This window comes from Sphingomonas sp. AP28 (assembly GCF_056680455.1).
In genome coordinates this window covers 1,651,322-1,702,500 of sequence record NZ_CM155283.1, presented here as the reverse complement: position 1 = coordinate 1,702,500, position 51,179 = coordinate 1,651,322, and the positions used below count along the sequence as shown (strand labels likewise).

39 protein-coding genes, 1 tRNA gene and 2 rRNA genes (2 of these 42 running past the window's edge) are annotated in these 51,179 nt (G+C 65.6%); 21 read left to right on the top strand and 21 right to left on the bottom strand.

The features are described 5' to 3' along the window. The 3 genes from AC1MH0_RS07675 to AC1MH0_RS07665 all read left to right on the top strand — a co-directional run. Nucleotides 1–1,860, top strand: a 23S ribosomal RNA gene (locus tag AC1MH0_RS07675) (it extends 936 nt beyond the left edge of the window). A gap of 224 nt (nucleotides 1,861–2,084) precedes the next feature. Further along, nucleotides 2,085–2,199: ribosomal RNA gene (gene rrf / locus AC1MH0_RS07670) — 5S ribosomal RNA — on the top strand. Nucleotides 2,200–2,322: 123 nt separating this feature from the next. Next, nucleotides 2,323–2,399: transfer RNA gene (locus AC1MH0_RS07665), tRNA-Met, on the top strand. Between the two features lie 395 nt (nucleotides 2,400–2,794). On the opposite strand, the gene AC1MH0_RS07660 is transcribed toward AC1MH0_RS07665, so the two are convergent. After that, entirely contained in the window at nucleotides 2,795–3,265 is a 471-nt protein-coding gene (locus AC1MH0_RS07660) for a group I truncated hemoglobin (RefSeq protein ID WP_480965394.1), read from the bottom strand. 10 nt (nucleotides 3,266–3,275) lie between these two features. After that, on the bottom strand, nucleotides 3,276–4,136 hold the full coding sequence (locus tag AC1MH0_RS07655; protein WP_480965393.1) for a DUF3034 family protein: 861 nt from the start codon (nucleotides 4,134–4,136) through the stop codon (nucleotides 3,276–3,278). Between the two features lie 161 nt (nucleotides 4,137–4,297). Here AC1MH0_RS07655 and AC1MH0_RS07650 point away from each other — a divergent pair, with 161 nt between their 5' ends. The 5 genes from AC1MH0_RS07650 to AC1MH0_RS07630 all read left to right on the top strand — a co-directional run bounded on the left by AC1MH0_RS07650 (nucleotide 4,298) and on the right by AC1MH0_RS07630 (nucleotide 12,536). Beyond that, complete coding sequence (locus AC1MH0_RS07650; RefSeq protein WP_480965392.1) at nucleotides 4,298–4,897, top strand: cupredoxin domain-containing protein; 600 nt, start codon at nucleotides 4,298–4,300, stop codon at nucleotides 4,895–4,897. Then, nucleotides 4,897–7,236: a putative bifunctional diguanylate cyclase/phosphodiesterase gene (locus AC1MH0_RS07645; RefSeq protein ID WP_480965391.1), complete on the top strand. Its 2,340-nt coding sequence runs from the start codon at nucleotides 4,897–4,899 to the stop codon at nucleotides 7,234–7,236. The genes AC1MH0_RS07650 and AC1MH0_RS07645 overlap by 1 nt, the downstream gene beginning before the upstream one ends. Nucleotides 7,237–7,814: 578 nt before the next feature. Beyond that, complete coding sequence (locus AC1MH0_RS07640) at nucleotides 7,815–9,572, top strand: type I secretion system permease/ATPase (protein WP_480965390.1); 1,758 nt, start codon at nucleotides 7,815–7,817, stop codon at nucleotides 9,570–9,572. After that, nucleotides 9,569–10,942, top strand: coding sequence for an HlyD family type I secretion periplasmic adaptor subunit (locus AC1MH0_RS07635; RefSeq protein ID WP_480965389.1), 1,374 nt, complete (start codon nucleotides 9,569–9,571; stop codon nucleotides 10,940–10,942). Before AC1MH0_RS07640 ends, AC1MH0_RS07635 begins: the two co-directional genes overlap by 4 nt. Next, a complete protein-coding gene (locus AC1MH0_RS07630; protein WP_480965388.1) occupies nucleotides 10,932–12,536 on the top strand; it encodes a TolC family protein in 1,605 nt (534 codons plus the stop codon). Before AC1MH0_RS07635 ends, AC1MH0_RS07630 begins: the two co-directional genes overlap by 11 nt. 144 nt (nucleotides 12,537–12,680) lie before the next feature. Here AC1MH0_RS07630 and AC1MH0_RS07625 read toward each other — a convergent pair whose 3' ends face one another. From AC1MH0_RS07625 to AC1MH0_RS07585, 9 genes are read right to left on the bottom strand one after another with little or no spacing between them, the layout of a single operon-like run. Continuing rightward, complete coding sequence (locus tag AC1MH0_RS07625; RefSeq protein ID WP_480965387.1) at nucleotides 12,681–13,208, bottom strand: P-loop NTPase family protein; 528 nt, start codon at nucleotides 13,206–13,208, stop codon at nucleotides 12,681–12,683. 8 nt (nucleotides 13,209–13,216) lie between these two features. Next, nucleotides 13,217–14,749 carry a GT4 family glycosyltransferase PelF gene (pelF, locus tag AC1MH0_RS07620; protein WP_480965386.1) on the bottom strand — a complete coding sequence of 511 codons (1,533 nt, stop codon included), beginning with the start codon at nucleotides 14,747–14,749 and terminating at the stop codon, nucleotides 13,217–13,219. Next, a complete protein-coding gene (locus AC1MH0_RS07615; protein ID WP_480965385.1) occupies nucleotides 14,725–15,639 on the bottom strand; it encodes a hypothetical protein in 915 nt (304 codons plus the stop codon). Before AC1MH0_RS07615 ends, pelF begins: the two co-directional genes overlap by 25 nt. Then, on the bottom strand, nucleotides 15,636–16,604 hold the full coding sequence (locus tag AC1MH0_RS07610) for a hypothetical protein (RefSeq protein WP_480965384.1): 969 nt from the start codon (nucleotides 16,602–16,604) through the stop codon (nucleotides 15,636–15,638). Before AC1MH0_RS07610 ends, AC1MH0_RS07615 begins: the two co-directional genes overlap by 4 nt. Beyond that, entirely contained in the window at nucleotides 16,601–18,076 is a 1,476-nt protein-coding gene (locus tag AC1MH0_RS07605) for a hypothetical protein (protein WP_480965383.1), read from the bottom strand. The genes AC1MH0_RS07610 and AC1MH0_RS07605 overlap by 4 nt, the downstream gene beginning before the upstream one ends. Continuing rightward, nucleotides 18,073–19,794 carry a tetratricopeptide repeat protein gene (locus tag AC1MH0_RS07600; RefSeq protein WP_480965382.1) on the bottom strand — a complete coding sequence of 574 codons (1,722 nt, stop codon included), beginning with the start codon at nucleotides 19,792–19,794 and terminating at the stop codon, nucleotides 18,073–18,075. Before AC1MH0_RS07600 ends, AC1MH0_RS07605 begins: the two co-directional genes overlap by 4 nt. Beyond that, nucleotides 19,794–20,666, bottom strand: coding sequence for a glycoside hydrolase family 191 protein (locus tag AC1MH0_RS07595; protein WP_480965381.1), 873 nt, complete (start codon nucleotides 20,664–20,666; stop codon nucleotides 19,794–19,796). The genes AC1MH0_RS07600 and AC1MH0_RS07595 overlap by 1 nt, the downstream gene beginning before the upstream one ends. Before the next feature lie 14 nt (nucleotides 20,667–20,680). After that, nucleotides 20,681–22,078, bottom strand: coding sequence for an exopolysaccharide Pel transporter PelG (gene pelG / locus AC1MH0_RS07590; protein ID WP_480965380.1), 1,398 nt, complete (start codon nucleotides 22,076–22,078; stop codon nucleotides 20,681–20,683). Nucleotides 22,079–22,102: 24 nt separating this feature from the next. Next, nucleotides 22,103–25,501, bottom strand: coding sequence for a M10 family metallopeptidase C-terminal domain-containing protein (locus AC1MH0_RS07585; RefSeq protein WP_480965379.1), 3,399 nt, complete (start codon nucleotides 25,499–25,501; stop codon nucleotides 22,103–22,105). Between the two features lie 427 nt (nucleotides 25,502–25,928). Here AC1MH0_RS07585 and AC1MH0_RS07580 point away from each other — a divergent pair, with 427 nt between their 5' ends. Genes AC1MH0_RS07580 through AC1MH0_RS07570 form a run of 3 tightly spaced genes read left to right on the top strand, consistent with a single transcriptional unit; the run spans nucleotide 25,929 to nucleotide 28,935 of the window. Beyond that, a complete protein-coding gene (locus tag AC1MH0_RS07580; RefSeq protein ID WP_480965700.1) occupies nucleotides 25,929–27,221 on the top strand; it encodes an Hsp70 family protein in 1,293 nt (430 codons plus the stop codon). After that, entirely contained in the window at nucleotides 27,218–27,880 is a 663-nt protein-coding gene (locus tag AC1MH0_RS07575) for a spermidine synthase (protein ID WP_480965378.1), read from the top strand. Before AC1MH0_RS07580 ends, AC1MH0_RS07575 begins: the two co-directional genes overlap by 4 nt. Beyond that, complete coding sequence (locus AC1MH0_RS07570) at nucleotides 27,877–28,935, top strand: AbrB family transcriptional regulator (RefSeq protein ID WP_480965377.1); 1,059 nt, start codon at nucleotides 27,877–27,879, stop codon at nucleotides 28,933–28,935. The genes AC1MH0_RS07575 and AC1MH0_RS07570 overlap by 4 nt, the downstream gene beginning before the upstream one ends. 135 nt (nucleotides 28,936–29,070) lie before the next feature. Here AC1MH0_RS07570 and AC1MH0_RS07565 read toward each other — a convergent pair whose 3' ends face one another. Together AC1MH0_RS07565 and AC1MH0_RS07560 are read right to left on the bottom strand one after the other, a co-directional pair. Next, nucleotides 29,071–30,396, bottom strand: a complete 1,326-nt coding sequence (locus AC1MH0_RS07565) for a sigma-54-dependent transcriptional regulator (RefSeq protein WP_480965376.1) — start codon at nucleotides 30,394–30,396, stop codon at nucleotides 29,071–29,073. Continuing rightward, a complete protein-coding gene (locus AC1MH0_RS07560; protein WP_480965699.1) occupies nucleotides 30,393–32,135 on the bottom strand; it encodes a sensor histidine kinase in 1,743 nt (580 codons plus the stop codon). Before AC1MH0_RS07560 ends, AC1MH0_RS07565 begins: the two co-directional genes overlap by 4 nt. Before the next feature lie 249 nt (nucleotides 32,136–32,384). On the opposite strand from AC1MH0_RS07560, the gene AC1MH0_RS07555 reads away from it, so the two are divergent. The 4 genes from AC1MH0_RS07555 to AC1MH0_RS07540 all read left to right on the top strand — a co-directional run bounded on the left by AC1MH0_RS07555 (nucleotide 32,385) and on the right by AC1MH0_RS07540 (nucleotide 37,824). Further along, on the top strand, nucleotides 32,385–33,728 hold the full coding sequence (locus AC1MH0_RS07555) for a dicarboxylate/amino acid:cation symporter (RefSeq protein ID WP_480965375.1): 1,344 nt from the start codon (nucleotides 32,385–32,387) through the stop codon (nucleotides 33,726–33,728). Between the two features lie 52 nt (nucleotides 33,729–33,780). Then, nucleotides 33,781–35,319, top strand: a complete 1,539-nt coding sequence (locus tag AC1MH0_RS07550; protein ID WP_480965374.1) for an alginate export family protein — start codon at nucleotides 33,781–33,783, stop codon at nucleotides 35,317–35,319. A gap of 221 nt (nucleotides 35,320–35,540) precedes the next feature. Next, a complete protein-coding gene (locus AC1MH0_RS07545) occupies nucleotides 35,541–36,737 on the top strand; it encodes an acyl-CoA dehydrogenase family protein (RefSeq protein WP_480965698.1) in 1,197 nt (398 codons plus the stop codon). Nucleotides 36,738–36,741: 4 nt separating this feature from the next. Then, nucleotides 36,742–37,824 (top strand): acyl-CoA dehydrogenase family protein, encoded by a 1,083-nt coding sequence (locus AC1MH0_RS07540; RefSeq protein ID WP_480965373.1) that lies wholly within the window; start codon nucleotides 36,742–36,744, stop codon nucleotides 37,822–37,824. A gap of 291 nt (nucleotides 37,825–38,115) precedes the next feature. Here the strand turns inward: AC1MH0_RS07540 and AC1MH0_RS07535 are convergent, their stop codons facing one another. After that, nucleotides 38,116–38,484 (bottom strand): hypothetical protein, encoded by a 369-nt coding sequence (locus tag AC1MH0_RS07535; protein WP_480965372.1) that lies wholly within the window; start codon nucleotides 38,482–38,484, stop codon nucleotides 38,116–38,118. A gap of 52 nt (nucleotides 38,485–38,536) precedes the next feature. Next, complete coding sequence (locus AC1MH0_RS07530; protein ID WP_480965371.1) at nucleotides 38,537–39,454, bottom strand: LysR family transcriptional regulator; 918 nt, start codon at nucleotides 39,452–39,454, stop codon at nucleotides 38,537–38,539. A gap of 107 nt (nucleotides 39,455–39,561) precedes the next feature. On the opposite strand from AC1MH0_RS07530, the gene AC1MH0_RS07525 reads away from it, so the two are divergent. From AC1MH0_RS07525 to mmsB, 6 genes are all read left to right on the top strand, one after another. Continuing rightward, nucleotides 39,562–41,088 carry a CoA-acylating methylmalonate-semialdehyde dehydrogenase gene (locus AC1MH0_RS07525; protein ID WP_480965370.1) on the top strand — a complete coding sequence of 509 codons (1,527 nt, stop codon included), beginning with the start codon at nucleotides 39,562–39,564 and terminating at the stop codon, nucleotides 41,086–41,088. A gap of 5 nt (nucleotides 41,089–41,093) precedes the next feature. Beyond that, nucleotides 41,094–41,504 (top strand): VOC family protein, encoded by a 411-nt coding sequence (locus tag AC1MH0_RS07520; protein ID WP_480965369.1) that lies wholly within the window; start codon nucleotides 41,094–41,096, stop codon nucleotides 41,502–41,504. Further along, entirely contained in the window at nucleotides 41,501–42,646 is a 1,146-nt protein-coding gene (locus tag AC1MH0_RS07515; protein WP_480965368.1) for an acyl-CoA dehydrogenase family protein, read from the top strand. The genes AC1MH0_RS07520 and AC1MH0_RS07515 overlap by 4 nt, the downstream gene beginning before the upstream one ends. A gap of 115 nt (nucleotides 42,647–42,761) precedes the next feature. Next, nucleotides 42,762–43,805, top strand: coding sequence for an enoyl-CoA hydratase/isomerase family protein (locus tag AC1MH0_RS07510; RefSeq protein WP_480965367.1), 1,044 nt, complete (start codon nucleotides 42,762–42,764; stop codon nucleotides 43,803–43,805). Nucleotides 43,806–43,921: 116 nt separating this feature from the next. Beyond that, entirely contained in the window at nucleotides 43,922–44,695 is a 774-nt protein-coding gene (locus AC1MH0_RS07505) for an enoyl-CoA hydratase (RefSeq protein ID WP_480965366.1), read from the top strand. A 133-nt stretch (nucleotides 44,696–44,828) separates the two neighbouring features. Then, nucleotides 44,829–45,704 carry a 3-hydroxyisobutyrate dehydrogenase gene (gene mmsB / locus AC1MH0_RS07500; RefSeq protein WP_480965365.1) on the top strand — a complete coding sequence of 292 codons (876 nt, stop codon included), beginning with the start codon at nucleotides 44,829–44,831 and terminating at the stop codon, nucleotides 45,702–45,704. Nucleotides 45,705–45,707: 3 nt separating this feature from the next. Here mmsB and AC1MH0_RS07495 read toward each other — a convergent pair whose 3' ends face one another. The 6 genes from AC1MH0_RS07495 to bioD form a co-directional block, all read right to left on the bottom strand. Beyond that, nucleotides 45,708–46,106: an MAPEG family protein gene (locus tag AC1MH0_RS07495; RefSeq protein ID WP_480965364.1), complete on the bottom strand. Its 399-nt coding sequence runs from the start codon at nucleotides 46,104–46,106 to the stop codon at nucleotides 45,708–45,710. Nucleotides 46,107–46,142: 36 nt separating this feature from the next. Continuing rightward, nucleotides 46,143–46,361 carry a hypothetical protein gene (locus AC1MH0_RS07490; RefSeq protein WP_480965363.1) on the bottom strand — a complete coding sequence of 73 codons (219 nt, stop codon included), beginning with the start codon at nucleotides 46,359–46,361 and terminating at the stop codon, nucleotides 46,143–46,145. Between the two features lie 85 nt (nucleotides 46,362–46,446). Next, nucleotides 46,447–47,820 carry an MATE family efflux transporter gene (locus AC1MH0_RS07485; protein WP_480965362.1) on the bottom strand — a complete coding sequence of 458 codons (1,374 nt, stop codon included), beginning with the start codon at nucleotides 47,818–47,820 and terminating at the stop codon, nucleotides 46,447–46,449. 343 nt (nucleotides 47,821–48,163) lie between these two features. After that, nucleotides 48,164–49,252: an extracellular catalytic domain type 1 short-chain-length polyhydroxyalkanoate depolymerase gene (locus tag AC1MH0_RS07480; protein WP_480965361.1), complete on the bottom strand. Its 1,089-nt coding sequence runs from the start codon at nucleotides 49,250–49,252 to the stop codon at nucleotides 48,164–48,166. A gap of 128 nt (nucleotides 49,253–49,380) precedes the next feature. After that, nucleotides 49,381–50,634 (bottom strand): adenosylmethionine--8-amino-7-oxononanoate transaminase, encoded by a 1,254-nt coding sequence (locus AC1MH0_RS07475; RefSeq protein ID WP_480965360.1) that lies wholly within the window; start codon nucleotides 50,632–50,634, stop codon nucleotides 49,381–49,383. Continuing rightward, a protein-coding gene (gene bioD, locus AC1MH0_RS07470) for a dethiobiotin synthase (RefSeq protein ID WP_480965359.1) crosses the window boundary here: on the bottom strand, nucleotides 50,631–51,179 show its 3' portion. It continues 69 nt past the right edge of the window; only the last 549 of its 618 coding nucleotides appear in the window; its start codon lies beyond the right edge, outside the window; its stop codon occupies nucleotides 50,631–50,633. Before bioD ends, AC1MH0_RS07475 begins: the two co-directional genes overlap by 4 nt.

Sequence of the window (51,179 nt, the reverse complement as noted above, 5' to 3'; positions counted from 1 at the left end):
AACCAAACTCCGAATACCTAAGAGTGATATGCGGGAGACAGACGGCGGGTGCTAAGGTCCGTCGTCAAAAGGGAAACAGCCCTGACCTACAGCTAAGGCCCCCAAATCGTATCTAAGTGGGAAAGCATGTGGGACTTCCAAAACAACCAGGAGGTTGGCTTAGAAGCAGCCATCCTTTAAAGAAAGCGTAACAGCTCACTGGTCTAAGCAAGAGGTCCTGCGGCGAAGATGTAACGGGGCTCAAGATACGTGCCGAAGCTTAGGGTGTGCCACTGATGTGGTACGCGGTAGCGGAGCGTTCCGTAAGCCTGTGAAGCGATCTGGTAATGGGTCGTGGAGGTATCGGAAGTGCGAATGCAGACATGAGTAGCGATAAAGAGGGTGAGATGCCCTCTCGCCGAAAGACCAAGGGTTCCTGCGCAAGGCTAATCCGCGCAGGGTGAGCCGGCCCCTAAGACGAGCCCGAAGGGGGTAGTCGATGGGAACCACGTTAATATTCGTGGGCCTGGTGGTGTGTGACGGATCATGTGTGTTGTCATCCCTTATCGGATTGGGATGGCTTCGAAATGGTTCCAGGAAATAGCCCCACCGTATAGACCGTACCCGAAACCGACACAGGTGGTCAGGTAGAGTATACCAAGGCGCTTGAGAGAAGTGTCCTGAAGGAACTCGGCAAATTGCCTCCGTACCTTCGGAAGAAGGAGGCCCTCACTATGCGCAAGCACTTTGAGGGGGCACAGGCCAGGGGGTAGCGACTGTTTAGCAAAAACACAGGGCTCTGCTAAGTCGGCTTCAAGACGACGTATAGGGCCTGACGCCTGCCCGGTGCCTGAAGGTTAAGTGGAGGGGTGCAAGCTCTGAAATGAAGCCCAGGTAAACGGCGGCCGTAACTATAACGGTCCTAAGGTAGCGAAATTCCTTGTCGGGTAAGTTCCGACCTGCACGAATGGCGTAACGACTTCCCCACTGTCTCCAGGACATGCTCAGCGAAATTGAATTCTCCGTGAAGATGCGGAGTACCCGCGGTTAGACGGAAAGACCCCGTGCACCTTTACTGCAGCTTCAGAGTGGCATTAGGAAGAAACTGTGTAGCATAGGTGGGAGGCTTTGAAGCATCGGCGCCAGCTGATGTGGAGCCATAGGTGAAATACCACCCTGTTTGTTTCTGATGTCTAACCTCGTTCCGTAAGCCGGAACAGGGACCCTCTGTGGCGGGTAGTTTGACTGGGGCGGTCGCCTCCTAAAGAGTAACGGAGGCGCGCAATGGTGGGCTCAGGACGGTCGGAAACCGTCTGTTAGAGTGCAATGGCATAAGCCCGCCTGACTGCGAGACTGACAAGTCGAGCAGAGACGAAAGTCGGTCATAGTGATCCGGTGGTCCCTCGTGGAAGGGCCATCGCTCAACGGATAAAAGGTACGCCGGGGATAACAGGCTGATAACCCCCAAGAGCTCATATCGACGGGGTTGTTTGGCACCTCGATGTCGGCTCATCACATCCTGGGGCTGGAGCAGGTCCCAAGGGTTTGGCTGTTCGCCAATTAAAGTGGTACGTGAGCTGGGTTCAGAACGTCGCGAGACAGTTTGGTCCCTATCTGCCGTGGGCGTCGAAATTTGAGAGGAGTTGACCCTAGTACGAGAGGACCGGGTTGAACATACCTCTGGTGTACCAGTCGTTCCGCCAGGAGCGCAGCTGGGTAGCTATGTATGGACGGGATAACCGCTGAAAGCATCTAAGCGGGAAGCCTCCCTCGAGATAAGATTTCATAGAGCCGTCGGAGACCACGACGTTGATAGATCGGATGTAGAAGTGCGGTAACGCATGGAGCTAACCGATACTAATTGCTCTATTCGCGCTTGAGAGTCTCACACCATCAATGACAACACTGGGCAACCAGCTAGCCATTCGATAGTGCGGATGATTAAGACGACGCCAGATTGCCAATCCCCTCGCCGTCGAGGGATTGGTCACAAATATACCACTAACCTTGCACGGTATCGATTTTAAAACCCTCAGGCTTCGCCGCAAGGCGAAACCCGAGGGACCCAGATATGAACGCAAACGCATGTCGCACCGGCTCCATTGCCTGGTGGCTATAGCGTCGGTGTCCCACCCGATCCCATTCCGAACTCGGCCGTGAAACCCGACTGCGCCAATGGTACTATCGCTCAAGCGATGGAAGAGTAGGTCGTCGCCAGGCATTGAAGCTCGTGCAACATGCATTCACACCATATCACAAACCCATTCACAAACGTCTCATACACTCAGTTCCGCACATGCGGACACTCGGGCCCCATCAAAGCACAGCTTGATGGGATCTTGGCGCGGGGTGGAGCAGCCCGGTAGCTCGTCAGGCTCATAACCTGAAGGTCACAGGTTCAAATCCTGTCCCCGCAACCAACTCTGTCACAAAAGCTCCTGTCCCAATGGACCGGGGCTTTTGTGTGTTTGGCGTGCAGGCACCCTTCGCAAACGCCAGCATCCGGTAGAGATCGCCGTGCAACCGAATGGGCCGGCTTTTTCCGCCACGCGCGCTACCTGCCTGCACCACGATCCTCTCGATGAAAGGACGGATCGTCTGCCGAACAACTGCTGCGTCACATGAGGCCAGATGAAAATCCAGTTTCGTTGGCAGCCTCATAACCTACGATGCCGCGTCGTCGGTGAACGGCGGACATCGTCGTCTTCCTTACTCGGGTGACGATGTCGGCTATGCCGGCGCGGCGCTGGGCAACGTCGTGCTCGGATTACGCACGTTCGGCGAACTCGTCCCGAGCATTGGCTTTCGAGTTCCTTCAACGGGTCACCACGTTCGACCGCATTGGGGCAAGCTTGGCAAGAAAGGCGTTCTGGGTCGGAAAAGTTACGCCTTCGCGACGCATCGCCACTTGGAGGTTTTCGACCAGCGCGTTCATGTCCGTGGCCTGGATGCCGAGGTTCTTGTGCGCGGTCGCCATGTCGCGACCGGTGTAATGGCAGTCGCCGTTCAGCAGGACGCAAAACTGTTCCTTGAGCGTGCGGCGTAGGCGGATCATGTCTTGACCCTTGAAGATATCGCCGATGCGCGGATCGGCCTGGCTCGTCGCTACCAGGTCGTCGACTATCCGGTCGATGCCGGGCCTGCCGTGAAAGGCCTTGAGCATGGCAACGCCCTTGAACGGACGGCCGCCGGCATTGGCGTCGCTCATCGCATAGGGCGCGACTTGGTCCTCGCCGAGATGCGCGGGTGTGACCTGGAGCAGGACGAGGAGGGTCAGCATCAGCATCGGAACGGTCCTAAAAGGCGGTCTGGAGCGATAGGAAGCCGCCACGTTGAGGCTCGGCCGTCGCGATCGATCCGAGATCGACATAGGCTGCGGTCGCGGTCAGGTTCCTGTTGATGGCATAGGCTACATAGGCAGTCTTCCAGTCGTTCTCCGTGGCGAACCCGAGATTGTCGGGTTTCGACCGGTATTCGGCTCCGACCACCAGCTGGCGAGAGAGTTGATAGCCGAGCGTGCTCTCGACCTGGACGGTGCGATTGCCGCCTTTGTCGCCGCCGAAGCCGAGCAGGCCGTTCTGGTTGGCCTTGGTGTAGCGGATCGTGGTGCCGACGAGGATGCTCTGCCGCAGCAGGAGCTTGGTCGCGGCTACGTAGACGTCGGTGCCGCTTGCGTGCCGTCCGCCGACCGCGGCGACGATCGGCGCATCCAGGTTATGCTTGTACTGCATCCCGATCGCGATCTGCGGCAGGTATGCACTGCCATAGACGGCATCGCCGACCAGGCGAAGTTTCGCGCCGAACACATCCTGGTTCAGCGTGTAGCCGCGACCGATGCCGAGCTTTGCACCGACCGCTCGCGTATCGAGATTCTGGCGGGCGTAGCTCAGTTCCAGCCGGTCGTGGATGCCGATCGCGAGGCCGTGGCTTTCCCACCGATAGTCGGGCAGCAGGATGACCGAGACGTGCGCGGATCCACCGATCCCGTCGGCGGTTTCGTTTCCCGCGACCAGTGCCCAGGTCGAGATGCCGCCGCCCGAACTTCCCTCGATCGTGGTGACACCGTTGGTCAACGGCAGCTTGCCGCCGGCACGACCCTCGCGGGCCGCAGCGGGGCTCGCGATCGTCAACAGCCCGGCAAGCAGGATGGCGGCCATGGTCGGAGCGGGAGAACGAATCATACGTATGTCATGGAGGTCATTGGTTAATTCTTGGTCTCGCTCGCGGCGGTATTCGGCGCATGGCCGCCCTGAAAAGGAGGGGAAGATTGCCGGTGACGTTTACGGGATGGCAATCATCGGACCCTTAGGGCTCGCTTATGCTCGCTCCCGTACTCCGCTCATGTTCGTTCATCGCCGCGCTGGCGGTGCCTATGGTCGCCCATGCCGCGACGGTGGCGATAGATGTCCGCGGGTTCGACGGCAAACCGCTGGCGGGCGCGGTCGTGACGATCGATACGCCCAAGGCACCGGGCGTGACGGTGCGTGGCCCGTACATGATCGAACAGCGTGACATCGCGTTTCAGCCGCATGTCCTGATCGTACCCGTCGGCGCGACGGTAGGCTTCCCGAACCGCGACCGGGTGCGTCACCATGTTTATTCGTTTTCGAAGACCAAGAAGTTCGACCTGAAGCTGTACGGGCAGGAGGATTCGCGGACCGTGCTGTTCGATCGCCCTGGCGTGGTCCCGCTCGGTTGTAATATCCATGACTCGATGAACGGATTCGTCTTCGTGACCGCCACCCCGTTCGCCGCGCTCACCGATCAGGCCGGCCATGTCAGCATGACCGGCGTCCCCCCGGGCGCCAGCGTGGTACGCGTGTGGCATCCATCGATCCGTGCGCCCGGCAGCACCGCGTCGCAGCCAGTAGATGTCGTCGCAACAGGGTTTGCGACCACGTTCGCGCTGCATCGGTAATGCATATCCGCAAGCCGCAGTTTCGTCATCTCCGGACCAAGCTGTCGGTCCTGTATGCCAGCCTGTTCGCCGTGACGTTGGTGCTGCTCGCGGTCGTCGCGCAGGCGATGATCTGGACGCACGCGCGCGACTCTGTCCGCGATGAGCTCATTACCAGCGGCAGCGTTTATGACCGGATCTGGCTGCTTCGCTCGCGATCGCTGATCGCATCCGCCGATCTGCTGTCGCGCGATTTCGGGTTTCGTGCAGCCGTCGCCAGTGGGGACAAGCCGACGATCACCTCCGCCCTCACCAATATCAGCAATCGGGCCGAGGTCACTGCGGCGTTCGTCGTCGATCAGGAGGGAGGGGTTGCCGGTCCCTCGGGGCCCCTGGCGGCGACCGTCGCGCGATTTCCGTTCGCGATCGCCAATGGCCGGCGCGATGCGGTGGTGGTCGTGGCGGGGCAGGTGTACCGCCTGATCCTCTCACCCGTGATGGCGCCGACCCAGATCGGCTGGGTGGTCTTCGCGGTGCGCCTCGACAGCACGGAGATGAACGCGCTCGAACGACTGTCCGCGATCCCGCTGATCGCAACCATGATGCGCAGCGACAGCCAGGGGCGTTGGCACGCTGTGGACATGTCGATCAACTCGGATGCAGCGATCGACGGCTTGGTCGGCGCGTCCCAGTCCACGCGGACGCTTGCCACGCTCGATCTCGCGACGGGACACGCCTTCGCGATCGCCAAACCGCTTGCGGGACTGACGCGTCGCCCGCAGGCCGCGATCCTGATCCGCTATCCGCTCAACGCCGCGCTGACCCCGTATCTGCCGTTGCAGGCAGGCATTGCGCTGGCCGGGCTCGCCGGGTTGCTGCTGGTCGTGTTCGGCAGTCGACGGCTGGCGATGGGGATCGCCGGCCCTATCGCCGCGCTCGACGCTGCGGCGCGCGCGCTGGAGGAGGGCAGTCGCGCCGATATCGTGGTGACCGGGCGCGACGAGATCGGGCGGCTCGCGGCCAGCTTCAACCGAATGTCGGCCGGTATCCTGGAACGCGAGAGCCGGATCACGCATCTCGCGTTCCACGACGTCCTGACCGGCCTGCCGAACCGGACCTATTTCCGCCAGTCGCTCGACCAGGCGATCCTTCAGGTCGCGCGGACCGGCGGGGGGATCGCGGTGCTGTGTCTCGATCTCGATCGCTTCAAGGGCGTGAACGATACGCTCGGCCATCCGGTCGGCGATGCCCTGCTGAAGGCGATCGGCGCGATGTTGGCCGAGGTCGCGCCCGACGGGCTGGTTTCGCGCCTCGGCGGTGACGAATATGCGGTCATCCTGTCGGGTCAGTTCGATGCCGATCGCCCGCGTGCCCTCGCGCAGGGCATCCTGGACATGATGCGCCTGCCGATCGAGGCTGATGGCCACCAGATCGCGACCGCGGTCAGCATCGGCATCGCGATCGGCCCGGCGGACGGCGAGGACGCCGACGAACTGCTCAAGAATGCCGACCTCGCGCTGTATCTTGCCAAGGAAGACGGTCGCGGGGTGTTCCGGTTCTTCGAGCCTGCGCTCGACGCAGCGGCGCGCTGGCGTCGGCAGGTCGAACTCGACCTTCGCGAGGCAATCCAGGAAGGCCAGTTCGTCCTCCACTACCAGCCGGTGTTCGACCTAAAGGCGGACCGGATCGGCGGGTTCGAAGCACTGGTGCGTTGGTATCACCCGGAACGCGGCATCGTTCCTCCGGTCGAGTTCATCCCGATCGCCGAGGATACCGGGCTGATCATCGCGATCGGCGAATGGGTGATGCAGGAGGCCTGCAGGCAGGCGATGCACTGGCCCGAGCACATCCGCGTCGCGGTCAACGTGTCGCCGCTACAGTTCCGCAACACCGGTTTCCAGGCGATCATCCTCCAGGCGCTGGTACATAGTGGCCTCGCCCCCAATCGGCTCGAGATCGAGATCACGGAGTCGGTATTCCTCGACGGCGAGGGCCCAGTGATCGCGTTGCTGCATACGCTGCGCGCAATGGGGATCCGCGTCGCGCTCGACGATTTCGGCACCGGATATTCGTCGCTCAGCTATTTGCGCAGCTTTCCGTTCGACAAGATCAAAATCGACCGCTCCTTCATCACCAGCATTGCCAGCGATCCGGGCGCGGCAGCGATCGTGCGGGCGATCGTCGACCTGGCGACCGCCCTCGACATGGAAACGACCGCCGAGGGGGTCGAGGATACCGGCCAGCTCGAATTACTGCGCGGGGAGGGCTGCGGTAACATCCAGGGCTACCTTTTTAGTCGGCCGGTTGAGAGTTCCCGTATCGCGGGGTTGCTCGAGAATAGAACGAGCCGGGCAGCTTAGTATTACGGCTTAAACGATAATGACCGTTCAAGGAACGATAGAAATAAGAAGTTTCTACATCAATGATTATGATCTGCTACCTAAGTGTCCACATATGATTATATCCTGCACAATATTACACGGTTTCTAAACTGATAACCAGATCTATGGCGATGATGGGTAATGTAACCACCATCACAGTCTCTAAGCTCGCATTTGATACCGAAACGAAAGAAACTGCGATGACGTCGGTGGAATGTGGGTGGACCGATAACCGTATCGCCCAAACTTATTTCGGTATCTGCGCGCGCTTCGTATGCAGAAAGCCGCCTTGGTTCGCAGTTAGATTACAAAAGGCTTGATAATATCGCCTATCTTCGTTATCGCGGATGATTACCCATCGGAAATGAGGTACGACGACAGCACGGTTTGGAGACCGTGCATCTCTTCGACGCGGCAGCGAATGCTGAATGTTTCGGGGACAGTCTTTCCATCTGCGTGATCTGTTGCCGTTGGACAACCGGCATGGTGTGGCGTGCGTGCGGGTCGCAAGTGCCGGAGAAACCGTTCGTTTAACCTTTCGCGGCTAAGCGGAAATCATGTCGACGTCTTCCTTTGCGCCAACGACGGCAAACGCCGATCACCGCCAAAATACCCTGTCCGCCGCGGTCAGGGGGTGTCGACACCATCTGGTATTCGCGGCGATCTTCTCGGGACTCGTCAACGTCCTGTACCTCGTGCCATCGATCTTCATGTTGCAGGTTTACGACCGCGTGGTGCCAACAAGGGGCGGAGCGACTTTGTTGCTGCTGACGCTGATCCTCGTACTCGCGCTCGTGGTATTCGCGATCCTCGACGCGGTCCGGATGCGGTTGCTATTGCGCGCGAGTATGCGGTTGGAACGGCAGGCGGCGCCCGGCATCTTGCTGCGGATCCTCGGTACCGTCGGCGCGACGATCGGCCAGCGCGGTCAAGCTATGCGAGATTTCGATACGATACGCGGCACGCTGACCGGGCCGACGATCATTGCGCTGTTCGATGCGCCCTGGGCACCGATCTATATCGGCATCGCGTTCCTGCTCCACCCGTGGATTGGCGTGCTGGCACTCGTAAGCGCCTTGCTGCTCGGCGGCATCGCGATCGTTAGTGACCGAGTAACTGCTGGCGCCGCGCGAGATACGCATTCTCGCGCTGTACTGGCGACGCGCGAACAGGACGTATCGATCCACGGATCTGAGGTCGCGCGGGTGATGGGGATGCGCAACGCGCTGATCACCCGGCATCTGCTCGAGCGCGCCGAACTTGTCCGTCGCCAGTCAGCGCTGGCCGGCACCGCCGGGCATTTTCTCGCGATTACCAAATTCCTGCGCCTGCTGCTGCAGTCGCTCGCGCTCGCGCTGGGGGCGCTGCTGGCGATCCGGCAGGACATCTCGGGCGGTGCGATCTTCGCAGCGTCGCTGTTGCTCGGGCGTGCGCTGCAGCCGGTCGAGCAGATTCTCGGCGCGATGAAGCCGCTCACTGCCGCGCGCAATGCCTACCGCGATCTCGACGCGTTCTGCGCGATGCCGGGGCCGTCGATCGAGGCGACGACGCTGCCGACGCCGGTCGGCCGGATCGACGTACGCGGCGTCACCGTGCGCGCCGAGGGCAGCGACCGGGCTTTGCTGTCGGACATCAGTTTCTCGGTCGAACAGGGCGAGATCGTCGCACTGGTCGGTCCAAGCGGCGCCGGCAAGTCGACCCTGCTCCGTGTGCTGTCGGGCGCACTGTCGCCCGATACCGGCGAGGTCCGGATCGACGGAGCAAGCCTGGCGGATTGGAACCGCGAGCAGCTTGGCCGTCACATCGGCTACATGCCGCAGTCGCCATCGCTGTTCCCGACCTCGGTCCACACCAATATATCGCGATTCCAGTCGGTCCTCGCGGGCGAGAGCGAACGCCTCGACGCGGCGGTGGTCGAGGCGGCGCAGGCGGCGGGCGCTCATGAGGTGATCCTCGGCCTGCCCCAAGGCTATGCGACGATGCTCAGCATGGCGGACGGATCAGGGCTGTCGGCGGGGCAGAACCAGTCGGTTGCGCTCGCGCGCGCGCTGTTCGGCACGCCGACGATACTGTTCCTCGACGAGCCCAATGCGCATCTAGACAGTGACGGCGAAGCGCGGCTGGTTACGACGCTCGCGGCCCTGCGCGCGCGCGGCGCTACGGTGATCGTGTCGACGCATCGCACCGGGCTGCTCCAGGCGGTCGACAAGATCATGGTGTTGCGGGGCGGCACCATCCAGCTGTTCGACGACCGCGCCAAGGTGGTGCGTCCCGCCAATACCGGCCCCGTCGCAGCGACCGGAGGCGCACGATGATCCCCGCCGAACTGGCCAGCCCGGTCCCGGCCGCGGGCGGTGCGAGCCTCGCCGATCGCCTTCGCCTCGACGATTCGCCGCGCCATGCCATCCTGGTCGGCGGCGTGATCGCGATCCTGTTCTTCATCGTCGGGCTCGGCTGGGCGGCGTTCGCGCGGCTCGACGCGGCGGCGGCGGGGGACGGGCAGGTGGTCGTCGCCGGCAATCGCCAGACCGTCCAACATCGCGAGGGCGGGATCGTCGCGGCGATGAGGGTGCGCGACGGCCAGCACGTCCGCGCCGGCGACATCCTGTTCCGGCTCGAAGGGGCCGAAGTCACCGCCAGCGAGCGCGCGCTCGCCGCCAGCGTCATCGACCTCCAGGCGCAGCGCGCACGGCTCGAAGCCGACGTCCGCGGCGGTGCGATCGTCTGGCCCGCCGAGTTCGCGTCCGCCCAGGGCGACGACCGACGGCTCGTCGATCGCGCGAAATCTCTCCAGATCGCGCAACGCACCGCGCGCTCGGCCGCCCTGGCCGCGAACGGTGCGGTACTACGCCAACAGGCGGCGGCCGTCGCGCAGCAGACGACCGGGTTCAACGCACAGGCGCAGGCCACCGCCCGCCAGCGTGCGTCGCTACGCCAACAGCTGGAGAGCACGCGTGCGCTTGCCGACCAGGGCTACGTCTCGCGCAACACGGTGCGGGCAATCGAGCGCTCGATTCAGCAGCTCGAAGGGACCGACGCCGACTATGCTTCACGTTCGGCCGCCGCGCGCGAGCAGATCGGTCAGACCCGCGCGGAGGGCGTCCAGACGCGCCGCAAATACGTCGAGGACAGCGCGACGTTGCTCCGCGACACGCAGTTCCAGCTGAACGAGGTGATGCCCAAATTCACCGCCGCGCGCGAGCAGTTGGCGCGCACCATCATCCGCGCCCCGGTAGCTGGGCGCGTTGTAGGTCTGCGCGTGTTCTCCGTCGGCGGGGTGATCCAGCCCGGGCAGGCGATTCTCGACATCGTCCCCGACGCCGCACCTTTGGTGGTGCGCGCGAACTTCTCGCCGGCCGATATCGACGGCGTGTTCACTGGCCGGGAGGCTGAAGTGAAGTTCCTGTCGCTGCACGAACGCGATCTGCCCATCCTGCTCGGCACGGTCCGCACGGTGTCCGCCGATTCGCTGCGTGACGAGCAGACGGGCCACAGCTATTTCAGCGCGGAGATCACCGTGCCGCGCGACCAGATCGCCAAGATCGAGGCGGTCCGTGGTCGCGACACCGGAATACGCGCGGGCGTGCCCGTCAACGTCATGGTCAAACTTCGCTCGCGCACCGCGCTCGACTATCTCCTCGATCCGCTGACCGAAGCCTTTTCGAGGTCGTTCCATGAACGTTGATATGCTTCGTCTCGCAGGCGCGCTGCTGCTGCTGCTCCCCGCAACGCCGGCGGTCGCGCAGACGGCCTCGGAAACGCAGGTCGCCGCGCCGGAGACGCTCGGCCAGGCGATCGCCGACGCCTATCGCACCAATCCCTCGCTGGAAGCGCAGCGGGCACAGCTTCGCGCGCTCGACGAACAGATCGTCCAGGCAGGGGCGGCGTATCGGCTGACCGCGGGCGTCAACATGTCCCTGCAATATCAGTCGCAGGACCAACGCGGCCTGCTGGGCGACTTCGCGGTCGCGCGTGGGCGGACGATGGGGGCAAGGCTGACCGCGTCGCAGATCCTGCTCAACGGCGGTCGTACTGCGGCACAGGTCTCGGCGGCCGAAGCGACCGTGTTGGCGGGTCGCGAACGATTGCGTGAAGCCGAGAACGCGATCCTGCTCGAAGTGGTCGACGCGTTCGTGTCGGTGCGGCGCGATCAGGCACTGGTCGCGATCCAGCAACGCTCGCTCGACTCCTACGGGCGGCAGGTAACGCAGGCGATCGCGCGAGAACGCGGCGGCGACCTGACGCGGACCGACATCGCGCAGGCTCAGGCGCAGCGCGAGATCATTCGCGCCCAGCTGGCTCAGGCGACCGTCAACCTCCAGGCAAGCCGCGGACGGTTCGCCGCGGTGGTCGGGCGCAACCCCGGCACGCTGCTGGTGCCGCCGACGCTGCCGGGCCTGCCGCGATCGCTGGATGCTGCTTTCGTGGTGGTAGAGAAGGAAAGCCCGAGCCTGTGGCAGGCGATCCTCGCGACCAAGGCGGGTGACGCCAGGATCGCAGCGCAGCGTGCCGAACGTGCGCCGATCGTCGCGCTATCGGGCAGCTACGGGTATGGCAGCCCCTACACGTACCAAGTACGCGATCTGGGCGCGCAGGCCACCGGCGCAGTCACGCTGACGATGCCGCTGCTGACCGGCGGTGTGATCGGATCGCGCGTTCGCGCTGCCGTTGCCGAACGACAGCAACTCGGCTTCGAGGTCGAGACTGCGCGCCGCGCTGCGCTGATCAATGCGCAGAATGCATGGAACCAGGCGGTCGCAGGCGGCGAGCAGATGGCGGCGGGGCAGCTTGCCACCGAAGCGGCGGAGTCCGCGCTCATCGGCGTCCAGCGCGGGTTCGCCGAGGGTTTCCGCTCCAATTTCGAGGTGCTTGATTCGGAGCAGCGGCTGCTGACCGCGCAACTCGTCTTCGTCAACGCGACTTATGGCGCTTACGCCGCCGAAGCGCGGTTGCTGGCGACGTTGGGCCGGCTTCAGGCCGCGGCGATCGACCAGGGGGTACCGACCTATGATCCGGCGCAGAACACGCGGCGGGTGCGGGCGAAGACGTTCGGCCCGTTCGACCCGCTCCTCGCCCCAATCGATCGCGCGCAAGTCCCGAGTTCAGCCGCCGGACCCGCACCGCGGCTCGCCCCTGCGACCGATACGCAGATCCGGCCCGCCATCGTGCGGGCGTTGCCCGGCCCGCTTGGCACCGCCCTGCCGATCGTGGCCGTTCCGATACTGTCAGGCCCGGCCGTCGCCGACCTGAGCGACACGGCGGTCACCGGCGGGGGCTGATTGCAGGCCCCGTCGCTCAGTTCGGCGCGCTGGACGAAGCCATGCATACGTGACCGCGTTCGGTATGAATCTAATCCTCGCTCGCCAGGGGGAGCTGGCGCCGAAGGCGATGGGAGGAGGATGAGCGACAGCGGTGACGTGCCGCTATCGCTCGAGCCCCTCCGTCCGGTAGAAGTGTGCTAAATCCTGCCGCGTCGACAATCTAAGCCTAGGCAAGCCGATCTCCTCGAATAGGGTCGCGTACCGCCTGCGATTGCACGGTGTCGTGACGACGATGTGCCGGATCATCGCCCATCTGACGCTGTCGCTGGCGCCATCCAGCGCGCCGTGTCGCACCCGTTCCAGCCAGGATCGGCGGAAGTAACGCAGGACGCTGGTGACCGTCGATGCTTCGAGCAGGATCACGCCGGTCGCCCGCGTGAGGCGTTGCGGCAGGCATCGCGAATAATTGCCGTCCATGACCCAGCGCGACTTCAGTATCGCATCGTCGTGCAAGGCAAAGAACTCGTCGTCCGGGCGCGGCTTCCAATCCGTGTGCGGCTGGTGATGAAGCTGGTCCAGATGGATGGCAGGTAGCCCACGCGAACGCGCGATCGCTACTGCCAGCGTCGACTTCCCACTATTGGAAGGTCCCATGATGCAGAGGCGCGGGCCGAGGTCATCGAGCGTCATCCTGCACCCTAGTCTGCGATCAGCGTGCCATACAATTTCGCATAGGCACCGATGATCGTGTCGTGATCGTAATCGCGCCGCACCCTCTCGCGCATCGTCTCGCCCATCGCGCGCCGCATTGCCGGATCGCCCGCGATCGCCAGGATCCCCGCAGCCGTCGCGGCCGGATTGACCAGCGGCGTGACGATACCGCCATGCCCCGAGTCGGTGCCGCCACGCCCTTCGATCATCTCGCGGCAGCTGCCGACATCGGGTGCCACCACCGGGATGCCACAGGCTCCACCCTCCAGGATCACCAACGGTTGCGCTTCCGACAGGCTGGTGAGGACGAGCAGGTCGATCTTCGCCATCCAGGCCTCGATCTTTACGCGTCCGGCGAACCGGAACACCGCGCCTAGCTCCAGATCCTCGACCAGTCGCGTGCATTCCGCCGCATATTCGGGGTCCTCGTCCTCCGGTCCCAAGACGACGAAACGGATATTGGGGCGTTCGGCATGGGCGATCGCCGCCGCACGAATGAAGGTCTTCACGTCCTTGATCGGCACCACCCGGCCAAGCAGTGCGACCAGCGGATGCGCCGGATCGCGTTGGTCGGGCAGCGCCGCAAAGCGTTTCGAATCGATGCCGTTGGGGATGACCCGGACACGGTCGGCGGCGGCGCCAAGTCGACGCTGGACCGCGGTGTTTTCGCCGTACAGTGCGACGATCGGATCGCAGCTGTCGTAGCAGGCGATGGCGTAGCTGGTGAATGCACGCACCCACAGGTCGCGCAGGTCGCGGACGCTGCGTTCCAGTTCTAGCCCGGTGTCTACCTGATCACCGATCCAGTCCGCCATCATCACCTCGATCTGGCGTTCGAGTAGATAAATGCCGTGCTCGGTAATGAACGACGGGCGCCCGGTCTGGCGCGCTGCGCGTGCGGCGAGCAAGCCGGCGAACCCGGTGGAGATCGTGTGATACGCCCTTGCGCGCGGCAGGGGCGTCGTCAGCACCGCGAGCAACCCGCCCAGCAGCACCCGCATAGCCCAGAAATAATGATGGAACGACGCCCTCGGCAACATCGCCTGATAATGGCGCTTGAGCCGCGCAAACACCGCGGGGTGTGACAGGATATCGCCGGGCGCTGGCGGCCGCGCGATGCCGCCGATCACGTCGATGAGAGTCGCGAGCCGCTCTGCGCCGCCGGTCGCGACGAACGCCACCAGCGCATCGGCGATCGGCACCGCGACGCGATCGGGGATCGCGCGTGGTACGGCAGGCTCGGGCGCCAGACCGATCTCGACCACCGCAACGACGTTGGGCGGGGGCTTCAGCTGGAACGGGAGCAACTCCGCGCCGGGTTTGATCGCCGCGATCACGAACCGGACGTCGGGAAGATGCGTTATGAGATCCTGCAGCCAACCGGAAACGCCGCCGATCACATAGGGATAAGCACCCTCTACGATCAGGCAGATGTCGGCGTCGGGTATGTCGAGTGACGTCTGCCGAGACCTTTCGGCTAGCGCCGAGGGGAGGATCACGCCGCCGCCCCCGTCAGCCACCAGTGTGCCAGCGTTTTCGCGCTACGATCTTTGTTGCCCACCGGGTCATCTGACCGTTCCGACGTCGCGTCGACCGCCGCCGCGATGCGATCGATCGCGTCGTAATCGCCTGCGGCCCACATTGCCTCCATGCTCAGCGCGTCGCGCATCTGCGAACCCGGACCATCTGCTTCGCGAGATACCGAGGCGACCATCAACGCGACGGCATCGTCGCGGAGGTGAAGGCGTTGAGAATCGGATAACAGGACGTCCGAGCGTGCGTGGTCCGCGAGTAACTTCGCCAAACTCGCTGCGGCGTTCGGATCGTCTCCATCGGCGACGCGTACCGAAAGACGCGCTCGCGCCAGCACAAGATTCTCCGAGACCCGCGCCGAAGCGGCTGCCGCCAGCGCGCGGATGGTCTGGTCTCCATCGGTCAGCGCCAATGCGATGAGCGGCGACAGCGCCGGCTCGAATGATCGAACGACGGTTTCCAAGGCACGCCGCCGCTCGGCAACCGCGCCGTGACGCATGATCGTAACCAGTGAACTCAATGTATCGGGCGTCGCATGATGGACCCGTCCGTCAAGCATCCGCGCGACGGCGAGGCGCGCGCCGCGCTGTGTCGAACGCCCCGCTACCGGACCGAACATCTCGTCGCCGCTGCGTTGTACCGACCATCGAGACACACGCGCGAGCGGCAGTGCAGCCAGTAGACCGAGCGGCCCCAGTGCACCGAGCATGGCAGGCGCGAACCCGGTCGTCGGGTCATGACGCAACCACGTGACGAACCCAACCATACTCAATATCGCATGAGCCGCCAGGACCCAGCCGATCGCAATCCCGAACATCCAGAAGGACGTGAGGACGATTGTCTCCAGACCCGCGAGAGCGAACAGGCGGCGCCTCATGCGACCAGCCCGGCGGATCTCAAAGGCTGCTGCGTCGCGTGGAGGGTGTCGGCGAGCAGGGGCGTCAACCACGCGGCGATTTCCGCGAGTTCGGCGGTCCGGCTTGCGCTGAGTGTTTCGAAAGGCAGCGCGTGGAGGACCAGGCAGCCGACGACTTCGCCCGTATCCCGATCGGGCAACGCGAGCGCGGCGACGCCGATACCGTCGAGCACCCGGCGATCGCTGCGTTTTGCGACATGCAAGAGTCCGTGGTGCCGTTCGACCCGATCCATCAACGACGCGGGCAATACGTCGCGTCGCCCTGCGGTGACCGGCCCGCGGATCCAGGCGCGTGCCTCGTCGCCATTGACGCGGTAGCACGTGAAATCCGGGGTCCGAGCCGCCAAGGTAATGAGCTCGCCAATCGCGCTACGTCGCACCGCAGGTTCATGCGAGCACAGCCGCGCTGCCGTTTCGATCGCATGGCCGACGGTATGCGCTTCGGTCGCGATCTGGACCTGCAACTGGCGATTGGTCTGCGACAACGTCGCGAACGCCTCGGTCAGGCGTGCCAGGTTCCGCGTCGCTATCCTGCCCCGCTTTTCCAGCCGGTCGTGGCGACCGGTCCGCATGATCGTCACTTCACCGATGATCCCCGCCGCGACGAACCACATCAATGGCTGAAGCGAGAGATGGAACAGATGGTCGAGATAGTCGCGTTCGCCCGCGCTGTCGTGCACGTGCGCAAGCCACAATCCCGATGCGATCGCCGCGGCGAGGACGCCGGGGCCAGTGCCGTAGGCGAGCGCCATGAGCAGTACCGGCAACCAATACGGATTGGGCTGGACGTCCGCGAAGCCGGTTCCGCCCGTCAGCCACCAGTCGAGCGCGATCAGTGCGGCAAACGCGATGCCAATCTCCGCGGCGATCCGTGCCGGCCGTCGCCACCGGGTCTGCCACGTGGGCGCTTTATCGTCGTGCGTCACTGCGTGTCCCCAAGGCTGCGTGTCAGCAGCGCTCGTGCGTAGAGTTGGCGGCCTGAGAAGCCGGGTCGGGCGATCGAGGTGATGCCGCCGCTGCCCTCGACCCGCCATGCGACGCCGATCGGCGCCGCGATGCCGAGGCTGGCGGTTGGGCCGTCTCCACCGAACCGGTCGACGGTCCAGCCTGCCAGTGCGGTCATCTGCACCGTGCCGAGAGCGCTACTGACGAGCCCCTGGACGGTATGGTTCTCGCGCGTCGCGAGCGGAATAATTCCGAGGCTGTCCGCGCCGAGTTGCATCCGCTGGACGTATTCCGCCTCGAACCGGTAGGTGAGGCCGAGTGCGGGAAACTGGCGCCGTATCAGGTAATCGAGCCCACCGTTCGCGACGATCGTGTCGCTTGCGCCGCCGCGGCCGGCAAGCCCGTAGCGGTTCGCGCCGATATCGGCTTGCGCGACCAAACCCGGAGTCAGGCGATAGGTGACGCCAAGCAATGCGCGAGACAGATAGCCGCCAGCCAGGACCTGGGCCGGGGTCGAGTAGTCGGGCATATGCCGGGTCAGCGTCACGCGGAACTGCGCGTCCGCGGATCCCGCCACCGCCTTCGCACCACCTCCGGTGACTCCGTCATCGAGCGCGGCAGAGGCGAGCAACTGTACCCGAACCGCACCGTCGAATGCTGCCGCCAACGAGGCGTCGAGGACGGTGTCGCCTGCGCGCCTGGTCTGCGTGTCCGCATGGACGCTGCTGACGACACGGCGGAGTCCACCACCAGCTACGATCGAGTCCCCGATCGCCGCATCGATCCGCGCGCCGAATTCGGCCTGAGACAGGTCGCTGCCATCGCGCGCAACGACGCCGACGCTCGCCGTCCCCGGCGCCGCGGCAATCGCCCGCCGAGCGGTCAGGTCGTCCGCCGCGAGCGCACGGTAGTCGCGTGCCGCTCCTTGGACGTCACCATCGGCGAGGCGCGTATCGGCAAGCATGCGCGCGACGCGCCGGTCGGTCGGGTAGCGTTTCGCCAGAGCCTTCGCGGCGCGCAGGGCCTGCCCCGGATACCCCGCGGTTGCGTCCGCCTCGACAGCGGTCAGCGCGGCATCGGATGCCTTGTCGTCTACGATTTCCACAAGCGCATCGTCCGACGCCGGCGGCGAGAAGGTGAGCGCGATCAGCGGGCCCGCCTGCCGCCACGTCATCGTCCAACCGGTGGCTGGACGGAGGACGAGGCTGTTGTCGTTCCAGCGCAGATCACCGATCGCATCGCCCGCCGTCTCACGGAACGCGTTGATCCGGTCCAAGGTCACGGGTCGGTCGAAGCGCGCAACCAGTTCCCCGTCGCGCTCATCGATCCGGACGACGGCATCGTCGGGCCAGGCGAGTACGGATTCGGGCACCACGACCCGGCTGTCCGTGAAGACGGTACGCGGAACGATCAGTGCCGGCGCGTCCGTCAAAGTGAGAAGCAGTGCGATCATTGGGCCAACACTGTCCGCGCACGTCCAGCCTGACCCTGCGCGATCAACAAGCGAGCGTGTTGCGCGGCGATCGATTGGTCGCGCGGGATTTCGGCGCGCAGCCTTTCGACGAGCGCCAAGGCGTCGGCCCGGCGGCCGAGCTTCTCCAGAATGTCCACGCGAGCCTTTCTGTCGGCTGGCGTCTGCGCGAGCGCGCGTTCCAGCCAGGGGCGTGCGGCACGATCGCCTCCAATGCGCGCCTGCGCGTCGGCCATCAGCCGCAGCGCCGCCAGATCGGTCGGCGCCGTCTTTAGACGTTCGTCCAGCCACTGGGCCGCGCCTCGGGCATCGCCGGCGTTCCACGCTGTCCAGGCAAGGTCGAGCTGATCCCGGGGCGCCGCGACCCCCAAGGCGATCCGGCGTCTTGCAATCGCAGCCGCTTGTGCCGGTTCGATCTTCGCGGGGGTTGCAGCGGAAAGCGCCCGGACCTGCGTTGCATCGAGCGCGCGACCGTCCAGCAACGCCGTCAGCATCGCGCGACCAGCGGCATCATTGCCAGCCGTGCGCGCCAGCGACAGCCGCATCAGCATCACGTCGGTTTGGTTCGCGAGCGGATGCCGCGACAGGAACGCCAGCGCCTCGCCCGGTCGCTCGCGCTCGGTATAGCGTACCAGCCAGGTGCGTTGCTGGGTCGCGCTGCCCTGCAAGCTTTGCTGTTGCAACCAAGCGATATCATCGGCCCCTGGTCGCGGCCCCATCAGATACAGCAAGCGCTGTGCGGCCGGCGCATCGGGTGGCTGCCCGGTCGCTGCACGCTTCAGCACCGCCACCGCATCGGCGCGGTAGCCGGACGCGAGCAGCCGTTCCGCCTCCCGCTCGGGTTTCGCGCCCGGTATAGCAGCGCGTGCCAGCAACTCGCTACGCAGGCCGTCCCGGTCGCCTGCTTCGGTCAGGATCGCCTCGCGCGCCGCCGGTCGTTGCTCGATCGGCAGATAGTCGGTCGCCCTGAGTCCTGCCGCGGTATCCTTCGAATGTGCGGCAATGCGGATCGCGAGCCAGGGATCGGACGCACGCCAATTCGCCGTCGTTGCCGTGTCGAGCAGCACGATCTGGTCATTACGCCCGGCCTTGTCCGCGCGACGCGCAAGATCGAGCGCCAGCGTTGTATCGGGCGGCGGGATGACGTGGTTGGCGGCCGCCACGATCACGAGGTCGGGGCGGTCGATCGCGTAGGCGGCAGCGACAATATCCGCCGCCGGCGCCGAGCCACGCTTTTGCGCGGCCTGCGCTACGAGCGCCGCCGCATCCGCGTTTCGCCCCGTCTGGCGAAGAAGGTCGATACGCAGCCGCCATGTCGCTGCGGTTGCACCGTCGGGCCGTGCCTCGAGATAGTCGAGCGCCACCGCCGGCCGCTTGGCCGCAACCAGATCATAAGCGACCTGCGACGTCGTGACCGACTGGCCGTCTGCGATCAGCTGCGTGGTCAGCGCGGCGAGCGTCGCCGCGTCGGCGGTCCCGATCTGCGCTGCGATTGCCGGATGCGCGGGCGGGAGCACCGGCGGTGTTACGGGCGCCGACGGAAATGAACTGCTGGCCGCCGGCACAGGCTGCGCGCGACGTTCGGCGTGAAGGATCTCGCGGTCGTTCGGCAGCAGCAGCAGCCCGCCCGCAAGCAGGCCGAGCCCGGCGAGGGTGGGCAGGACGATGGCAAGCCGCCCGCGTCGGCGGTCGATCCTCATCAGGTCGGCTCCCGCACCAGTCGGTCGAGCGCCAGCGTCGCGACATAGGGGCTGAACCCGGCTGCGCGCTCGCGGGCATACAGTGCCGCGACCTGCTTCGTATCGGCAGGATCCCAGTAATCGAGCGTCATCAGGCTCAGCGCCGGGTTCCGAACCTGAGCCTCGCGCAGGCGACCGGCTTGCCAAGCCCAGTCCTGATCGCTGAGCAGTTCATAGTGCTTGGACGCGAAGTTCCAGCGCGACGCCATCGCCTCGCCAAGCAGGTAATCGATCTTCGGCGCGACGTCCGGCAACACTGCATAGCCGCGATTGAGCATGATGCGGATCTTGGGGAAGCGAGCACGCACGGCTGCGATCAGCGACGCGCCTGCCGCTACCATGCCCTTGTTGGCCACCGGATCCTGCCGCTCCATCGCTTCGGCGTTATCCATCGTATCGATGAAGATACCGTCATAACCGAGCGCCAATATCGCGGGGACGAGCTGGTCGAGCACGATTGCACGCCATGCCGGATGACGCAGGTCGGCCAGCCGCGCGTCAGGCCAGTTGGGGTTGGCGGCCCTCAGCGCGCCGGCCTTTTCGAGCGCGGCGAAATACGGCCGACTGCGCTCGACTTCGCCGAAGCTGACATAGCCCAGCAGGATACTGCCGGGACCCCGGAGCGGCGCGATCGAGCGGGCGTGGTGCGGCTCCAGCACCAGTAGAGTGCACGCCCTTGCCAATGCGGGATCGGTTGCTGCGCCATAGTCGACACCCCAGCGCAGCGCGGCGTTCGCGGATGGCTTCGGGAAAGCATCCGACCGCGACCGCATACCCAAGGTCAGCGCCGTTGCGCCAAGCGCCAGCCGCCGCATGATCCGTCGACGCGCCATGTCCGTAATTCCCGTCACAACAAACGCCCCCCATGCCCCACGACAGAGGGATTGTTGCCTACGAACAGAAGATAGGTGAGGTTGACCGTGGCCTCCGCGACCAGCGCGAGGCCGACGGACGCACCCACCACCGCGCCGGCCATATAGCCCCAGCCGAATGCTGCAAACCCTGCGTCCCACTGAAGCAGCGTCGCGACGCCGCTGCCGATCGCGAAGGCTGCCCAGGTCAGCAGGATTCGCCCGAACAGGTCATAATAGGCGAGTACGACCGTCGCCGCGATCACCACCAGGTGGAAGACGGTGCCGAGCGAGGTCTGGCGAAACGCGAAAATCGCGCGTGCGTCCGCCCCGATCAGTTCGAACAGCGGCACCGCGAACACCCAGGCAAGCGCCGCGACGAGCGCCTGCACCAGCAGCATGATCCGCAACCCGTCGAACATCGTCCTCGCGAGTTCGCTGCGCGCTTCCTCGATCCTTTGCAGCGTCGACGTACCCGTGCACCGGACGATCATATCGCCAAATGCGCGATCGAACCGTGTCTCGGTGACAATGAGCAACAGGGTCAGGCCGGGCACCATCGTCAGCAGCCCAAGGAAACTGCCTTGGTCGTTGATCGGGTTCAGCCGCAACAGCCCGATCGCCCGGATGCTGTCGGGTCCGAGCCATAACAGCCATTTGTCGATCCAGATCGCCGCGACCCCGGCGACACCCGCCGCCGCCACGATCTGCGCAAGCCGCGGCGTCATCGCATCGCGAGCGGGCAGCACGGGTGCGGCGGAGAAATGCCGGCGGATCACGATCATGATCGCTGCCAGTGTCAGCCCGACGCCACCGGCTATGATCGCCAGCACGACCGCGACTTCCGGCTTGGGCATCAGCGCTAGCAGCGCCGTCGCCACTCCGATTCCGAGCAGATAGGCGAGGGGGATCGCGCGATATCGCCGCAACGCCGTCAATAAAGGCGCCGCGATCCAGACTTGGGTGAGCCAGGCGAGGATCAGCGTCGCCAGCGCTGCCTCGATAGGCGGAAGGCGGGCGAATATGCCGAAAATCAGCGCGCCGATCGCCAGCGCGATGCTCCCGCCGGCTGCCAGCGCAACCAGCATGACCCCCGTCACACCGCCCGCGTCACGAGCGAAAATGCGGTCCGCGACGATGCGCGTCGCCAGGATGCCGACCGGTGCCGCGGCCAGCGCGGACAGGCTGAACGCATAGACCAGGATCGTCTGGACGGTCCGCGCGCCCGCGATGCCGAGATGCGCGGTCGACCAGTGATTGAGCAGCGCCATCGCCGCCGCGGTGATCAGCCACGGGCCTGCGCTGATGACCGCACCGAACGCAGCGGCACCGACGATCCCGCCAACGCCGCCGTCTCGTGCGGTCTTCGCAAGTTGAAAGCCTATGCCCGCCATGACAGCTACGGCTCATGCCGTGGATTACATGAAGAAATCGTTTGCCGTCAGGACGTGATGGCCAGTCAGCGCGATCGAGAAGTCCGCTGCCGATCCGCTGTCGGTATTCCCCTCGACGATCGTGAATTCCTTGCCGCCGATCATCTGATAGCTGTATCGCAACTGGCCCGGCGCGGTGAACCTCGCGGTCGTGCCGATGAACGTGAAGGCCTGGTCTCCCCGCGCGAACAGCGAACTGTTCGCGTCGATCATCGACAGGTCGATCTTGTCCTGGCCGACGGTGAAATCGGTGATCACGTCGCGTGACGTCGATGCCAGGCTGTCGCCCTTGACCTCGAAGCGAAAGATGTCCGCACCGGCACCCCCGGTCAGGGTGTCCATGTCGTCACCGCCGATCAGGATGTCGTTGCCGTCGCCGCCGTTGAGGATGTCGCGGCCGTCACCGCCGATCAACGTGTCGTTCCCCGCACCGCCGTTCAGCGTATCGTTGCCCAGACCGCCGATCAGCCGGTCGTTGCCACCCAGGCCGTTGAGCACGTCGTTCCCCCAACCGCCATCGAGTACGTCCTGCTCGCCGGTACCGTTGATCGTGTCCGCCAGCATCGTCCCGGTCTTGGTGATGCCGACGACATCGGTGACCCCGATCGTCAGCGTTTGCGTATCGATCGCGCCGCGCGCGTCGGTCGCGACGACCGTCACGCCGTAGATGTTGTCGCGATTGGCGTCGGTCGGCGCTTCATAGTCCGGCGCGGTGACGAACTTAAGCACGCCGGTGGTCGCGTCGATCGAGAAATTGGCACCGTCGCCGCCCGCACCGATCGAGTATTTGATCGAATCGCCCCAGGCGATGTTCGCATCGGTAGCGGTGATCGTGGTCAGCGCCGCGGTGCTGTTCTCGGCGATCGACAATGATCCGGTCGTGCCGCCGCCGAACGACGTCAGCACCGGATCGACGTTGGCCTGATGGCCGATCTTGACGTCGTGGACGCCGATCGCGCCGAGGTCGATCGTCAGGATCTCGCCGATCTGGCTCGTGATCTTGCCACCGCTCAGCGTCGTCCAGTCGGTGCCGGGCGCCTTAAGGTCGACCGTCACCTTGCCTTCGCCCTCGACGGTGAAGGCGAGGTCGCGCCCGTCGCCGCTCAGCGTCGTCAGCGTCGCGCGCATTGGCAGCGCGGTGATGTGGGTCACGTCGTCGGCGACCGCGCCCATCGTGATAGCATAGGTGCCGCCGGCCTTGGGCAGGAACACCGTGTCGGCGTCATAGGCGTACCAGTTGGCGACGCCCCTGATCACCTGCCCGGTGCTCTGGCCGTCGACGTCGAGCGAGAAAGTGCCGGTGGTGGCGCCGACCGTCGCGGTGATCGTGTTGCCGACCACGCTTGAGGTGATCGTCGTGTTCTGGAACGCGCTGACGCGCGCTGCGAGATCGGCAAGCGTCACGAACTCGACGCCAGCCGCGGAGGCCTGCGCGATGAAGGTGGTGAACATCTGCTTGGTGTAGAGGCTGGTCGCGCCATCGGCGGCCCACATCGTCGGGCCATAGTCATGCCACGGCCACACGATCACGGGCGCATCGGCATTGGCGGTCAGCGCGCCGAATTCCTTCGCCCAGGTTGCGCTCGCTTCGGCGACGGTCTTCTTCTGGAACTCGATCAACGAGAAGTCGAACGACGTGTTCGGCGCGATATACACCTTGTCGTCGGCGGCGTTCTGCGGCGTCATGTAGCCAAGCGCGTTGGGATAGCCTGCGCCGACGCCCGAATAGCCGCCGCTGAGGTATGTCACGTATTTCAGGATTTCCTGGCTCGTCGCGATCTGCTCGGGCGCGCCCGGCACGGCAGCGCCGCCGACCGTGACGGTCTTGCCGAGATACGCGCTCAGCTGCTTTTCCAGCTCGGTCCGCGACTGGCCGAACTCGAACGCGATCTGCGCGTCGGTCAGCAGATTTGTGTCCATCGGATGCGTATAGCTGTGCGTGCCGATCTCGTTGCCCGCATCCATCAGCGCCTTGTACACCGGCAGCGAGACCGCCCAGTCGGTCGCCTCGCCATTCGCCGGATTATTGCCGATGTTGACGTAATAGCTGCCGACGAAATTATAGTTGGTTTTCCATTCGGTCAGGATTGGCAGCAGCTTGTCGTAGATGCCGGGCGCAGCGCCCGCTGGATTGACCTCCTCGGTCTGCTTGCTCTGGTCCATGTCGACGCGCGACGCGAACAGCCCGGCCTGGCGGGTCATCTGCAATCCGACCGACAGGCCGCTGCCATTGACCGAATAGTCGATCGCCTTCTGCAGCAGGTTGTCGTCGGCCATCACTGCCTCGCTCGAGAACAGCACGTTGCGCCCACCGGTCTGCGTCGCGATCGCCGCCGCATAGGTCTGGCCGCCGACCGTCTCGGTCGCGATCGTCGTGCCGGTGCCGCTGACGCTGGTGAACGCGTTCCAGCCGACGCCGGTATATTGGCGGACGATCTGTCCATCGGCATAGCCGTCGAGCACGAGATGCGACGCGTCGCTCGCCTTGACCGTGACGTCGGCGGGAAAGCCGCCGGCGACGCGGGTCGCGTCGAACAACAGCTTCATCCGCGAATACGAATCGCCGGCAAGCGCGGTGTTGTCCGCGCCGTTGGTCATGAACTCGCCCGCCGCGACCAGGCCGATGCCGAACTGCTTGGTCGCCTGTTCCAGCGTCTGCGCGATCACGTCGGCCTTGCTCGCCTCGACGTTGCGGAACGACGGGAAGACGATCGTGTCGTACTTTGCGAGCGTCGCGAGGCTGGTCAGGTCGCCTTCGGTCAGGATGTCGAAAGGTACGCCGGCCTGCATCGCCTGAGACTGCGCCGCCATGAACAGTTGCGAATAGGCGGTCTTGCTGAAATAGGCGTTGGCAGTCGAATCGGACCAGACGATCGCGATCCGGTGCGACGGATCGGCGACGATGCCGGTATCGTTGAAGACGGTGAACGCGGGGTTCGAGTAATTGCCCGGCAGGAACGCAGTGTCGTTGACGTCGTAGATCGTGTCGATCGCCTGCGGATTGCCGATCGCCGCCTTGGGCACCTTGAACTCGACGGTCGTGCGATCCGCCGACCATGCCGCCTGCAAGCCGCTCGCGACCAGCGTCTGCCCCGCCGCTCCGCTAAACAAGGAAACCGTCCCGTCGGCCGCGAAGTTGACATTGTACTCGGCGCCGCCGGCAAACCCGAATACCTGATACCCGGTCTTCGCGTTGCGATCGGTGTTAAGCCACGCAGTGGTGTTCGCGCCGATCGCGGTGGGGGCGCTGATCGCGAACGCGAAGTCTGCGCCGTCGCTGCGCGCATAGATCGCATAGCCGGCGCCGAGCCCACGGTCGACCCGGTCGCCGACGGTCCAGTCGTTCAGGTTGCCATCAAGGGTCACCGGTGCTGCGTTCGCCATCATTCGTCCCCGCTTCCATTACGGGCTTCATGAGGGCGCTAATGGCGGCCATCACAAAGCTGGAGGGCTCCGTAGCGAATACATGCGGTCTTTCGAACAGCTTAGATGCTCGGCTTGCACCGTACCTGTATCAACGTGGCACGGGGAAAGCTCCCCTAAACCCAGTAACCGGCATACGGGTTTCATCCGGGTCGAAACGAATGAAATTTCAGAGTTGAAACGCGCAAAGGAAGGGGGGTGAACTCCTGTCCAATCGCAGAATGGACGCGAGACGTCGATCGGCTAGCGGCAGGCGGGGCTGTGGGTTTTTCCGCCAACTCGCGTTCGGCCAAACCCGTCCGATTAGGCCGCGGGCGCACGCGCGGGGTTGCCATCCCTGTCCCCGCATCGCCATAGGCGCGCGTTCATTGAAGGACGACGCATGCAGATGGACGCTGGCGGCCCCGCTTTGGGGCTGGACTTCGGCACGACCAACAGCGTCGTGGCGCTGGGAACGCCGGGTGGCACCCCCGAACTGGTGACGTTCGCCGCCCCTGCCGAGACGAGCCCGGTGTTCCGCTCGGCGCTGTGCTTCTGGCAGGACGACAGCGGCAAGGGGCTTGCGTCGGATGCGGGGCCGTGGGCGATCGCCGAGTATATGGAGTATCCGCTCGACAGCCGGTTCATCCAGTCGTTCAAGTCGGTCGCGGCGATGAAGACGTTCGAGCAGGCTTCGGTCTTCGACAAGCGTTATCGCTTCGAGGAAATGGGCCAGCTGTTCCTCGAGAAGCTGATTTCGCATGCTGGCGGCAAGCTTGACACGCGGCCGCACCGGATCGTCGTCGGCCGGCCGGTCGAATATGCCGGCGCGCGGCCCGATGAGGCGCTGGCGCGTACGCGGTATGACGCGATGTTCAGGGGTTTTGGGGCGGAGATCCATTACGTCTACGAACCGCTCGGTGCTGCCTACAGCTATGCGACGCGGTTGACCGAGCCGGCGACCATTCTGGTGGCGGATTTCGGCGGTGGTACGAGCGACTTTTCGGTCGTCCGTGTGGCCGAGCCGGGCGCGGCGCGACGGTGCACGCCGCTGGGGCATGCCGGTGTCGGGATCGCCGGCGATCGGTTCGATTACCGGATCCTCGACCGGCTGGTGCTGCCGATGCTGGGCAAGGGCGGCGCGTACAAGTCGTTCGGCAAGGAACTGGAGATTCCGCGCGCGTATTTCGCCGACTTCGCGGACTGGTCGCGGCTGGCGCTGATGCGCAACCGCAAGACGATGACCGAGCTGGAGCGGTTGCAGAAGACCGCGGTCGATCCCGACGCGATCGGGCGGATGATCGCGGTGATCGAGAACGAACTTGGCTATCCGCTGTACGATGCGGTCGGGTCGCTCAAGCGGGCGCTGTCGAGTGGCGAGGATGCGCATTTCCACTTTGCGGGCGCGGGGCTGGAGATCGAGGCGGACGTGACGCGGGCGCAGTTCGAGGGCTGGATCGCCGACGACGTCGTGCGGATCGAGGTGGCGGTCGACCGGGCCTTGGAGGTGGCGAACGTCGGTGGCGACGAGATCGACCGGGTGTTCCTGACTGGCGGATCGTCGCTGATCCCGCGCATCCGCCGGATCTTCGTCGAGCGGTTCGGCGAGGCGGCGATCATGAGTGGCGGCGAGCTAACCTCGATCGCGCATGGGCTGGCCTTGATCGGTGAGCAGGACGATATCGCGGCTTGGGCGGCATGATCCCGCGCGTGCTTCTCGGGACGGCGCAGGTGCCGGGTGGGGGTGACCTTCGCTTGCTTCAGCGTGGCGCCGAGTTCTCGATCATGCTCGGTGCGAACGAGTTGATGAACAGCCGGCTGAGCGGATCGGAAGAAGCGCTGGCGGAGCAGGCGTGCGACCGGATCGGTGCGCCGCCGGGTGTTCGGATGCTGATCGGCGGGCTCGGGATGGGGTTTACGCTTCGCGCGGCGCTGGCACGGCTTGGGCCTGACGCGGCGGTGGCGGTTGCGGAGATCGTGCCGGCGGTGGTCGAATGGGCGCGCGGGCCGATGGCGGTGCTGCACGGGGACAGCCTGACCGATCCGCGGACCCGGATTTTCGACGGCGACGTCGCCGCGGCGATCGCGGAGGGTGATTGGGACGCGATCCTGCTCGACGTCGACAACGGTCCGGACGGGATTTCGCGGCCGGGTAACGATCGGCTTTACGGCGCGCGTGGGTTGTCTCTGGCGCGGGCGGCGTTGCGGCCGGGCGGGGTGTTGGCGGTGTGGTCGTCCGCGCCGAGCAAGCCGTTCGCCACGCGACTTGCCGAAGCGGGGTTCGCGGTCGACGAAGTGATCGCGCGGGCGACGCGGAAGGGCGGCGCGCGGCACACGATCTGGTTCGCCACCAAGCCATGATCTGGCGCTGGGCTGTTTTGGTCGCGCTGTCGGCGGTGATCGCGGGGCTGCTGGAGGTCATCGGGTTGCCTGCTGGATTGCTCCTCGGGCCGATGGTCGCGGCGGTCGTGCTGGCGGTGCGGGGGTGGTCGCTGAGCGTGCCGACTTCGGCGTTTCGCGGCGCACAGGCGGCGGTCGGGACGCTGATCGCGGGGTCGATCACGACCGGGATCGTCGCGACGGTGGCGGATCACTGGCCGGTGTTCCTGATGGTCAATTTCGTCACGCTCGCGGCGAGCAGCGTGCTCGGGTATCTGTTGAGCCGGTGGCAGGTGTTGCCGGGGACCGTCGCGGTGTGGGGATCGACGCCGGGTGCTGCGAGCGCGATGGTGTTGATGGCGCAGGCGTATGGCGCGGATTCGCGGCTGGTCGCGGTAATGACGTACACGCGGGTCGTGAGCGTGGCGGTGGTCGCCTCGGTGCTGGCGGCGGTGATGGTCGGCGGCGGGAGTGGGCATCATGTTGCGGCTACGTGGTTCGCATCCGTAGACCCGCTGGTCGTGCTGCGGACGATCGCGATTGCCGGTGTTGGCGCGAGCGTTGGCGTCGCGTTGAAGCTTCCCGCCGGCGCGCTGCTCGGGTCGCTGGTGGCGGGGGCGGCGCTCAACGTCACTGGCGTCGCGCAACCGGTGTTGCCGCAGTGGCTGCTGGCGATCAGCTATGCGGTAGTCGGGTGGCGGATCGGACTGTCGTTCACGCGCGATACGCTGCGGGTGGCGGGTAAGGCGATGCCGCGGATCCTGTTGTCGGTGGCGTTGCTGATCGCGTTCTGCGGCGGGATCGCGGCGGCGTTGACGCGCTGGTGGGGGATCGATCCGGTGACCGCGTATCTGGCGACTAGCCCGGGTGGGATGGATTCGGTCGCGATCATTGCTGCGTCGAGTCCGGTCGATGTGCCGTTCGTGATGGCGCTTCAGGTGCTGCGGTTCCTGGGGGTGTTGCTGATCGGGCCGCCGCTGGCGAAGTTCGTGGCGACGCGGCAGGGCGGTGTGCCGCCGCCGGTCATTCCGACCTGAATCTGATCCTCCCCTGCAAGGGGGAGGTGGCTGGCTCTTGCCAGACGGAGGGGGAGGCATGCGACACGCCTGTTCCGAGTCCTCCCCCTCCGTCACCTTCGGTGCCACCTCCCCCTGGCGGGGGAGGATTGAGAATTACGTCTTCGTTGGGCGGTACGCCTCGACGTCGATGTCGTGGCGCTTGAGCTTGTCGTAGAACGTCTTTCTCGGGATGCCGAGCGCGGCCAAGGCCGAACGGACGTCGCCGCTGACCTGTTGCAGCACCGTGCGGATCGTTGCTTCCTCGAATTTGTCGACGCGGGCGGGGAGGGGGATGTCGCTGTCTTCGTCGACCGCCTCTTCCGCCTCGACTCGGAGCACGAGACGCTTGGCGAGGTTGTCGAGTTCGCGGACGTTGCCGGGCCAGTCGTGCTGGCCGAGATAGGCGAGCGTGGCGGTGTCGATCGTCGGGACCTCTCGCCCGAACCGTTCTGCCGCCTGGTGGAGGAGGTGGCCGAACAGCAGCGGAATATCGTCGCGACGTTCTCTGAGCGGCGGGATGCGCAGGCGTACTGCGTCGAGCCGGAACAGCAGGTCGGCGCGGAAGCGGCCTTCCTCGACCGCCTGTTCGAGGCCGGGTTTTGCCGCGGCGATCACGCGGAGGTCGAGCGCGCGGGGCAGGTCGCCGCCGACCGGCATCACCTCGCGTTCTTCCAGTACCCGCAGCAGCTTTGCCTGGAACGCCGGCAGCGTGCTCTCGATCTCGTCGAGGAACAGCGTGCCGCGGTTCGAGGCCTCGATCCGGCCGGTGCGCGGCAGGCGGGAGTCGCCGTCGTGGCCGAACAGCTCGATCTCGGCGACCGCCTCGGGCAGCGCGGCGCAGTTGACCGCGACGAACGGGCGGGAGCGGCGGTTGCTCCAGCGGTGGAGCAGGACCGCGACGAGTTCCTTGCCGGTGCCGGTTTCGCCTTCGACGAGCACGTCGATGTCGGCCTGCGCGATCTGGCGCATCGTTTCGCGGAGGCGGACCATTACCGGGGTTTCGCCGATCAGCGGTTCGGCGCCGACCGTTTCCTCGGCGGCGGCGCGGAGACGGCGGTTGTCGAGCACGAGGCGGCGCATTTCGAGCGCTCGGCGCGCGCCCGCGATCAGGTGATCGGTCGCGAAGGGTTTCGGGATGAAGTCGAACGCGCCGTTCTTCAGCGCGGCGACCGCCATCGCGACGTCGCCGTGGCCGGTCATCAGCAGCACGGGGATCTCGTGGTCGATCGCGGCGATCCGGCGGAAGAGTTCGAGCCCGTCCATCTTCGGCATGCGGATGTCGGACACCACCGCGCCGTCGAACCCGGCGGTCACGCGGGCGAGCGCGACGGTCGGGTCGCGCTCGGCGATCACGGCGATCCCGGCGAGTTCGAACGATTGCTCCAGCGCACCGCGGAGGACGTCGTCGTCGTCGACGAGCAATACCGCCTGCTCGCTCATGCCTTCACCAGGATCATACGGAAGATGGCGCCTTCTGGAGCGGGGACGAGGTCGAGCGTGCCGCCGAACTCGGTCATGATGTCGCGTGCGATGCCGAGGCCGAGCCCGAGGCCGTCCTTCTTGCTCGTCGCGAACGGGGTGAAGAGGTGGTCGGCGATGTCGGCCTCGATACCGGGGCCGTTGTCGGCGACGGTCAGCACGACATCTCGGCCTTTACGCCCGACGGTAACGCTGACGCGGGCATCGCGGCGGTCGGCGACCGCGTCGAGCGCGTTCTGGAGGAGGTTGACCAGCACCTGCTCCAGGCGGACGCGACCGGCGATCACCGTCAGTCGCGCTTCCGGACCGTTCGGCAGGTCGAGCGTCACGCCCTTCGCGCGGAAGCGGTCGCCGATCAGCAGGCGGACGCCGTCGATCGCCTCGTCGAGCGCGACGGGGCCGATCGAGCCTGCGCCGCGCCGGGCATAGCGCCTGAGCCCAGCGGTGATCGTGCCGATCCGGCTGGTCAGGTCGACGATCGACTGGAGATTGGTTGCCGCGCGCGCAGGTTCGCCGCGGTCGAGGAAGGCGGCGGCATTGTCGGCGAAGGTGCGGATCGCGGCGACGGGCTGGTTGATCTCGTGCGCGACGCTGGCGGTGATCGTGCCGATCGAGCCGACGCGGTTGGCATGGGCGAGTTCCTCGCGTGCCTGGCGGAAGCGCTGGTCGGACGCCTCGCGCTGCTCGACCTCGATCTGGAGGCGGTCGGCGGTGGCGCGGAGTTCGGCGGTGCGGCGCGCGACCTCCGCCTCCAGTTCCGCGCGCGCGCCGACGTTGCGCTTGCGTCGCTCGTAGAGCCACCACGCGCCGAGCATGGCCGCGATCGTCAGCATCGCGGCGATCGCGGTCGCCCAGCGCGTGCGTGCCGCGGCGGTGCGTAGCGCAGCGTCGAGCGGCTCCATATGGACCAGCCGCCAGCCCGAGATCGGTACAGGCAGCGACACGGTAATCGCAGGCGATCCGTCGGGCAGCCGCGAAACCCCCTCGGCGAGCGTCAGTGGGGCGGGGGCCAGCGGCGACGTCCCGAACTGGCGCGTCTCGACCAGCTCGGCGCGACGCGAGGGCGAGAGCGGGCGGGTGGTCCTAAATTCGAGCTTCGGATCGCTGGAGATCAGGATGATGCCGTCGGGATCGGTGACGAAGGTCGCCATCCGGTCCTGGATCCACGCGCGCGCGATCTTCTCGAACTCGACCTTGACCACGACCACGCCGAGCGGTCGCCCGGCGCGGTCGATCCGGCGTGAGAGATACAGGCCGGGGCGCCCGCTGACGCTGCCAAGCGCGAAGAACTCGGTTGCGCCCGACGCCATCGCCTTGGTGAAATAGTCGCGGAACCGGTAGTCGTGGCCGAGGAAGCTGTCGGGGCGCCCGGCGTTCGAGGCGGCGATCGTCATGCCCTGCGTATCCAGCGCATAGATCACTGGGGCGCCGGTGCGTTCGGCCAGCAGCGCAAGCTTGGTGTTGAGCGCGGGGTCGACTTTGCCCGACGCGAGTGCCGCGCGGACGTCGGGGTATTCGCCGAGCATGATCGGCAACAGGCGGTAGGTCTGCAACTCGGCTTCGAGCAGGCGAAGGTTGCTGCGCGTCTGCTGGACCGCGCGCATCCGCACGCCCGCGCGCGCATCTTCAGCGGCGCGCTGGCCGTAGATCGACGCGACTCCCGCGACGATCGTGCCAAGCGCCGCGAACGCCATCAGCACCGTCAACGCCGTGACGAAAAGGGAGGATCGGAGTCGCGTCATTTTGTGCGGATTATCACACACGCACCGCCCGCACCATTGATGAAATGCGGCGATTTCCACACGTCCGAACAATGGGTATGCTAATAAATGGCTAAAAACCAACGTTCTAGGCGCTGAAGGCGCTGCGCTTGTAGTCCTGGGTTCGGCCCGGCATTACCGTCGCACACAACGTCCCGCGTGATGGGACGAGGATAGCAGGAGGCGATGTTGACCCTACCCACCCAGGCATATGGCGTCGCGGAAACGCCCGCGCGGAAGCGCTGGAGCGGCCAGCTCTATATCCAGGTCCTGATCGCGATCGCGCTCGGCGCGGCGCTCGGGCATTTCTACCCGACGTACGGCGCGGCGCTGAAGCCGCTCGGCGATGCGTTCATCAAGCTGGTGAAGATGATCATCGCCCCGGTGATCTTCCTGACGCTCGTCACCGGCATCGCGGGGATGAAGGAGCTCGGCTCGGTCGGTCGCGTCGCGGGCAAGGCGTTCGCGTACTTCCTGTTCTTCTCGACGCTGGCACTGATCGTCGGCCTGATCGTCGCCAACGTCGTCCAGCCGGGCGCGGGGATGAACATCGACGCTGCCACGCTCGATACCAAGGGCATCGCGGATTACACCGTGAAGGCGCACGAGACGACGATCACCGGGTTCCTGATGAGCATCATCCCGGACACGATGGTCAGCGCGTTCACGGAAGGGAACATCCTCCAGATCCTGCTCGTCGCGATCCTGTTCGGTATCTCGCTGAGCCTGGTCGGCGAGCCTGCCAAGCCGGTGCTGAACTTCCTCGAGCGCCTCAGCCTGATCGTGTTCAAGCTGGTCGGCATCCTGATGCGCGCAGCCCCGCTCGGCGCATTCGGTGCGATCGCGTTCACGATCGGCAAATACGGGATCGGCAGCCTTGCCAATCTCGGTGCCTTGGTCGCGACGTTCTATCTTACCGCGGCGCTGTTCGTGATTGTCATCCTCGGCACCGTCGCACGGCTGACCGGTTTCTCGATCTTCAAGCTGATCAAGTATTTGAAGGCGGAACTGCTGCTGGTCCTCGGTACGTCGTCGTCGGAAGCCGCGCTGCCGAACCTGATCCAGAAGATGGAAGCGGCAGGCTGCGAGAAGTCGGTGGTCGGGCTGGTCGTGCCGACCGGCTATTCGTTCAATCTCGACGGCACGAACATCTACATGACGCTGGCGGCGCTGTTCATCGCGCAGGCGACCAACACGCACCTGACGCTCGGCCAGGAACTGTTGCTGCTGGTCGTCGCGATGATCTCTTCGAAGGGCGCGGCGGGCGTAACCGGCGCGGGCTTCATCACGTTGGCCGCGACACTGTCGATCGTGCCGACGGTGCCGATCGCGGGCATGGCGCTGATCCTCGGCGTCGATCGCTTCATGAGCGAGTGCCGCAGCCTCACCAACTTCATCGGCAACGCGGTCGCGACGATCGTCGTCGCACGCTGGGAGGGCGGTCTCGACCGCGACAAGCTCGACGCCGCGCTGTCGGGCAAGCTTCCCGAGTTCGTGCCGGCGGCGATCCCCGCCGCTGCTACCGCCCATTGATGCCGGCGGGGACGGCCAGTCCGTCCCCGTTCGCCAGTACCGGAACTTGCTTATGACCTCGATGACGATGCGCCGCTTGCGGCACGCGGCTGGCCTTGCCACGTCCGCGCTCTCGATCTTCGCGTTTGCGAATGTCGCCACCGCACAGGCCGAGGCGCCGCCGTCACGGCAGGCCAATGTCGGCGCCAAGGACGTGTCGAGCACTGCCGAAGCCTCGCCGATCGCCGAGAGCTATCCCAACGCCGCGATCGGCGACGGCGTGACGGCGGGCGGCTACAACCAGTCGCGCTGGGCGGAGGACTGGTCGAAGCTGCGCGATCCGAAGAAGCGCAAGGACATCGTCGACCAGCTCAAGTTCATCTCGATCGCGGGCGATGGCGACGTCTATCTGACGCTGTCGGGCGAGGCGCGGTTCCGCGTCAACGAGACCACCAACCCCAATCTGCGCGATGCCGAGGCACAGCGGCAGGATATCCTTCGCCTGTTCGGGGGTGCCGATCTGCACGTTGGCGAGCATCTGCGCTTCTACGGCGAACTCGCGCATGGCACGCTGGAGGGGCAGAATCTCGGAACCGCGTTGCCGAACCTGCGCAACAAGCTGGCCGTGCAGCAGGCGTTCGTCGACCTGACCGGGACGGTCGCCGATGTCGATGTCGGCGTGCGCTATGGCCGCCAGACGTTTGCGGACGGTCCCAACCTGTTGGTCGTGCCGCGCGACAACAACACGCTGTTCTTCGGATTCAACGGCTTCCGCGCCTGGGCGCGCACCGCAGGCGTCCGTGCCGACGTGTTCGACTTCAAGCCGACTGCGTATGGCAATGGCGGTACGCAGGACGACAATGCGGAGAGCGCACGGCGGTTCTCGGGCATCTCGACGGGCATCGTCGTGCCGGAGACGCTGTTCGGGGGCTCGAAGCTGTACGTCGATCCGTTCCTCTGGCGCCTGCGCAATCGCGCGGCGGTATGGGGGACGGACAATGCGCGCGAAGTCCGCAATTTCTATGGCCTGCACGTCTGGGGCGATGCGGGGCCGGTCAATCTCGATTGGACGATCAATTACCAGGGTGGTTCGTACGACAACCGTTCGATCAAGGCGTGGCTGATCCTGCTGGCGCAGACCTACAAGCTCGGCGAGGGCAAGTCCGCGCCGCGCGTCGGCTTCCACGCCGATTATGCGAGCGGCGGCGGCGCCTACGGTAACGGCACGTTGCGCAACTCGTTGGCGCCGTTCGGCAACAACATCTATTACAGCTATCAGCTGTTCGCGACGCCGACCAACCTGCTCGCGCTGGCGCCCAACGTGACCTTCACGCCGTTCGGCAAGCTGCGCATGACGGCCGAGTATCAGCGCTCGTGGCGCGATACGACGAGCGATGCGGTGTACCGTGCGAACGGCACCGCGTTTGCCGGCACGCAGAATTTCGGGGGCAAGAAGATCGCCGATACGCTGCGGTTCCAGGCGGTGTACCCGTTCACCTCGCGGCTGTCGTTCACCGGGCGTTACGAGCATTTGATCGCGGGGCCTGCGCTGACGAATGCGGGGTATAAGAACTCCGATTTCCTGGCTGGGTGGATCAGCTACCGGTTCTGATCCGCTCCGTCATCCTGACGAAAGTCAGGACCCAGAGCCAGGACCGTTAGCGCCTGTTACCCTGGGTCCTGACTTTCGTCAGGATGACGAGTGGGCGGCGATACCGTCTGGATTAACCTGCGTCGTACGGCACCACGTTTTCTTCGTTTTGGACCATACCGGTCCTTCAATTCCGCGATCGACTGTGGCACATGGACTCCAACATCAGGAGTCACATGGCCATGGATCTCAGCTTCACGCCCGAGGAAGAATCGTTCCGCGACGAAGTCCGCGCGTTCTTCCGAGACAAACTGCCCGCGCGTCTCTCGACGCTGGTCCGCGAGGGCAAGCGGCTGCGCAAGTCGGACATGGAGGAATGGCACGCGATCCTCAACGAACGCGGTTGGCTGGCGAACCATTGGCCCGAGCAATGGGGCGGTCCGGGCTGGAGCGTGATCCAGCGCTTCATCTTCGACAATGAGTCCGCGCTTGCGCACGCACCCCGCGTTGTGCCGTTCGGGGTGAACATGCTCGGGCCGGTGCTGATCAAATATGGCTCCGAAGAGCAGAAGAAACAGTGGTTGCCGCGGATCCTCGACGGCTCCGACTGGTGGTGCCAAGGGTATTCGGAGCCGGGCGCGGGCTCCGATCTCGCGGGCCTGAAGACGACTGCTGTCAGGAAGGGCGACGTCTATGTCGTCAACGGCCAGAAGACCTGGACGACGCTCGGGCAGCATGCCGACATGATCTTCTGCCTCGTCCGTACCGACGCGACCGCTAAGAAGCAGGAAGGCATCTCGTTCCTGCTGATCGACATGAAGTCGCCGGGCATCGAAGTCCGCCCGATCACGCTGATCGACGGCGAGCAGGAGGTGAACGAGGTGTTCTTCACCGATGTCGAGGTGCCCGTCGCCAACCTCGTCGGCGAAGAGAATATGGGCTGGACCTATGCCAAGTACCTGCTGACCTACGAGCGCACCAACATCGCCGGCGTCGGCTTCTCGATCGCGTCGTTCGAGCGGCTGAAGGAAGTCGCGCAGATGCAGAAGAAGGGTGGGCGCTCGCTGGCGGACGATCCGCTGTTCGCGGCGCGGATGGCGCGGGTCGAGATCGATCTGGCGAACATGCAGACGACCAACCTCCGCGTGTTGGCGGCGGTCGCGGGTGGCGGTGCGCCTGGTGCGGAAAGCTCGATGCTCAAGATCAAGGGCACCGAGATCCGCCAGGAGATCACCTCGCTGACGCGTCGTGCGTATGGATCATACGCGGCGCCGTACATACCCGAAGCTCTGGAAGCCGGGTGGAACGGCGAGGATGTCGGCCCGGAGGACGCGGCGATGGCGGCGCCGAGCTATTTCAACAACCGAAAGCTGTCGATCTTCGGCGGGTCGAACGAGATCCAGAAGAACATCATCTCCAAAGCCATTCTGGGTCTGTGATACCATGAACTTCGAACACACCGATGACCGCCGCATGCTCGCCGACACGCTCGTGCGGGCGCTGCGCGATGGGTATCCGATCGAGACGCGCAATGCGGGCGCGTATGGCGAGGCGGGGTATGACCCGGCGGTCTGGCAGCAGTTGAGCGAACTCGGCATCGTCTCCGCGCTGTTCGACGAGGCGGCGGGCGGCTTCGGCGGCAGTGGGTTCGACATCATGGTGGTGTTCGAGGCGCTCGGCCGCGCGCTGGTGGTCGAGCCGTTTCTGGGCGCGCTGATGGCGGGGCGAGCACTGGCGAAGGCCGGCGGGCATGACGAGACGCTCGCCGGGATCGTGTCGGGCGAGACGATCGCCGCGTTCGCGCATGATGACGGCGCGACGCCGGTGACTGCGACGGAGAGCGGCGATGGTTGGACGCTCAATGGGACGAAGGCTGTCGTTTCGCAGGCCGGTGCGGCATCGGTGTTCGTCGTGACGGTCGAGCAGGATGGCGACCCACTCGTGCTGCTCGTGCCAGCGGGTACGGCGGGCGTATCGGTTCGCAGCTTCAACGTCGTCGAGGGTGGCGCAGCCGGTGACGTGACGTTCGACAACGCCACTGTCGGCGCCGATGCGCGCGTTGGTGACGAAGGGCAGGGGCGGGCGATCGTCGATGCGGCGGTTGGGGCAGGGCTACTCGCGCTGTCGGCCGAAGCGGTCGGCGCGATGGAGTTCGTCAAGGAAGCGACGCTCGGCTACCTCCGCGACCGCAAGCAGTTCGGCGTGCCGATCGGCAAGTTCCAGGCGCTCCAGCACCGCATGGCGACGGTGTTGCTTGAGATCGAGCAGGCGCACTCCGCGGTGATCAACGCGGCGTCGGCGTTCGACGGCGACGATGCGAAGGCGCGCGAGCGGGCGTTGTCTGCGGCGAAATACACGATCGGGCGGACTGGCGCGCTGGTCGCGGAAGAGACGATCCAGCTTCACGGCGGGATCGGCATGACGTGGGAATACGCGGTGTCGCACTACGCCAAGCGGCTGGTGATGATCGATCACCAGCTGGGCGATGAGGACTATCACCTGCAACGGTATGTGGCTTTGGGCTGAGCGGGTTCGAAGCGTGGCCAAGCCGCAGGTGGGCTATATCAGCTGACCTAGGTTGGTTGAGCTAAGGTCGGCTCCGACCACACCGCGTTCCCCTCCCTGAAAGGGAGGGGCTAGGGGTGGGTAGGCTGCTTGGGATACTCGGCGCCAGCCAACCGGCCCACCCACCCCCAACCCCTCCCATCCAGGGAGGGGGGAGGTTCGTGCTGCTCCCGGTCGGTTCGCTTTCTACCGGGACAACATGAGCCGACCCGGTCTTGGCCGCTCATCCCCCCTTCCAGCAAGGGGAGTGCGTCAGGGCTGGAGCTCGGTTTCGGTTAGATCCCGTTCTGCGAAATCCCGCTCGATCGTCGTGCGCGACCTGATCATCGGCCGCAAGCGTACCCCCAGACAGATCACGGTCGGCCACAGCAGCGTGTTGATGATATCCAGCGAGGTATCCTCCCACCGCCACGACCCGAAGTTCAGCCGGTCCATGATCTCGTTGAACGCCTCGCCCGCGACGACCACCCACCACGGAATGAACGTCCCGAACGACCGCCGCGTGATCAGCCGCGCGATCATCAGCAGCGCCATGCCGGCGTGGATGTGGAGGATGATGTCGGGCAGGCCGGTGCCGTCGCCGATAGCGTCGATCATCTGGTGATAGAGTTTGGGGATCACGTGCTGCTCCGGCGTCGGCGATGCTGCCGTGCAACATCGATCTATACGGCGCTCAGTCGAGAGCGGCAATCGAAGGGGACGGCACGCCCAGCATCAGGGGCTTCAGTTCGCCGATCGTCGCGTCCAGCCAGGCGATGAACCGGTCGATCCGCGCGATCCGGCGGACGTCGCGGTGGACGACCAGCCAGAACGAGCGCTGGATGTCGACTGCCTGTGGCAACACGCGAACCAGCCCCGGTACGCGGTCACCAATGAAGCACGGCAATATCCCGCACCCCGCGCCCGCGGCGATCAGCTCGGCCTGCGCGACGATGCTCGAACTGCGGATCGAAGCATCGAGCCTGCCGTCGATCTCCGCGAGATAGCGGAGTTCGGGGGCGTAGATCATGTCGGGGACATAGCCGATCAGGCGGTGCCGCATCAGATCCGCGGTCGTCGCGATCGGTCCCGTCCGCGCGAGGTGATCCGGATGCGCGTAGAGGCCGAGGTGATAGTCCGTCAGCTTTCGCGCGACCAACGGCCCACTCTTCGGGCGCGCCAGCATCACCGCGATATCCGCCTCTCGCCGTGAGGGGTTTAGGAAACCGGTCGACGCGATCAGGTCTATCGCGATCCGCGGATGCTGGTTGGTGAACGACGCGAGACGCGGCGCGAGGATGCGGCTGCCGAACCCTTCCGAGACGCTCAAACGGATCGGCCCCGCGAGCACACCCGCGTCGTTGCCGACCACCTCCTGGATGCCGAGCGCGGACGCCTCCATCGTCTCGGCATGGTCGAGCAATGCCGCGCCGCGCTCGGTCAGCGCGTAGCCGGCCACGGTCTGTTCGAACAACGTCGTCTGGAGTCGACGTTCAAGTCTTTGCAGCCGCCGCGAGACTGTCGTCGCGTCCTGCCCGAGCAGTTTGGCGGCTGGCCCGAGCCTGTGCGTGCGCGCCAGAGCGAGGAAATACCGGACGTCGTCCCAATCCATGAACGCCTCACCCCATGCTGCACATTTGCAGAGCGTATCTGCAAACAGCCCCACTTGGCTGCGAAACGCTTATGGCGGACGATGCGGGCAACTAGAAGAGGATGCCCATGCGGACGATCGAGAATTTCGTGAGCGGTGCAGCCAGCACGGCCGAGCGCTTCGGCGACGTGTTCGACCCGAATTCGGGTGAGGTGCAGGCGCGCGTGCGGCTGTCGGGTGCGACCGATCTGGACCGCGCGGTCGCCGCGGCGCAGAAGGCGCAGCCGGGGTGGGCCGCGACTAACCCTCAACGGCGTGCTCGCGTGATGTTCGAGTTCAAGCGGCTCGTCGAGGCGAACATGGACGAACTCGCACGGCTGCTGTCTTCCGAGCATGGTAAGGTGATCGCGGATTCAAAGGGCGATATCCAGCGCGGGCTCGAGGTCATCGAGTTCTGCTGCGGCATTCCGCACATCCTCAAGGGCGAATATACGCAGGGCGCCGGGCCGGGGATCGACGTCTATTCGATGCGCCAGCCGCTTGGCATCGGCGCGGGGATCACGCCGTTCAACTTCCCGGCGATGATCCCGTTGTGGATGTCGGGCGTCGCGATCGCCACGGGCAATGCGTTCATCCTCAAGCCCAGCGAGCGCGATCCGTCGGTGCCGGTGCGGCTCGGCGAATTGTTCGTCGAGGCGGGGCTGCCCGAGGGCATCTTCCAGGTCGTCCACGGCGACAAGGAGATGGTCGACGCGATCCTCGATCACCCGGCGATCTCGGCGGTGAGTTTCGTCGGCTCGTCCGACATCGCGCATTACGTTTATCGGCGCGGCGTCGAGGCGGGCAAGCGCGTCCAGGCGATGGGTGGTGCGAAGAACCACGGCATCGTCATGCCCGACGCGGACCTCGACCAGGTCGTCGTCGACCTGTCGGGCGCGGCGTTCGGGAGCGCGGGCGAGCGCTGCATGGCGCTGCCGGTGGTGGTCCCGGTCGGCGAGAAGACCGCGATTGCGCTGCGCGAGAAGCTGATCCCGGCGATCGCGGCGCTGCGCGTCGGCGTGTCGACCGACAACGACGCGCATTACGGCCCGGTCGTGAATGCAGCCCACCGCAGCCGGATCGAGAACTGGATCCAGACCGGCGTCGACGAGGGCGCGGAACTGGTCGTCGATGGACGCGGGTTTGCGTTGCAGGGGCACGAGAAGGGCTTCTTCATCGGCCCGTCGCTGTTCGATCACGTGACGACGGAGATGTCGGCGTACAAGGAGGAGATCTTCGGGCCGGTGCTCCAGATCGTCCGCGCCGCCGATTTCGAGGAGGCGGTCCGGCTGCCGAGCGAGCATCAATACGGTAATGGCGTCGCGATCTTCACGCGCAACGGCCACGCGGCGCGCGAGTTCGCGGCAAGGGTGAACGTCGGGATGGTGGGGATCAACGTGCCGATCCCGGTGCCGGTCGCGTATCACACCTTCGGCGGCTGGAAGCGCTCGGCGTTCGGCGACACTAACCAGCACGGCATGGAGGGCGTGAAGTTCTGGACCAAGGTCAAGACGATCACGCAGCGTTGGCCGGACGGGTCCGCGCTGCCAGCGATGGCCGAGGATGGCGGTCCGGCGCGCAATAACGACGCGTTCGTCATCCCGACGATGGGGTGATTGGGGTGCGCTTGAGAACCGTCGCCCTCGTCGTTCGCGACTATGACGAAGCGATTGCGTATTTCGTCGGTACGCTGGGCTTCGTGCTGGTCGAGGATAGCGATCTGGGCAGCGGCAAGCGTTGGGTGCGCGTCGCTGCTCCGGGCGGCGGTTCGGCGCTCCTGCTCGCCAAGGCGGTTGGCGATGAGCAAGCCGCGGCGATCGGCAGGGCCGGTGGCGGGCGTGTTTCCTATTTCCTGAACACTGACGATTTCTGGGCGTCTTACGCGGAGTTGAAAGCCAAGGGCGTTGATTTCGTCGAAGCACCGCGCGACGAGCTCTATGGATGGGTCGTCGTGTTCGCCGACCTGTACGGCAACACATGGGATTTGGTCGGATTGACCGCAGACGCAAAAGCCAATGGAGCTTCCTCGTGACCAACCAGTTCGACCTCACCGACGACCAGCGCGAGATCCAGGAACTCGCGCGCCGGTTCACCGCCGACCGGATCACCCCGCATGCGGCCGAGTGGGATGAGAAACACATCTTTCCGCGCGAGACGATCAAGGCCGCGGCCGAACTCGGGTTCGCGGCGATCTATGTCAGCGAGGAGAGCGGGGGGATCGCGCTCGGGCGGCTCGAGGCGGCGCTGATCATGGAGGCGATGTCGTACGGGTGCCCTTCGACGTCCGCTTTCATCAGCATTCATAACATGGCGGCGTGGATGATCGACCGCTTCGGATCTGCCGCGGTGAAGGACAAGTACCTCCCCGATCTGGTGACGATGGACCGGCTGGCGAGCTATTGCCTGACCGAGCCGGGGTCGGGTTCCGACGCGGCTGCTTTGAAAACGCGTGCTGTGCGTGACGGCGACGACTGGATCGTGACCGGCTCGAAGCAGTTCATCTCGGGCGCGGGCGAGAACGAGGTGTACGTGACGATGGTCCGTACCGGTGAGGACGGGCCCAAGGGGATCTCCTGCCTGGTGATCGAGAAGGACATGCCGGGCGTGTCGTTCGGCGCGAACGAGAAGAAGCTCGGCTGGCATTCGCAGCCGACGCGGCAGGTGATCTTAGACGGCGTCCGCGTGCCGGGGGCGAACATGGTCGGCGGCGAGGGCGAGGGCTTCCGGATCGCGATGATGGGCTTGGACGGCGGGCGGCTGAACATCGGCGCGTGCTCGCTTGGCGGTGCGCAGCGGTGTCTCGACGAGGCGATCGCGTATACGAAGGATCGGAAGCAGTTCGGGAAGGCGATCGCGGACTTCCAGAACACGCAGTTCATGCTGGCGGACATGGCAACCGAGTTGGAGGCGGCGCGCGCGTTGCTGTACATGGCAGCGGCGAAGGTGACGGCGAACGCGCCTGACAAGACCAAGTTCGCGGCGATGGCGAAGCGGCTTGCGACGGATACGGGGTCTTCAGTGGTCGACCGTGCGTTGCAGCTGCATGGCGGCTATGGGTATTTGCAGGATTACCCGATCGAACGCTTCTGGCGTGATCTGCGGGTACATTCGATCCTCGAGGGAACGAACCAGGTCATGCAGATGATCGTTGGCCGCGAGCTGACGCGGCAGTGAATCCGCGCAGCCGGAATCTCGATCTTTGCGCCTTTGCGCCTTCGCGTGAACAAGAAGATTCTGATCACGCGAAGGCGCAAAGTCGCGAAGAGTTTATGCGGTGGAGCAATCGTTCATGACCGATGATCTGATCGTCGAGAGTGGAGGGCCTGTCGGCCGGATTCGTCTCAATCGACCCAAGGCATTGCATGCGCTTAACTTAGCGATGTGCGAAGGCGTGCTTGAGACGCTGGAGGCTTGGCGTGGCGATGCGGCGGTCGAGGCGATCGTGGTCGATCATGCCGAAGGGCGTGGGTTCTGCGCTGGCGGGGATATCCGCATGCTTGCAGCCTCGGGCGCGACCGATGGCGTCGAGGCGCGGGCGTTCTTTCATGCCGAGTACCGCATGAACCATCGACTATTCACCTATGCCAAGCCGATTGTGGCGTTCATGGACGGGATCACGATGGGCGGCGGCGTTGGCCTGGCGCTGCCGTGCCGGTTCCGCGTCGCGACCGAGAACACCAAGTTCGCGATGCCGGAGACGGGGATCGGCCTGTTCCCGGACGTCGGTGGCGGCTGGTATCTGTCGCGGTTGCCGGGGCGGATCGGGCAGTATCTCGCGCTGACCGGGCACCGGATCAACGGTGCCGATTGCTTGGCGTTGGGTCTGGCAACGCACTATTTGACGAGTGGTCGTCTCGAAGGCGTGAAGGATTGGATCGTCGAGCGTCCGCGCGAGATCGACCTGATCCTCGCAGGTTCGTCCGACGTACCAGACGATGCGGAGATCATGACGCACCGGGACGACATCGACCGACTGTTTGCTTCGGACGTGCTGGAGGACATCTACGCCGCGCTCGAAGCCGATGGCGGCGAGTGGGCAACGCAGACGCTCGCGACACTGAAGACCAAGTCGCCGCAGACAATGAAGGTCTCGCTTCGTCTGCTCCACGAAGGCGCCGCGATGGCGAGTTTTGCGGACGAGATGCGGCAGGAATATGCGATCGGTGCGCATGTCGTGCAGCGGCATGACTTCATCGAGGGCGTGCGCGCTGTGATCGTCGACAAGGACAACGCGCCGCGCTGGGATCCGGCGACGCCCGAGGATGTGACCGATCACGTGATCGACCAGATTTTCGCGCCGTTGCCTGAAGCGGAGGCGTGGACGCCGGGCTGATACGTCTAAATGTTCTCCCGCGAAGGGTTTCCCTTCAAAGTACTACTTTGAAGGGGCCCCGAAGGCGGGAGCCCAGACTGGGTCCCCGCCTTCGCGGGGATACAAGGAGTAAGTGAATGACCTACGAAACGATCCTCGTCGAGCAGCGCGGTGGCGTCACGCTCGTCACGCTGAACCGTCCGCAGGCGCTGAACGCGCTCAATTCGCAGGTGCTCGCCGACCTGATCGCCGCGTTCGCCGCGTTCGATGCGGATGCGTCGCAGGGCTGTGCGGTACTGACTGGTAGCGCCAAGGCGTTCGCGGCGGGGGCGGACATCAAGGAGATGCAGTCGCAGGGCTTCGCGGAAATGTACGCGAGCAACTTCTTCGCGGGGTGGGAGAATTTCACGCGCACGCGCAAACCGATCGTCGCGGCGGTCGCGGGCTATGCGCTCGGCGGCGGGTGTGAGCTGGCGATGATGTGCGACTTCATCCTTGCCGCCGATACCGCCAAGTTCGGCCAGCCCGAGATCAAGCTCGCCGTGTCCCCCGGCATGGGCGGATCGCAGCGGCTCACGCGCGCGGTCGGCAAGGCCAAGGCGATGGAGATGTGCCTGACCGGGCGGATGATGGACGCCGCCGAAGCCGAGCGCGCGGGGCTGATCTCGCGGATCGTGCCGGCGGACGATCTGGTCGAGGAGGCGGTGAAGACGGCGACCACGATCGCCGCGATGGCGCCGCTGGCGGTGCTGGCGAACAAGGAAATGGTCAACGCGGCGTTCGAGACCGGGCTCGCGATGGGCGTTCAGTTCGAGAGGCGGCTGTTCCACGGACTGTTCGGGACCGCGGACCAGAGCGAAGGCATGGCCGCATTCGTCGAGAAGCGCGCCGGGACCTGGACGGGGAAATGATCACCATTCCCCTCCCGCTTGCGGGAGGGGTCAGGGGAGGGGCGTGCCGCGACTGCCGACGCTTTGATTGTGGCACCGCTCTCCCCCAACCCCTCCCGTGAACGGGAGGGGAGCAGAATTTAGGAGAGAGAACATGGCACGGATCGGTTTCATCGGGCTCGGCAACATGGGCGGCGGGATGGCGGCGAACCTCGCCAAGAAGGGCCACGACGTTCGCGCGTTCGACCTGAGCGCCGACGCTCTGGACAAGGCGAAGGCCGCCGGATGCCTGCCGGTCGCGTCCGCCGCCGAAGCCGCGGACGGTGCCGAGGCGATCGTGACGATGCTCCCCGCCGGCAAGCATGTCGCGGAGGTCTATGACATGCTGTTCGGGGTCGCGTCGCCGTCCGCGATCCTGATCGACTGCTCTACGATCGACGTCGCGACCGCCAAGCAGGTCGCCGCAGCCGCGCAGGCCAAGGGCCTCGTTGCGGTCGACGCGCCCGTCTCGGGTGGGATCGGCGCGGCGAATGCAGGCACGCTCACCTTCATGGTCGGTGGCTCGGCGGAGGCGTTCGACCGGGCGCAGGCTATCCTCGCCGACATGGGCAAGGCGGTCATCCACGCGGGCGGGAACGGCGCGGGGCAGGCGGCGAAGATCTGCAACAACATGATCCTCGGCGCGACGATGATCGCAACCTGCGAGGCGTTCGTGCTGGCGGAGAAGCTAGGGCTCGATGCGCAGGCGTTCTACGACATCGCCAGCGTCTCGTCGGGGCAGAGCTGGTCGATGACGACATATGCACCGCTGCCGGGTATCGGCCCCGATACGCCCGCCGATCACGATTATCAGGGCGGCTTCGCGGCGGCGCTGATGTTGAAGGACCTGCGGCTGGCGATGGCAGCGGCGAAGGATGTCGGCGCGGACACGCCGATGGGCGCGAAGGCGGCCGAGCGTTACGAGGCGTTCGCCGAGGCCGGGCAGGGTGGGCTCGACTTCTCAGCGATCATCCGCACGTTGCGCGGTTAGGCCTTAGAGGAAGCGGACCAGCATCAGCAGCAGGCCGAGGATCGACACCATCCAGCACAGGCTGCGAACATATTTGATGCCGAACAGGTACAGCGGGATGTACGCGATCCGCGCGCCGAACCAGAGCCACGCCCCGATCGCGCCGAGCCCACCGGTACGATCGGTCACGGCCAGTCCCAGCGCCAGCGCGATGAAGACAGGATAGGTCTCCTGGAAATTCTCCAGCGCTCGCTCGGCGCGACCGGCCATCTCACCGAGCGGCTTCTGCTCGCCATCGCGGGGCCCGGCGTTCCAGTCGAGCCCGCGGTCGCGCGTCGCGGTCTGCCCCTGGATCATCACATAGGCGAACAGCAGCACGGTGGACCAGCCGAGCAGCAGGAGTTCTGTGGGTAATGGCGTCATGATCGATCTCCGCAGGGCAGCGGGTCTCGAACGCCGCTATGCCAGCGAGGTTGCGCCGGACTTGAGCGGGATCGCAAGCTGCCGTGCATCGCGCGCGCGGTGGAAGGCACGGTCGGCGTCGTCGATCGCGCCCAGCAACGCCCCGAAACACGGCATTTCGTTGATCGGGTAGACGCGTGACAGGTCATGGCCCAGCGCGAAAACATCGTGCTGCGTGAGCAAACCGATCGCGACGATGCGGTCTTGATCAGGCATAGGTTAGGCTCCAGTGGTGTAACACACGTTAACACAACGAAGCGGCTATGTATCGCTGTTGTAAGACAAAGCGGCCAAGCGAGCCCTAGCCGAGGCCAAGTCGCTCGCGCGCCTGCCAACGGGCGATCATCAGCACGGCGACCACCGCCAATCCGGTTGCCAGCCCGGTCCAGATGCCGACGCCGCCCCAGCCGCGGCCGAATGCCAGCCACGCGCCGACGCCGATGCCGATCCCCCAATAACCGATTGCGGCGAACAGCATCGGGACCTTGGTATCGCCGAGCCCGCGCAGCATCCCGGCGCCGACCACCTGCGCGCCGTCGACCACCTGGAACACTGCGGCGACTGCGAGCAGCGAGATCGCCAAGGCGACGACCGGCGCGTTTGCGGGCGCGTCGACGTCGAGGATGATGCCGATCAGCATCTGGGGGGCGAGGACAAGTAGGGCGGCGGTCAGCACCATGAAGCCCTCGCCGATCGCGAACGCCGCCCAGCCGGCACGGCCGATGCCCGCGCGGTCGCCGCGACCAGAGGCTAGCCCGACGCGGACGGTGGCGGCTTGGGCGATGCCGAGCGGGACCATGAAGGTGACGCTGGCGATCTGGATCGCGATCGCGTGCGCGGCCAGCGGTACGGTGCCGAGCAGCCCCATCAGGAACACCGCGGCGATGAACACGGTGGACTCGAACCCCAGCGTGATCGCGATCGGCAGGCCCAGCGTCCAGACCGCGCGGTATCGCGGCCAGTCGGCGCGCCAGAACCGGCCGAGCAGGCGGTAGCGGCGGAACGGCCTCGCGTAGACGATGACGGTGGCCATCGCGACGAAGCTGAGGCCGTTGGCGATGCTGCTTGCCATCCCCGAGCCGAGCAGGCCGAGCGGGGGGAGGCCGGCGTGGCCGAAGATCAGCAGCCAGTTGAGCCCGGCGTTGACGACCAGCAGCCCGACCATCACCACCAGCGACCAAGCGGGTTTCTCCAGCGCGGCGACGAACGCGCGGAGTACGAGGAAGCAGAGGCTGGGCAGCATTCCCCACATTACCGCGCGAACGAACCGCGCCGCTTCGTGCGCGAGCAGGGGGTCCTGGTCGAGCAGGTGGACGAGGATCGGCTCGGCATTCCACAACACGATCCAGGACGGAACGCAGAGCGTGGCGGCGACCCAGATTGTCTGGCGCACCGTCCGGCGGATATCGCGCACAGCATGCGGCCGCGCACCCCGCTCGCGTGCGATCATCGGGACGGCGGCGGTGGTGAGGCCCATCCCGAATATCAGGAAGACGAGGTAGAGATTGAGGCCCAGCGTCGCTGCCGCCAGCGTGTCCGACCCGAGCCGGCCCAGCATCGCGACGTCGGTCCCGCCGACGAGCGCCTGCGCGAGGTTGGCCGCGACGAGCGGCCAGGCGAGTTTCAGCGTCGCGGCGAACTCGGTACGCCAAGGGCGGGGCGGGGTGGACGTCATGCGGTGGCTTTAGCCGGGTTGGGCGGCTTGTCGATCGCTCGCGTCGATCCTCTTCCTGGTAGGGAAGGCGACGCATGGGAGGACACGCAACGGATGTCGTTCATTCCTCCCCCTCCGTCAGGCCGATGCCTGCCACCTCCCCCTGGCGGGGGAGGATCGATATGGTGGACTGTGGCGTGCGATTGTGCGGTTGAGGCCGTCGAGGTTCATTAATTCCGTCATCCTGACGAAAGTCAGGATCCAGGGTAACGGATGGTGGCCCATATGGCTCTGGATCCTGACTTTCGTCAGGATGACGGGTGGCAGTGGCGGGAGTGCACCCGACCGTTAGCCGATGCCTATCCTACCGCATCAACCCGGCTGCGCGGAGGGCGTTCTCGATCGTCGCTTGGATACCGGCGGGCGCCTCGGCGCGTGGCTTGGGCGCGGATTTTGGCGTAACAGGAATCGCTATCTTGGCGACGCGTTCGACCGGGGCCGGCTTAGCCGCAGTCATCGTCCTCCCATCAGCAACCAGGCCCCAGGACTTCGCGATCACCGCCGTGCTCGAAAGCCCGACATCAAGCATGAACGGCCCCGCAGCGCCCAGGCGCTCGCCGTGCAACGGATCGATCGGCGTGCCGTGGCCCATGCCTGGGACGGTCCAGTCCTCGACGACGTCACGCCCTTCCGCATCCGACCAGATCCGGTGGACGGCGGTACCTACCCTCTCCGTGCGCACCGCTTTGGCGTCGACGCCGTGGACGCCGCGCCACTGCCGTGCGATCGTGTCCGCGTTCGCTACGCTCACCGTCGCGTCCGCGCCGCCGTGCCAGATCGCCAGCGTCGGCCAGCGCCCGTCATGCCCACGCGCGCCGCTGCGGACCATGTCGACCAGCGTGGTGTCGCTGGTGTCGCCATGCCCGCGCATCCGGTCGAGCGCCTGCGACACGCCGGTCGCGGTGCCGTAGGCTAACCCGCCGATCACCGCACCGCCCGCGAACAGGTCCGGCCGCGTGGCGAGCATAGCCATCGTCATCGCGCCGCCCGCGGACAGGCCGGTAACGTACACGCGGCTGCGGTCGAGGCCGTGGCGGGCGATCATCGTCTCGGTCATCTGCGCGATCGATTCGGCCTCGCCGCCGGCCTGTGCGGTGTCCTCCGAGGCGAACCAGTTGAAGCAGACGTTAGGGTTGTTCGCACGCGTCTGCTCCGGGAAGACCAGCGCGAAACCCGCGCGATCGGCGAGCTTCGACCAGCCTGAGCCGTGGTCATACCCTGCCGCCGTTTGCGTGCAGCCGTGCAGGACTACGACAAGTGGCGCATTCGATTGCAGGTCAGCGGGAACGTAGCTGAAGCCGAGTAGCGCGCCCGGATTGGTCCCGAACTCGGTCAGCGGCGTCAGGCGGCTGGGCGCGGTGTCGCGCTGCGTCGGCGCTCCGGCGCGCGCCATGCGGGCGAGGGTATCGGCGATGTTTCTCACGGTAATCGAGCCTTTCGTCGCCAGCGTACTTGGCCGCGATCTTATCTCAACGTCGCACGTACATCATTTGTTGCTGCAGTGCAGCAAGAACGTCAGGATCAGTGCCGGATTGTATCGCACGCTTCGGCGATCGCCGCATAGATGCGGTCCAGATCGGCGTCTTCGATACAATAGGGCGGCATCACGTAGACGGTGTTGCCGAGCGGGCGGAGCAGCAGGCCGCGCTCGCCGAAGAACTTGAGCAGGCGCGGGCCGGTCTGCGACAGATAGCCGTCCTCGCCGCGGAGTTCGACCGCGGTGATCGTGCCGATCTGGCGCGCGTTGGCGATGCGGGGGTGGCGGGCGAGAGCTTCCAGCCGCGAGGCTTGGCGTGCGGAGAGGTTCGCGACCCGGTCGCGCACCGGTTCGTCGCGCCAGATCGCGAGGTTCGCATTGGCGGCGGCGCAGGCGATCGGGTTGGCGGTGTAGCTCGACGAGTGGAAGAACATCCGCGACCTGTCGGTGCCGTAATGCGCCTGGTAGATCACCTCGGTCGCCATCGTCACCGCGAGCGGGATCGCGCCGCCGGTCAGCCCCTTCGACAGGCAGAGGATGTCGGGCACCACGCCGGCCTGCTCGCAGGCGAGCAAGGTGCCGGTGCGGCCCCAGCCGGTCATCACCTCGTCGGCGATGAACAGAACGTCGTGCGCTGCGCAGATGCGTCTCATCTCGGCGAGGACGTGGGCTGGATAGATGTGCATCCCGCCCGCGCCGAGCAGCAACGGCTCGACGATGAACGCGGCGGAGTGTGCGGCGCAGGCGGCCTCCAGCGCGTCGAGCGTTGCCTGTTCGTGCCCGGCGGCGGGGAAGGGGATCGTGCCGACGTCGAACAGCAACGGCGCGTACGCCCGGTTGTAGACGCCGCGTGCGCCGACCGACATCGCGCCGATCGTGTCGCCGTGATAGCCGTGTTCGAGCACGAGAATGCGGTGGCGATCCTCGCCCCGATCGAGCCAGTAACCGAGCGCCATCTTCAGCGCGCACTCGACGCTGGTCGAGCCCGAGTCCGAGAAGAACACACGAGTCAGGTCCGGCGGCATGATCGCGGTCAGGCCGCGCGCGAGGTCTTCGGCAGGCTGGTGCGTCCAGCCGGCGAAGATGATCTGGTCGAGCTTCCCCGCCTGTTCTGCGATCGCCGCCATGATCCTGGGGTTGGCATGGCCATGCGTCGTCACCCACCAGGACGAGATCGCATCGACGATCCGCCGGCCATCCGACGTGTAGAGCGCGGCGCCCTCGGCATGCGTGACAAGCGGGATCGGCTCGCGCAGGCCGTGCTGCGTGAAGGGGTGCCAGACGGGGGAATCGGTCACTGGAACGCCTTCAGGTCGAAGTTCGCGGCGAACGCCTCGGCTAGGTTCGCTGCGTTCAGCGGATCGAGGCGGGGCAGGCGGCCGAGCCGGCGAACCTTGCCGAGTGCAGCGATCGTCGCCTCGCTATCCTCGACCGCGTCGCCGACGAAGGCGATGCCGAGGATGGGGACAGCGCGGCTGCGCAGTGCCTCGATCGAAAGCAGGCTGTGATTGATCGTGCCGAGCCCGGTGCGCGCGACGAGCACGACCGGCTTGCCCCATTGCGCGAAGAGGTCGGCGAAGATCAGGTCGCGTGTCACGGGGACCATCACGCCGCCCGCGCCCTCGACCACCAGGGGGCCATCGACTTGGGGTAGCGCAAGCCGGTCCGGATCGATCGTCACGCGGTCGATCTCGGCGGCGAGATGCGGCGAGCACGGGGTCGTCAGCCGGTATGCTTCGGGAAGGACGTGGTTCGCGGGCACGCCGAGCGTTACGACCGAGGCTGCGTCGCTGCCGTCCGCAAGCCCCGCCTGCACCGGCTTCCAGTACCGCGCGCGCAGTGC

Bases quoted from the DNA above. Each gene is read 5' to 3' on its own strand.
- AC1MH0_RS07645 (WP_480965391.1), top strand. From the start codon at position 4,897: ATGCATATCCGCAAGCCGCAGTTTCGTCATCTCCGGACCAAGCTGTCG.
- mmsB (WP_480965365.1), top strand. From the start codon at position 44,829: ATGGCACGGATCGGTTTCATCGGGCTCGGCAACATGGGCGGCGGGATG.
- AC1MH0_RS07655 (WP_480965393.1), bottom strand. From the start codon at position 4,136: ATGGCCGCCATCCTGCTTGCCGGGCTGTTGACGATCGCGAGCCCCGCT.
- AC1MH0_RS07625 (WP_480965387.1), bottom strand. From the start codon at position 13,208: ATGACGCTCGATGACCTCGGCCCGCGCCTCTGCATCATGGGACCTTCC.
- AC1MH0_RS07660 (WP_480965394.1), bottom strand. From the start codon at position 3,265: ATGCTGATGCTGACCCTCCTCGTCCTGCTCCAGGTCACACCCGCGCAT.
- AC1MH0_RS07480 (WP_480965361.1), bottom strand. From the start codon at position 49,252: ATGGCGCGCGCCGGAGCGCCGACGCAGCGCGACACCGCGCCCAGCCGC.
- AC1MH0_RS07575 (WP_480965378.1), top strand. From the start codon at position 27,218: ATGATCCCGCGCGTGCTTCTCGGGACGGCGCAGGTGCCGGGTGGGGGT.
- AC1MH0_RS07650 (WP_480965392.1), top strand. From the start codon at position 4,298: ATGCTCGCTCCCGTACTCCGCTCATGTTCGTTCATCGCCGCGCTGGCG.
- AC1MH0_RS07550 (WP_480965374.1), top strand. From the start codon at position 33,781: ATGACCTCGATGACGATGCGCCGCTTGCGGCACGCGGCTGGCCTTGCC.
- pelG (WP_480965380.1), bottom strand. From the start codon at position 22,078: ATGGCGGGCATAGGCTTTCAACTTGCGAAGACCGCACGAGACGGCGGC.
- AC1MH0_RS07630 (WP_480965388.1), top strand. From the start codon at position 10,932: ATGAACGTTGATATGCTTCGTCTCGCAGGCGCGCTGCTGCTGCTGCTC.
- AC1MH0_RS07510 (WP_480965367.1), top strand. From the start codon at position 42,762: ATGACCGATGATCTGATCGTCGAGAGTGGAGGGCCTGTCGGCCGGATT.
- AC1MH0_RS07565 (WP_480965376.1), bottom strand. From the start codon at position 30,396: ATGAGCGAGCAGGCGGTATTGCTCGTCGACGACGACGACGTCCTCCGC.
- AC1MH0_RS07635 (WP_480965389.1), top strand. From the start codon at position 9,569: ATGATCCCCGCCGAACTGGCCAGCCCGGTCCCGGCCGCGGGCGGTGCG.
- AC1MH0_RS07525 (WP_480965370.1), top strand. From the start codon at position 39,562: ATGCGGACGATCGAGAATTTCGTGAGCGGTGCAGCCAGCACGGCCGAG.
- AC1MH0_RS07490 (WP_480965363.1), bottom strand. From the start codon at position 46,361: ATGCCTGATCAAGACCGCATCGTCGCGATCGGTTTGCTCACGCAGCAC.
- AC1MH0_RS07605 (WP_480965383.1), bottom strand. From the start codon at position 18,076: ATGATCGCACTGCTTCTCACTTTGACGGACGCGCCGGCACTGATCGTT.
- AC1MH0_RS07640 (WP_480965390.1), top strand. From the start codon at position 7,815: ATGTCGACGTCTTCCTTTGCGCCAACGACGGCAAACGCCGATCACCGC.
- AC1MH0_RS07485 (WP_480965362.1), bottom strand. From the start codon at position 47,820: ATGACGTCCACCCCGCCCCGCCCTTGGCGTACCGAGTTCGCCGCGACG.
- AC1MH0_RS07545 (WP_480965698.1), top strand. From the start codon at position 35,541: ATGGATCTCAGCTTCACGCCCGAGGAAGAATCGTTCCGCGACGAAGTC.
- AC1MH0_RS07570 (WP_480965377.1), top strand. From the start codon at position 27,877: ATGATCTGGCGCTGGGCTGTTTTGGTCGCGCTGTCGGCGGTGATCGCG.
- AC1MH0_RS07595 (WP_480965381.1), bottom strand. From the start codon at position 20,666: ATGGCGCGTCGACGGATCATGCGGCGGCTGGCGCTTGGCGCAACGGCG.
- AC1MH0_RS07585 (WP_480965379.1), bottom strand. From the start codon at position 25,501: ATGGCGAACGCAGCACCGGTGACCCTTGATGGCAACCTGAACGACTGG.
- AC1MH0_RS07495 (WP_480965364.1), bottom strand. From the start codon at position 46,106: ATGACGCCATTACCCACAGAACTCCTGCTGCTCGGCTGGTCCACCGTG.
- AC1MH0_RS07530 (WP_480965371.1), bottom strand. From the start codon at position 39,454: ATGGATTGGGACGACGTCCGGTATTTCCTCGCTCTGGCGCGCACGCAC.
- AC1MH0_RS07540 (WP_480965373.1), top strand. From the start codon at position 36,742: ATGAACTTCGAACACACCGATGACCGCCGCATGCTCGCCGACACGCTC.
- AC1MH0_RS07505 (WP_480965366.1), top strand. From the start codon at position 43,922: ATGACCTACGAAACGATCCTCGTCGAGCAGCGCGGTGGCGTCACGCTC.
- AC1MH0_RS07600 (WP_480965382.1), bottom strand. From the start codon at position 19,794: ATGAGGATCGACCGCCGACGCGGGCGGCTTGCCATCGTCCTGCCCACC.
- AC1MH0_RS07580 (WP_480965700.1), top strand. From the start codon at position 25,929: ATGGACGCTGGCGGCCCCGCTTTGGGGCTGGACTTCGGCACGACCAAC.
- AC1MH0_RS07615 (WP_480965385.1), bottom strand. From the start codon at position 15,639: ATGAGGCGCCGCCTGTTCGCTCTCGCGGGTCTGGAGACAATCGTCCTC.